The organism is Pseudomonas sp. ok266 (assembly GCF_900110195.1).
Classification (GTDB): domain Bacteria; phylum Pseudomonadota; class Gammaproteobacteria; order Pseudomonadales; family Pseudomonadaceae; genus Aquipseudomonas; species Aquipseudomonas neuropathica.
The window spans coordinates 113,357-170,379 of record NZ_FOCU01000003.1 but is presented as its reverse complement, the minus strand read 5'-3'; the positions used below and the strand labels follow the sequence as shown (position 1 = coordinate 170,379).

The following is a 57,023-nucleotide window of genomic DNA, read 5'->3' as shown; positions in this document are numbered from 1 at the left end:
GGCGGCCTGTGAGGCGCTAGATTTCTGCAGGTTTTGCCGCCGGCTGCCAAAGAATCTCCGCAATCCCCTGCCGCCGCGCAATCAACCGTGCCGCCACAAACAACAAATCCGACAACCGATTGATATACGCCAGGCCAACCCCGGCCAATGGCTCGATCGCATTCAAATGCTGACAACGCCGCTCGGCACTCCTGGCCAGACTCCGGCACACATGAGCCTGCGCAATCAGCATCGACCCACCCGGAAGAATGAAATTCTCCAGCGGCCCCAACTCCTCATTCCACACGTCAATCGCCGTTTCCAGGCGTTCGATTTCCGCCGCATTCAGCGCCTGATACGCCGGCATGGCCAGCTCGCCACCGAGATCAAACAAGCGATGCTGACAAGGCGCCAACACCTCGATCAGTTCATTCAGTCCCGGATACGTGTCGCGTTCGGCAATCAACCCGGCCAATAACACGCCGACCTGACTGTTCAGCGTATCGACCTCGCCAATGGCCTCGACGCGTGGATGGTCCTTGGGGACGCGGCGGCCATCGCCCAGGCCGGTTTCACCTTTGTCGCCGGTACGGGTGTAGATTTTCGACAGGCGAAAGCCCATGGGTTACCTCGATAATGGATTGGTTTCGGCAGCAAGGGGCAGTGGTTGCGTCAGCGGCAGGCGCAAGGTGAAACACGTGCCCTGGCCCGGTGCTGACTGCACCTCCATCTGCCCTTTGTGATTGTTGGTGATGATGAAGTAAGACACGGACAAGCCAAGCCCGGTGCCTTGGCCGATTTCCTTGGTGGTGAAGAACGGCTCGAAGGTGCGTTTGCGCACGCTCTCGCTCATGCCGATGCCGTTATCCTCGACCTGAATTTCGGCCCACGGCGGATTAAGCCTGGTGCGCAGAATGATTCGCCCCGGCTCGCTGTCGTCTTCGCGCTGATGAATAGCCTGTGCGGCGTTTTTCAACAGGTTGAGCAGTACTTGCTCGAGTTCGTTGGCGGTGCCCGGCACCGGCCCGAGCGCCGGGTCGAACTGGCGGATGATCGCCTGGCCCTTGAAGTCGAAGCCAATGGCCAGATCGAAGTCGTTGCCGGCGATGTCCACGGCTTGATCGATCAGTGCCGGCAGATCGCACGGCGCCATTTGCCGGGTACTGCGACGGCTGAAGCTGAGCATGTGGGTGACGATTTTCGCAGCGCGAGCGCCGGCCTGTTGAATGCCATCGAGCAGTTGCGGCACTTCGCGACCTTGCAGATAGCGGTTCACCGTGTCCAGTTCAATGCCCAGTTGCTCGGCGGTTTCGAGGTTCTTCGGCAGGTCGGCGGACAGGCGTCGACGGATGTTCTGCACGTTGTGCAGGATCGCGCCCAGCGGATTGTTGATCTCGTGGGCCATGCCGGCGGCGAGGCCACCGACCGAGAGCATTTTTTCCGACTGCACCATCATTTCTTCCAGCGACAGACGCTGGGTGATGTCGTCAATGCGGATCACCACACCACGTCCAGCGCCACCCATCAGCGGGTAGAACGTCAGCGCGTAATGCTTGGGCTCCTCATCCTTGAACCACGTAACTCGCTCGATTTTTGCCACCGTGTGCTGCTCGACGGTCTGCTTGAGTTGCGGCAGAAACGGTTTGAGCGGTTCGAAGGCGAGGAAGATCGGTTGATTGAGCGCTTCGTCCAGCCGCGTACCGGAAAGGGCGCTGGCCTCCTGATTCCACTGGGTGACGTAGAGCTGCTCGTCGAGGGCGATCAGTGCCGAGGGCATCGAGTCGATGATGCTGTTGAGGTAGTTCTGGAAACCGGTGAGCTTCTTTTCGATTTTACTGCGCACCTGGACTTCCAGTTCCAGTTTGCGATTGGTGTGGCGGGTTTCTTCAGCCAGGCCCTGAGCCTGATCGTAAGCCGCTTGTGAGTCGTCGCGGGCGCGCTTGAGCTGCTGTTCGCGGGCTTCGATGCGCGAGAGCATGGTGTTGAACGCCTCGGCGAGGCTGCCGATCTCGTCATGATTGCCGCGCGAGGCGCGCAGGGCGTAGTTTTCTTCGCGGGTGACCTGGCGCGACAATTCCTCAAGCTGATGAATCGGCCGGGTGATCAGGCGTTTGATCTGCCGGGCAATCACCAGCCACAGCAGCACGCTGAAAATCAGGATACCAAGGCTCGCGGTCAGCGTGCCAGTGTAGAACGCCATCGGCAGCTCGCTGCTGGCCACCAGCAACAGATGGCCTGGCGCGGTGCCGGGGCGGGGCAGGGTGATCAACTGGTTGCTGCGAAACTCGGTCAGTTGCCACGCTTCGATGTGCCGATAGCGTTCTGGCAGGCTGAGTTTGTCGCCGCGCTGGACTTGCGCCAGTCGTTCGCCCTTGCCGTCATAAAGGGCGGCGGCGCGCAGCGGTGAGTAACTGTCGAGTTCTTTGAGCAGACGCTCGGCGCTTTGCGGTGATTGCAGCGCTTCGCTGACCAGGCTCGGGTTGGAAATCAGTCGGCCGATGGTCTGCAAGGCCTGTGGTGCCATGCTTTCCTGAGAGATGTAATAGGCGGCACTGATGAATGTCAGGTTGGCGACCAGCAATACAGTGGTCAACAGCACCAGGAGGGCGGCCAGCAGTTTCTGGCCGACCGGCAGGTTTTCGAGACGCTGGCGCAATGGCATCAGGTTTATCGCAACAAAGGAACAAGTGGCCAGCGTAGCCGCTGCTCAGTCGCTGGGCAATCCGAGGCTGTGCAGATGAGCGACCAGTCGTTGCTGCAATCGATTGAGGTGCGGCAGGTTCAACTGGTGGCGCGTGGCGACTTTGCAGGCGTGGCCCAACAGATAGCTGATTTCGGTACGGCGCCGGCTAGCGACGTCCTGATACATCGACGAGTAGTTGGCAGCCGTAGCGTGGATCACCCTTTCGACTTCCTGTTGCAGGTTGTCGGCGGCGGCGGGTTGGCCGCAACGCTCCAGTAACTCCGCGAGTTCGGCGCACAGGGTGGCGACTTCGCAATGGTGTTCCTGCAAACCCCCGTTGCGGCAATGGTGCAGCACGGTCAGCGGATTGATCGCGCAGTTGAGCGCCAGTTTGCGCCACAACCGCGTAAGGATATCGGTGCTCCATTCGTGGGGGATCTTTGCCGCGTCCAGATCGTCCAGCCAGATCGGCGCGACCGGATGGCCCGCGTCGCCCAGCCAAGTGAATCCGTGACCGGCGAACACCACACGCCAGTCGCCATCGCGAAAAGCACCCTCGGTGCTTGAAGCGCTGATGCAGCGTGCCAGCGGCACACGGTTGGCGACGGCGTCCTGACTGCCGAGGCCGTTTTGCAGGAGGATCAGTTCGGCGTCCGCAGTCAGCCGTGGGGCGAGGCGGGCGACGGCGCTTTCGGCGTCGTAGGCTTTGCAGGCCACCAGCAAACGGCGGATCGGCTCGGGGCTGTCGGGTGTTTCCCCGGGCACGGCATAGGTGCTGGCCTGACCTTGTTCGACCAGCGTCAATCCGCCCACGGCTTCATAGCTGCGCAAGCGCTCGGCGTCACGCACGATCAGCCGGACCGGCAGGCCGGCCCGCGCCAGACGCGTGGCCCACAATGTGCCGAGGCTGCCGGCGCCAAGAACGTGCCAGGGGGTGGCCATCAGTTTTTTGCTCGATTGCGTACAGGCATGTGCGGCTCGCCGTGTCGGTGGGAAAAGACCCGTTATAATGAGCCCGATTTTAACCGCAAGCCAAGCGCGCTCCATCCATATCGAGCGCGCCTTTTTATTGGAGAGATTACATGCCGTCGTTCGACGTGGTATCCGAACTGGACAAACACGAACTCACCAACGCGGTCGAGAACGCCGTGAAGGAACTCGATCGTCGTTATGACCTGAAAGGCAAAGGCAGCTTCGAGTTCAAGGAAAAGGACCTCACCGTCAGCCTGACTGCTGAAGCCGGATTCCAGCTGGAAGCAATGATCGAAATCCTCAAGCTGGCGCTGGTCAAGCGCAAGATCGACGTGCAGTGCCTTGAGGTCAAGGACGCTTACGCATCGGGCAAACTGATGAAGCAGGACGCGGTACTCAAGGAAGGCATCGACAAGGAACTGGCGAAGAAAATCGTCGGCCACATCAAGGACGCCAAACTGAAAGTGCAGGCCGCCATTCAAGGCGAGCAGGTACGCGTGACCGGCAAGAAGCGTGATGACCTGCAAGAGGCCATCGCGGCCCTGCGGGCCAAGGAATTCGGCATGCCCCTGCAGTTCAACAACTTCCGCGACTAAGCTCGGTCAGATGAACTGTGGGAGCGAGCCTGCTCGCGAAGGCGGTGTGTCAGTCAACTCATTGCTGAATGACACGGCGCCTTCGCGAGCAGGCTCGCTCCCACATTGTTTTTTGTACACCCGGCGGTTTTCTGCCGCTTATTTTTCGCGTGCCGAATGGCCGGAAATCAGGAGATAGAACATGGATTTGAATGCTGAGGTGGACAACCTGGTCAAGGCATCCCAGGCGTGGATTCCGATGATCATGGAATACGGCAGCCGCGTGCTGCTGGCAGTGATCACGCTGGCCATCGGCTGGTGGCTGATCAACAAGGTCACGCAAAAACTCGGTGGTCTGCTGGCCCTGCGTAATGCCGATCTGGCGCTGCAAGGCTTTATCAGCAGCCTGGCGAACATCATTCTCAAAGTGCTGCTGATTGTCAGCGTCGCTTCGATGATCGGCGTTGAAACTACCTCCTTCGTTGCTGCGATCGGTGCTGCCGGTCTGGCAATCGGCTTGGCGTTGCAGGGCAGTCTGGCGAACTTCGCCGGTGGCGTGCTGATTCTGCTGTTCCGTCCGTTCCGTATCGGTGACTGGATCGAAGCGCAAGGCGTATCGGGTACGGTCGACAGCATCCAGATTTTCCACACCGTGCTGCGTACTGGCGACAACAAAACCATCATCGTGCCAAACGGCAACCTGTCGAACGGCATCATTACTAACACCAACCGTCAGCCGACTCGCAAGGTCGTATTTGATGTAGGCGTTGATTACGAAGCCGATCTGCAGAAGGCCCGTCAGGTGCTGCTGGATCTGGCCAAGGATGAGCGTGTGTTGCAGGATCCTGCACCTCAGGCCGTGATTTCGACATTGGGCGACAGTTCGATCACTGTTTCCCTGCGTGTGTGGGTTAAAACTGCAGATTACTGGGACGTAATGTTCATGTTTAACGAACAGTCGCGTGATCGTTTGAAGACGGCCGGTATTGATATTCCGTTTCCACAGCGTGTGATTCGTGTGGTTCAGGAATCGGCGGTGTAATGATAGGTTGCTAATTAAATGCCTGACTTGTTGGTCAGGCATTTATTACAAGTGACAGATAACAAAAAAGGCCCATCCGAAGATGGGCCTTTTTCATTCAACCAAACTAACCACTGACGATTACAAGATGTTCAGTGGGTATTCGGTGATCAGGCGGAACTCTTTAACGTCGCCTTCTTTCTCGTCAGAGTTGGCAACGTGCCAAGCTTGACGAATGCGGAAGGACAGGTCTTTTGCCGGACCGCTTTGAACCACATATTTGGCTTCAAAGTTGGTTTCGTGGTGTTTGCCATCTTCACCGTAGAGACCGGCGTAAGCGCTACCCACTGGAGTGTGGGTACCGTCGATATCCCAACCTTTAACGTAACGAACCATGAAGCTCAGGCCAGGAACGCCGTACTCGGCCATTTTCAGGTCGTAACGGGCTTGCAGGGATTTCTCGCCTGCACCGTTAAAGTCGGAGTACTGGATGGAGTTGGCGAGGAAGATCGAGTCGCCACCACGGTTGTTCTTGCCCACACCGATGTAGTCGAACGGGGTGTCGCCGTTGACCTTCTGGAAGGCCAGGGTGAAGGTGTGTGCTTTCAGGAACGACAGTGCGGTTGCCAGCGAGAATGCGGTGTTGCTGATTTCGCCCGCTTTGGCACTGCCGGTATCGGTGGTGCGGTAGATGTTGAAGTCAGTATTCAACGAAGTGTCACCACCGAATGGAGTGGTGAGGTTCACGTTGGCGTAGTACTGGTTCCAGATGTCTTCAAGCTTGGCACCGTAGAGCGAGGCGCTCAGGTTCTCGGTGATGCCGTACTTGCCACCGAAGTAGTCGATGTTCTTGGCTTCCTGGCCTGCGTAGGTGGCGTAAAGGCCGCCATCGCGTGCGTTTTTATCTTGGCTGGAGCCGGAGTAGAAGTGGCCGGCTTCGAGGTCAAGGTCTTTCACTTCGCTGCTCTGCAACTGGAAGCCAGTGGCAGTTTGCGGAAGGATACGGGAACCGCCAACAGCGAATACCGGAGAGGTGCTAGGCTGCATGTCGCCGAATTTCAGTTCGGTTTTAGAAACGCGGAACTTAATGGAAGCGCCAGCTTTTCCCTGACTGTCGTTGACGTCGTGAGCATAGCCGTTGGCCTTGAGGGTATCGCTACGGCTCATGTTGCCAGTACCGGAAGTACCGTCACCGCCATCCAGTTTCAAAGCCAGATAGCCGTAAGCATCAATACCTACACCAACGGTACCTTGGGTATAACCGGAGGTGAAGTTACCCAGGAAACCTTGGGTCCAGTCTTTCTGGTCGTGGCCTTCGTTCTTGTTGTCGCGGTTGAAGTAGTAGTTCTTCAACGTCTCGGTGAGTTTCGCGTCTTCAACAAAACCTTTGGCTTCTGCCTGGTCACTAACAAACGGGGCGGCCGTAGCCACTTGAGTACTGGCGGCTGCAGCAACTGCCAGTGCGATCATGCTCCACTTCATCACGCGCATCGTGATTTGCTCCTTTGGTTTTAGAAGAGTACTGCCGTCCCACCTGTTTTTTTATCTGGGCGGCTCTTTCTTTTTGTGTCGGCGCAAACTTATATCACGCCGACAATGTTGGCGATACTTGCTATTCCAACCTTTCAGCTTCTTTACGACGGTGTCGCAAATGGCGTGGTGGATGTCGCAAATTCACAGTACCGACGCAGCCGGACTGACAACTTTCTCGCTGTTTATGGGCCTTTTTGCATCGGTAAAAAAGAGTCCCTGGCAAAACACTTGAATCTCCATCGGGCAACCCTGCCACTGTTTTTATGGGGCTTAAGGCATCCACTTCCGGTGGTGCGCTTATAGTCCATATGGGTACGAATGCAACAAGCGTGCACAAACCGCAATTTCGTTGCGGTTATTTTTCTGAACACCCGCCTGCGCTTGTGAAAACCTTGTGAAAGCTGGGCTTCAAGCCTGATTTTTTCTGTGCTTGACGCCATTCCTCCTATGGTGTTGCCACACCGAGAAACGCGCGTGACAACCAAAAACGTTACCGGTTCACCCCGCCAGTGAGTATTTGGCGGATGCCCGACGCAGTGAGCGTAGACGCACTGTGCGGTTTTGGTGCAAAAAAATTTACAGCTGTTCTGAATTCATACAGCTTGAAGGGGCATGACGCTGCACGTCTCTGCTGATTCTGGTCATTTTTTTGCGCTGAACGTCGATGTTGGTTCCGTGCTGGTGCGTCGCGCTCGCAAATGTCACATCTCGGGGCGTTGGCAGAGCTGCGGGGTTCAGCGTCGTCGTGAAGGCTGGCGCATTCGCAGGTATGCTGCCGTCCTGTCGCTTGGTGCGCTGTCCATCGGGATGGCCGCTAAGCTGAATAATGATCAGCCGGGAGTGCGCGCAGTGTTTGCTTTAGATTCACGACTTCAACAGGACACGCTGACGATCGGTGATTTCCCTCTCTGCCGACTGCTGTTGTCCAATGATGCCAATTACCCTTGGTTCATTCTGGTGCCTCGTCGGGACGATATCAGTGAGTTGTTTCAGTTGGATGTCGCCGATCAACAGCAGTTTTGGCAGGAAACCACCGCGCTGGCTGAGCTGCTTAAGGATCTGTTCGATGCCGACAAAATGAACGTCGCGACCTTGGGTAACGTTGTCAGTCAGATGCATATGCATGTGATTGTGCGCAAACGTGACGACGCAGCCTGGCCCGCGCCGGTCTGGGGCAAACACCCGGCCAAGCCTTACAGTACCGAGCAGGTCGCTGCCATTCGCGAACGGTTGCGACTGGTGTTGACCGAGCATTTCAGCTTTGTGGAGGACTGAGTCATGAATCTGGAAGAACGTGTTACCGATCTGGAAAGTCGTCTGGCGTTTCAGGATGACACCATTCAGTCGTTGAACGACGTGCTGGTGGCGCAGCAGCGCGTGGTCGAGCGCCTGCAATTGCAGATGGCGGCGCTGCTCAAGCGTCAGGAAGAGATGGTCGGCCAGTTCGAGTCCTTCGAGGATGAGGCGCCACCGCCACATTACTGAGGCAGGCACTTTTCATCAGGCGTAAAAAAACCGCGAACAGCACGCTGCTCGCGGTTTTTTTATGCCTGGATCAGCGTCGCGGCAGCGCGGCGATCACGTCCTCGGCTTGCAGGCCTTTGTCCCGGTTCATTACCGAGAACTCCACGCGCTGGCCTTCGACCAGGACGCGGTGACCTTCGCCACGGATCGCGCGAAAGTGCACGAAGATATCATCGCCGGAATCGCGGGAGATAAAGCCGAAGCCTTTGGAGGTGTTGAACCACTTTACGGTACCGGTATCACGATTGGTCATGTCATAGCTGGTTGGAGCAGCAGCCGGTGAAGAACGATAGAAGCTGACGGCCAAGTGCAGGACCACGGCAACCAGCGCGATCACCAGAGTGAACAGCACGGCTGGCTGACCGGCGATGACGGGCATCGGGGCGATCAGGGTCAAGGTTTGCAGGACGACGGTCAGTACCAGCAGCGCGCTGACCAGGTTTTGCAGATGCTGACGAGGGCCTTTGTTCCAGAAAGGAATCACTGGAGCAATCACCAGGTTCAGCAGGCCGAAAAAGGCCAGGTAAAGTGCATCGGGTTGTTGCAGGTAGGGAACGGCTTCGGATTTCAAGCTGGGTATGAACGACAGCAGCAGTGCCGCTGCGCCCATTAGCAGGTGGACGATTTTCAACATTTTGATTGGCTCACGTTTATGACGGCTCACAAGGAAGAGCTGAAGGCGCACGGTTCGCTTCGGAACAAAATAAGAGGCGGTGGACACGTTCACGGCATCAGCCTATGCGCAACGCCCCGAAAAATTGGGGCATGGCGACACACTGCCTATTTAACAGCAAAGCCTGCGGCTACTCAAATCAGCCCGGCCAGCGGCATGCGTCGGTCGATTTGTCGCAGCACCTGCACCCGATCCGGGCTGCGGGGTGTCGGCAGGCTTGCTAGAGTGGGTCTGCACCTGTTGGATGAATTCAATCGCCGTTAGGGGGTAAACATGGCAATCGATATCGGTATCAGTGAAGAAGATCGCAAATCCATCGTCGAAGGCTTGTCGCGTCTGCTGTCGGACACCTACGTGCTGTATCTGAAAACCCACAACTTCCACTGGAACGTCACCGGCCCGATGTTTCGTACGCTGCATTTGATGTTCGAAGAGCAATACAACGAGCTGGCGCTGGCCGTGGACTCGATCGCCGAGCGTATTCGCGCATTGGGCTTTCCGGCGCCGGGCGCCTATGCCACGTACGCGCGCCTTTCTTCTATCAAGGAAGAGGTGGGCGTGCCGAGTGCCGAAGACATGATCAAACAGTTGGTCGATGGTCAGGAAGCCGTGACCCGCACGGCACGTGGCATCTTCCCACTGCTCGACAAGGTCAGCGATGAACCGACCGCAGACCTGCTGACCCAGCGCATGCAGGTTCACGAAAAAACGGCGTGGATGCTGCGCTCGCTGCTGGAAGCGTAATCCCCCGAGCGCGCGGGCCCGCCAGCGGTGCTCGTGCGCTGTCCGCAATCCTACCTGTGTCGTTGGCTTATCCTACGGAGTCGGTCAATAAGTCGTCTGGCTATAACTTTGTGTCTGCGCTTTTATGAAAGCCACAGGATGTGACTTTTCAAACAGGCAGAGATGGCAAAGGAGTGTCACCGATATGGCAGAGGGAGACAGGCGAGGCGACAGGATTGTCGGCTTGCCCCATGAGTTGAAAGTTGATCCGTTCGTCAGCGAGTTCGACATGGCACTGGTTCAGCCATCGTCACGATCCGTGCGTCTGAACGGTTATGCGACCTGTCTGCGGCTGGAGCGGGTCTACTGGAACATCCTCGGCAATATGGCCGCAGATAACTGCTGTTCGATCAGCTCGTTGTTGTCCCACGTTGACCGCGAAGTGCATCTGCGTCACGGCGGGGTGAGAAATTTCAGCGCGCTGGTGCGGGTGGTGTGCGTCATGAACGGCGTCAAGCAGGCAGCAACTGCCGAATCGCTCTGAAACGGCGGTTGCAAACGAGGTCTCGGCCTGTGCAGTCTTACGGCTGCACAGGCCGCATTTAATCGATATAATCCCGCTCTTTCGCCGCAAAGCCCTGCGCGCGGTGGCAATCTGATCGCCGAGACACCCCCATGCCGATGTACGATTACCAATGTGCTTCCTGTGGTCATCAGTTGGAAGCCATTCAAAAGATCAGCGATGCACCGCTGGTCGACTGCCCTGCCTGCCAGGCGCCAGAGCTCAAGAAACAGCTGTCCATGCCAGGCTTTCGCCTCAGCGGCAGCGGTTGGTACGAAACCGATTTCAAGACCGGGACCAAGAAGAATCTGGCCGGTGGCGACAAATCTGACTAGGGTTCAACCCCAGGTTGAACGACACGCGTGAGTTTCCGCATTGCTTTGAAAGCAACGGGATCTCCACCGAATATCGAATGACGAGAAGCGAACCATTATCATGATGCGCAGCCACTATTGCGGCCAACTGAACGAAAGCCTGGAAGGCCAGGAAATTACCCTTTGCGGATGGGTTCACCGTCGCCGCGACCACGGCGGGGTGATTTTCCTCGATATCCGTGATCGTGACGGTCTGGCCCAAGTGGTATTCGATCCGGATCGCGCCGAGAGCTTCGCCGCTGCCGATCGCGTGCGCAGCGAGTACGTCGTGAAGATCACCGGTAAGGTGCGTCTGCGTCCGGCCGGTGCGACCAACGCCAACATGGCGTCGGGCATGATCGAAGTGCTGGGTTATGAACTGGAAGTGCTGAACGAGTCGGAAACTCCGCCGTTCCCGCTGAACGAGTTCTCCGACGTTGGTGAAGAAACCCGTCTGCGTTATCGTTTCCTCGACCTGCGTCGTCCGGAAATGGCCGAGAAGCTGCGTCTGCGCTCGCGCATGACCACCAGCATCCGTCGCTTCCTCGACGAGAACGGCTTCCTCGACGTTGAAACGCCTATCCTGACCCGTGCCACCCCTGAAGGTGCGCGTGACTATCTGGTGCCAAGCCGTACCCACGCCGGTTCGTTCTTCGCCCTGCCGCAATCGCCACAGCTGTTCAAGCAACTGCTGATGGTTGCCGGTTTCGACCGTTATTACCAGATCGCCAAGTGCTTCCGCGACGAAGACCTGCGTGCTGACCGTCAGCCTGAATTCACCCAGATCGACATCGAGACCAGCTTCCTCGATGAAAAAGAGATCATGGGCCTGACCGAAGAAATGATCCGCAACCTGTTCAAGGAAGTGCTGGGTCTGGAATTCGGCGATTTCCCGCACATGACTTTCGAAGAAGCCATGCGCCGCTACGGTTCCGACAAGCCAGACCTGCGTAACCCGCTGGAACTGGTCGACGTTGCCGATCAACTGAAAGAAGTTGAATTCAAGGTGTTCAGCGGCCCGGCCAACGATCCGAAATGCCGTATCGCCGCACTGCGCGTTCCAGGCGGGGCGAGCATGCCACGCAAGCAGATCGACGATTACACCAAGTTCGTCGGCATCTACGGTGCCAAGGGCCTGGCGTACATCAAGGTCAACGAGCGCGCTGCCGGTGTTGACGGTCTGCAATCGCCGATCGTGAAAAACATCCCTGAAGACAAGCTCAACGTGATCCTCGATCGCGTTGGCGCAGTCGATGGCGACATCGTGTTCTTCGGCGCTGACAAGGCCAAGATCGTCAGCGAAGCCTTGGGCGCACTGCGCATCAAGCTCGGTCACGACCTCAAGCTGCTGACCTGCGAGTGGGCGCCAATGTGGGTCGTCGACTTCCCGATGTTCGAAGAAAACGACGACGGCAGCTTCTCCGCGTTGCACCACCCGTTCACCGCGCCGAAGTGCTCTCCTGAAGAACTGGAAGCCAATCCGGCTGGCGCTCTGTCCCGCGCCTACGACATGGTGCTGAACGGCACCGAGCTGGGTGGCGGTTCGATCCGTATCCACCGCAAGGAAATGCAGCAGGCGGTGTTCCGTCTGCTGGGTATCAATGAAGCGGAACAGGAAGAGAAGTTCGGCTTCCTGCTCGACGCGCTGAAGTACGGTGCTCCGCCGCACGGTGGTCTGGCCTTCGGTCTGGACCGTCTGGTGATGCTGATGACCGGCGCCCAGTCGATCCGTGAAGTGATCGCCTTCCCGAAAACCCAGAGTGCTGCCGACGTCATGACGCAAGCGCCGGGTGTGGTGGATGCCAAGGCACTGCGCGAGCTGCACATTCGTTTGCGCGAAACGCCAAAGGCTGAGTAAGACGGGCCTGAAGGCGCATCTTCGGATGCGCCTTTTTTCTTTCTATAGAGAGCAGGTCGAGATTTTTTTGTTTGCTGGCCGCTGCATGAGCAGGGCGGGCAACGTTTCAAAGAGAATTCGGAGCGAGTTATGGCAGGTCATTCCAAGTGGGCGAACATCAAGCACCGCAAAGAACGTCAGGATGCCAAGAGAGGCAAGATCTTCACCAAGTGGATCCGCGAACTGACCGTTGCGGCCCGTCAGGGCGGCGGTGATCCGGGTTCCAACCCGCGTCTGCGTCTGGCCCTGGACAAGGCGCTGAGCGCGAACATGAGCCGCGACATCATCGACCGTGCCGTGGCGCGCGGCGCTGGTGCCACCGAAGCGGATAACGTTGAAGAGCTGACCTACGAAGGTTACGGCCCGGGCGGCGTGGCGGTGATGGTCGAGTGCATGACCGACAACCGCAACCGTACCGCCGCAGCTGTGCGCCATGCGTTCAGCAAGTGCGGGGGTAACCTCGGCACCGACGGTTCGGTAGCTTACTTGTTCGAGCGCAAAGGCCAGATCAGCTTCGCGCCGGGCGTTGATGAGGACGCACTGACCGAAGCGGCGCTGGAAGCCGATGCCGATGACGTGGTTAGCCACGAAGACGGCTCGATCGATGTGTTCACCTCGTTCACCAGTTTCTATGCCGTGCGTAATGCGCTCGAAGCTGCGGGTTTCAAGGGCGATGATGCGGAAATCGTCATGCAGCCAACCACCAGTGCCGAACTGGATCTGGAAGGTGCGGAGAGGGTGCTGAAGCTGATCGACATGCTTGAGGATCTGGATGACGTGCAGAACGTTTATTCCAACGCGGATATTCCGGAAGACGTGGCCGCTCAGCTCGGTTAAGAGCGGCTACGATTCAATGTGGGAGCGAGCCTGCTCGCGAAGGCGGATTTTCAGGCAACATCGTTGCTGATGATGAAACCGCTTTCGCGAGCAGGCTCGCTCCCACATTTGTTATGGGTTGATTTGAAAATCGTGCTTTTACCGAATCTGCAGGCGTTATGACTTTAATTCTTGGTATCGACCCCGGTTCGCGCATCACCGGTTACGGAATAGTTCGTGATACCGGACGTGGCGGCTGTATCTATGTGGCATCCGGCTGCATCCGCACTGGTGCGGGCGAGCTGCACGAACGCCTGCAAATCGTCTATCGCGGCGTGCGCGAGATCATCCAGACCTACGGACCGGTGACCATGGGCATCGAAAAGGTGTTTATGGCGAAAAACGCCGACTCGGCGCTGAAGCTGGGGCAGGCGCGCGGTGCAGCGATCGTCGCCGGTGCGGAAGAGTGCCTGGAGATCGCCGAATATACGGCCACGCAGGTCAAGCAAGCCGTGGTCGGCACTGGCGCCGCCAATAAAGAACAAGTGCAGATGATGGTCATGCACATGCTCAAACTCACCAGCAAGCCGCAAATCGATGCCTCTGACGCTCTGGCCATTGCCATTTGCCACGCGCACACACGTTCCAGTCTGCTGCCGCACGGTCTGGGAACGGCACGCAGTCGTGGCGGGCGCCTGCGTCTCTGATAGCATCAGCATCAATTTTCCTGAAAGCCGGTTTTTGCGCCTGGGTCGTCGGCCCGAAATCCGCCTTTCGACAGTCGCCAGCCCACGGCTGGCCAACGCTCAAGGATCTGAAACGTGATTGGACGCTTGCGCGGCACCCTGGCTGAAAAACAGCCGCCGCACCTGATTCTGGATGTAAACGGCCTCGGGTATGAGCTGGAAGTGCCCATGACCACCCTTTACCGCCTGCCGTCGGTCGGTGAACCGCTGACCTTGCACACGCATTTGGTCGTACGCGAAGACGCGCAATTACTCTATGGTTTTGCCGGCAAGCGTGAGCGAGACTTTTTTCGCGAGTTGATCCGTCTCAATGGTGTCGGGCCAAAATTGGCCCTGGCCTTGATGTCGAGTCTGGAAGTCGACGAGTTGATCCGCTGCGTGCAGTCTCAGGACACCTCGGCGTTGACCAAGGTGCCGGGTGTCGGCAAGAAAACCGCTGAGCGTCTGCTGGTCGAACTCAAGGATCGCTTCAAGGCCTGGGAAACTACGCCGGCCATGTTCGCGCTGGTACCGAACCAGCCGGATGGCCCGGCGCCGGTCAACACCGCCGAGAACGATGCGGTCAGCGCGCTGATTTCTCTGGGCTACAAGCCGCAGGAAGCGAGCAAGGCGATTACCGCCATCAAGGACAAGAATTTGAGCAGTGAAGACCTGATCCGCCGCGCCCTGAAGGGAATGATTTAAGTGATTGAAGCTGATCGTCTGATCACCGCCGCGCACAGCCCGCGCGAGCGCGAAGAAGTCCAGGACCGCGCCATTCGCCCGGTCAGCCTGGCCGACTACATCGGCCAGCCGACCGTGCGCGAGCAGATGGAGCTGTTCATCCAGGCCGCCCGTGGCCGAAGCGAATCCCTCGACCACACGCTGATCTTCGGCCCGCCGGGTCTGGGTAAAACCACACTGGCCAACATCATCGCTCAGGAAATGGGCGTATCGATCAAGAGCACTTCCGGGCCGGTGCTTGAGCGTCCGGGTGATCTGGCGGCGTTGCTGACCAATCTTGAGCCGCACGATGTGTTGTTCATCGACGAAATCCATCGTCTGTCGCCGATCGTTGAAGAAGTGCTGTACCCGGCGATGGAGGATTTCCAGCTCGACATCATGATTGGCGAAGGGCCGGCAGCGCGTTCGATCAAGCTCGATCTGCCGCCATTCACCCTGGTCGGCGCGACGACTCGCGCCGGCATGCTGACTAACCCGTTGCGTGACCGCTTCGGTATCGTCCAGCGTCTGGAGTTCTACAGCACGGCTGATCTGGCGACGATTGTCAGCCGTTCCGCGGCCATCCTCGGTCTGCCGCTGGATCCGGAAGGCTCGTTCGAAATCGCGCGCCGCGCCCGGGGCACGCCGCGGATCGCCAACCGTCTACTGCGCCGTGTGCGCGACTTCGCTGAAGTGCGCGCCAAGGGCCATATCACCAAAGCGGTGGCGGACCTGGCTTTGAACCTGCTGGATGTCGACGAACACGGTTTCGATCATCAGGATCGCCGCCTGCTATTGACCATGATCGAGAAGTTCGATGGCGGCCCCGTCGGTATCGACAGCCTCGCCGCTGCAATCAGCGAGGAACGCCACACGATTGAAGATGTGCTGGAGCCGTATCTGATCCAGCAGGGTTACATCATGCGCACTCCACGGGGCAGGGTGGTGACGCGCCATGCGTACCTGCACTTTGGTTTAAACATCCCGTCACGAATGGGTGAAATGCCCGTGGCAGACGAGTTTCTCGATGCCGTGGACGATTGAGACACATTTTTTGTCGATTTATTCAGGGTTTGTACGGTCATAGGACGGTACTTTTGCGGTAAAGCCCTGAAACCATGAAAAACAGTTGCCTGGCCGGATTGGCAACCTGAGGAGTAAGCACTAGAGTATGCGCGCGCAAAACGGGCTTGAGTCGTTCGCACATCGTTGTCGCGTTTATTACGAGGACACCGATGCGGGCGGCATCGTGTATTACGTTAATTACCTCAAGTTTATGGAACGGGCTCGAACCGAGCGGCTTCGCGAGCTGGGCTTTGCCCAATCGCAGCTGGCAGGGGAGGACCTGTTGTTTGTCGTGCACTCCAGCGAAGCGCGTTACCACGCGCCGGCGCGACTGGACGACGAACTGCTGGTAAGCGCTGAAGTAATCGAATTGAACCGTGCCAGCCTGCGCTTCAAACAGCAGGTCAGGCGGGCAACGGATAATGTGCTGCTCTGTGAAGGGCAGTTTCTGGTGGCCTGTGTGCGCACTAACAGTTTGAAACCCCGGGCCCTTCCCGAAGACTTGCGTGCGGCCTTCGCCGACGCGGTCGGCCCGGGTACACACTCAAAGCAGGAGATAAAGCGTGGAAGCTAACGTCGTCGACCATTCCTCCATGTGGAGCCTGGTCAGCAATGCCAGCATCGTGGTGCAGTTGGTAATGTTGACCCTGGTGGCCGCATCGGTGACCTCATGGATCATGATCTTTCAGCGCAGCAATCTGCTGCGTGCCGGTCGACGTGCCCTGGAGAGCTTCGAAGAGCGCTTCTGGTCGGGTATCGACCTGTCCAAGCTGTACCGTCAGGCGGGCAGCAACCCGGATCCGGATTCTGGCGTGGAGCAGATCTTCCGTGCCGGCTTCAAGGAGTTCTCCCGTCTGCGTCAGCAGCCAGGTGTCGACCCTGAAGCGGTCATGGAAGGTGTGGCCCGTGCCATGCGCGTCGCCATTTCCCGCGAAGAAGAGAAACTCGAGCAGAGCCTGCCATTCCTCGCCACCGTCGGTTCGGTCAGCCCGTACATCGGTCTGTTCGGTACGGTGTGGGGCATCATGAACTCCTTCCGCGGGCTGGCCAGCGCCCAGCAAGCAACCCTGGCCACTGTGGCCCCGGGTATCGCCGAAGCCCTGATCGCCACCGCGATCGGTCTGTTCGCCGCGATCCCTGCGGTTATCGCTTACAACCGTTTCGCCGCTCGCAGCGAAACCTTGCTGGGCCGTTACTACACCTTCGCCGATGAATTCCAGGCGATCCTGCACCGCAAAGTGCACACCAGCGAAGAATAAGCAGGTAATTTCCAATGGCTTTAATCGCTCGAGCTCGCAAAAAGCGCAAGCCGGTTGCCGAGATGAACGTGGTGCCTTACATCGACGTGATGTTGGTGCTGCTGGTTATCTTCATGGTGACCGCGCCGATGCTCAATCAGGGCGTGAAAGTTGATCTGCCCAAGGTTTCCAGCGAAGCCTTGCCGCAGGACAACAACACTCAGGTCCTGACCATTTCGATCAAGGCTGACAAGACCTACTACTGGAACCTTGGCAGCGAAGTCGATACCGAGAAGCAACAGGACAGGGCCATGACTCTGCCTCAAATGACCGACGCGGTGACCAAGATCATTCGTGCCGGCACTGAAGGCGGCAAGCGTACCCAGGTCTTCATCCGCGGTGACAAGACCGTCGACTACGGTTCCGTCATGGGCGCCATGGGCGGGTTGCAGAAAGCCGGGGTCGGTAATGTTGGTTTGATTACCGAGGCCCCCTGATGCAGCAACAGCGAGAGCCGTCCGCCTCGGAAAGCTACTTCTGGCCTAGTGTTCTGGCAATTGTCCTGCACGTGCTGGTGTTCGGCATGCTGTTCGTCAGTTTTGCCTTTACACCAGAGCTGCCGCCGGCCAAACCGATTGTCCAGGCGACCCTCTACCAGCTGAAATCGAAAAGTCAGGCAACCACCCAGACCAATCAGAAGATTGCGGGTGAGGCGAAGAAATCCGCCGCGCGCCAGACCGAAGTCGAGCAGATGGAGCAGAAGAAGGTCGAGCAGGAAGAGATCAAGGCCGCTGCGGAACAAAAGAAAGAAGAAGCGGCTCAAAAAGCCGAGGAAGCCAAGAAGGCCGACGAGTCGAAGAAAGCAGACGAGGCGAAAAAGGCTGACGAAGCCAAAAAAGCCGACGAAGCCAAGAAGACCGCCGAAGCCAAGAAGGCTGAAGAGAAAAAATTGGCTGATATAGCCAAGAAGAAATCTGAAGAAGAAGCGAAAAAGGCTGCTGAAGAAGAGGCCAAGAAAGCCGCTGCTGAAGAAGCCAAGAAGAAGATCGTCGAAGACGCGAAGAAGAAAGCCGCCGAAGACGCCAAGAAGAAAGCTGAAGCTGAAGAGGCGAAGAAGAAAATCGCCGACGAAGCGAAGAAGAAAGCTGCTGCCGATGCTGCGAAGAAGAAAGCGCAGGATGCGGCACGTAAATCGACTGAAGACAAAAAGGCTCAGGCCTTGGCCGATTTGCTTTCCGATACGCCGCAGCGCCAGCAGGCCTTGGCCGATGAGCAGGGTGACGAAGTCGCGGGCAGTTTCGATGACCTGATTCGTGCGCGAGCGGCAGAAGGTTGGGCCCGTCCACCTTCGGCACGCAAAGGCATGACAGTTGTACTGCAGATCGGCATGTTGCCGGACGGTACGGTGACTTCGGTCAGCGTGGCCAAGTCCAGTGGCGATGGTCCGTTCGATGCGTCGGCAGTCGCGGCAGTGAAGAATATTGGACGTTTGACAGAAATGCAGGGAATGAAGCCGAGCGATTTCGCTCCGTATCGTTCATTCAAGATGACATTCACACCTGAGGATCTAGCCTTGTGAGAAACCTTCTTCGAGGAATGCTGGTCGTGATCTGCTGCATGGCAGGGATCGCGATGGCGGATGAAAAGAACATTCTGGTTACCAGCGGCAGCGATCGGGCTACTCCGATCGCCGTTGTACCATTCGGCATGCAGGGCGGTGCCGTGCTGCCGGACGACATGGCAGAAATCATTGGTAACGATTTGCGCAACTCGGGCTACTACTCGCCGATTCCAAAGCAAAACATGATCAGCCAGCCAAGCCAGCCGAGCGAAATCATCTTCCGTGACTGGAAGGCGGTGGGTGCTCAATACATGATGGTCGGCAGCATTGCGCCAGCCGGCGGTCGTCTGCAGGTGCAGTGGGCACTGTTCAACGTGGCCACCGAACAGAAAGTGGCTGACGGCAGTGTTTCCGGTACCACCGAGCAACTGCGTGACATGGCGCACTTCATCTCCGACCAGTCGTTCCAGAAACTGACCGGTATTGAAGGTGCGTTCTCGACGCGTCTGCTGTACGTGACGGCTGAGCGCTTCTCCGAGAAGAACACCCGTTACACCCTGCAGCGTTCGGACTACGACGGTGCTCGCGCCGTGACCTTGCTGCAATCGCGTGAGCCAATCCTGTCGCCGCGTTTTGCACCGGATGGCAAGCGCATCGCCTACGTGTCGTTCGAGCAGAAGCGCCCACGCATCTTCATGCAGAACATCGACACCGGCCGCCGCGAGCAGATCACCAACTTCGAAGGTCTGAACGGCGCGCCAGCCTGGTCGCCGAACGGTGATCGCCTGGCGTTCGTACTGTCCAAGGACGGTAACCCGGACATCTACGTGATGAATCTGGCTTCGCGTCAGATCACCCGTGTGACCGCAGGTCCTGGCATAAACACCGAACCGTACTGGGGCAAGGATGGTTCGACCATCTACTTCACCTCGGACCGCGGCGGCAAGCCTCAGATCTACAAAACCAGCGCCAGTGGCGGTGGTGCCGAGCGTGTGACGTTTGTAGGTAATTACAACGCCAACCCGAAACTTTCGGCTGATGAAAAGACTTTGGTGATGATCCATCGTCAGGATGGCTTCACCAATTTCAAGGTGGCAGCTCAGGATCTGCAGCGAGGGAGTGTAAAGATCCTCACTGATAGCACTCTGGACGAGTCACCTACTGTTGCGCCCAACGGCACCATGGTAATCTACGCCACCCGCCAACAGGGCCGGGGAGTCTTGATGCTCGTGTCCATTAATGGACGCGTTAGGCTCCCGCTTCCTACCGCTCAAGGCGAAGTCAGAGAACCGTCCTGGTCCCCTTACCTGAAGTGAGCGGGCGCTACACGTTTTACTTAACACACTGGGGTTCATTAGGAGTTTCACGATGGAAATGCTGAAGTTTGGTAAATTTGCTGCGCTGGCTCTGGCCATGGCTGTAGCTGTAGGTTGCTCGTCCAAAGGCGGCGACAACGCCGGTGAAGGCGCTGTTGATCCAAACGCTGGTTACGGCGCAAACACTGGTGCCGTTGACGGTTCCCTGAGCGAAGAAGCTGCTCTGCGCGCAATCACCACCTTCTACTTCGAATACGACAGCTCGGACCTGAAGCCAGAAGCCATGCGCGCTCTGGACGTTCACGCCAAAGACCTGAAAGCAAACGGCGCTCGCGTTGTTCTGGAAGGCAACACCGACGAACGTGGTACTCGTGAGTACAACATGGCACTGGGCGAGCGTCGTGCGAAAGCCGTTCAGCGCTACCTGGTACTGCAAGGTGTTTCCCCAGCTCAGCTGGAACTGGTTTCCTACGGCGAAGAGCGTCCAGTTGCTACCGGCAACGACGAGCAGTCCTGGGCTCAAAACCGTCGCGTCGAACTGCGTAAGTAATTCGATATGCGAACGTGCCGTCGTGCTGTAACTGTTCTGGCTCTCAGTCTCGCGCCGCTTGCGGCGTGGGCTGCGGTTCCTGTGGTCGATGACAACTCCGGTTATAACAATAGCGGGAGCAGTTATCCGCCTGCAGGTTACGGTACGAACGGCGCCTATGCCGGGGGAGCGGCTTCGGCCCCTGCCTCGGCACAAGGCATGCTGTTCAACCAATTGCAACAGATGCAGGATCAGATTTCTCGCCAGCAAGGCGTGATCGAAGAACTGCAGAATCAGGTTGCGCGCATGAAGCAGGAATCCCTGGAACGATACCAGGATCTTGATCGGCGCATAGGATCCGGCGTTGCACCTGCCGCGACTCCTGAGAATTCTTCTGCCGGTGGCGACGCAAGTGCTGCTGCCGGTGCTGCCGCTGGCGCCGGGGCTGCTGCCCAGGCGCCTGCTGCAAGCAGCGAACCGGGTGATCCGGCCAAGGAAAAGCTGTATTACGATGCCGCTTTCGACCTGATCAAAGCCAAGGATTTCGACAAGGCCAGCCAGGCTTTTGCCGCTTTCCTGCGCAAATACCCGAACAGCCAATACGCGGGCAACGCCCAGTACTGGTTGGGCGAAGTCAATCTGGCCAAAGGCGATCTGCAAGGTGCAGGTCAGGCTTTCGCCAAGGTTTCGCAGCTGTATCCAAAGCACGCTAAAGTGCCGGACTCGCTGTACAAGCTGGCTGACGTAGAGCGCCGCCTTGGTCATACCGACAAGGTCAAAGGCATTCTGCAGCAGGTGGTGGCCCAATATCCGGGTACCTCCGCCGCTCAGTTGGCTCAACGTGATCTGCAACGCATGTAAGGTCGTGTTACCCGTTTAGAAGAAACCCGCGCTTGTCGCGGGTTTTTTCGTTAGAATTCACGCCCTTTTTCTGAAACACGCTTCTTGCGGTCTACGCGTTGGCGGGATTGCCTGAAGTGCCTGACGGAGGCGGACAGCCTGTTTAGCTGTTACGCCCGTGGCGACTATGCAAGACACATTGAGAATCACCGAAGTTTTCTACTCGTTGCAGGGGGAAACGCGGACCGCCGGGCTGCCCACGGTTTTTGTGCGCCTGACCGGTTGTCCTTTGCGTTGCCAATACTGCGACAGCGCCTATGCGTTCAGTGGCGGCACCATCCGCACCCTCGACGACATCCTCGAGCAAGTGGCCGGATTTCGTCCGCGCTACGTCTGTGTCACCGGCGGTGAGCCGCTGGCGCAGCCGAACGCCATTCCTTTGCTCAAGCAGTTGTGTGACGCCGGTTACGAGGTTTCGCTGGAAACCAGTGGCGCACTCGACATTTCGGCCGTCGATCCGCGCGTCAGTCGGGTTGTCGATCTGAAAACGCCGGACTCGAAAGAAGCCCATCGCAACCGTTACGAGAACATCGAACTGCTGAGCCCCAACGATCAGGTGAAGTTTGTCATCTGTTCGCGGGAAGACTACGACTGGGCCGTGTCCAAGCTGATCCAGTACGGTCTTGAACGGCGTGCCGGTGAAGTGCTGTTCTCCCCAAGTCACCACGACCTGAATGCTCGGGATCTGGCGGACTGGGTGGTGGCGGACAACCTGCCCGTGCGTTTGCAATTGCAGCTGCATAAATACCTTTGGAATGACGAGCCGGGGCGCTGATATGACAGAACCACTGAACACCACTGAAAAGCGTGCCGTTATCCTGTTGTCCGGCGGCCTCGATTCCGCCACCGTCGTGGCCATGGCTCGCGCCGAAGGCTACAGCTGCTACACCATGAGTTTCGATTACGGTCAGCGCTCGCACGCTGAATTGCACGCCGCTGCCCGCGTCGCCCGCGACTTGGGTGTGGTTGAGCACAAAGTAATCGGCCTCAACCTGAATGGTATGGGCGGCTCGGCACTGACCGACAGCAGCATCGATATTCCGGAGGAGCTGGGCGAAGGCATTCCGGTGACTTACGTGCCGGCGCGTAACACGGTGTTCCTTTCGCTGGCGTTGGGCTGGGCAGAAGTGCTGGGTGCGCGTGACATATTTATTGGTGTCAACGCCGTGGACTATTCCGGTTACCCGGATTGCCGTCCGGAGTTCATCGAGTCGTTCGAGCGCATGGCCAATCTGGCGACCAAGGCCGGCGTTGAAGGCAATGGCTTCCGCATTCAGGCGCCACTGCAGAACCTGAGCAAGGCGCAAATCGTTCAGGCGGGCGTGAAGCTCGGCGTTGATTATGGCCTCACCGTTTCCTGCTATCAGGCCGACGATGACGGCCGCGCGTGCGGTAAATGCGACAGCTGCCGCCTGCGCGCAGAAGGCTTTGCGGCCGCTGGTGTGGACGATCCAACAGCTTATTTTTGATTATTTTCAAAAAGGTGTTGAATAGTCCTTAAAAATCAGTATTATACGCGCCACCACACAGCGGGTCGTTAGCTCAGTTGGTAGAGCAGTTGGCTTTTAACCAATTGGTCGTAGGTTCGAATCCCACACGACCCACCATATTTGGCGGTTTAGAAAATCCGGAAGGCCCACGAAAGTGAGGATTTCCGGGTTTTTTTTTGCCTGCAATTTCGCTATGCGTTATTTCACCGCCCGCAGCGCTGACGCAGATCAGAATCATCTTTTGTATCAACGGGATATTCTGTAGCCTTGCGCAGCTTCAATGCTGTCCGTGCCTGATAATACTCACTCTCCCGGCGGTACCCTCAAGCGGTCCGGAGCCGGGTGTATACTCGACTTTCGCGCGAACGCGCCTGCAGGTCTTGCGAACATGACGCAGATTTCCGAACGCCTTCTGGTTCAAGCCCACCTCGATGCCAAACAGCCCAAACCGCTGACTGCTGAGGAAGAGGCTTATTACCGTTCCGCCATCGCCGCCGAGCTCAAGGCTCAGGACGCGGTGCTGGTGGCCCACTTTTATTGCGATCCGGTAATTCAGGCCTTGGCTGAAGAAACCGGCGGTTGCGTCTCCGATTCCCTGGAAATGGCTCGCTTCGGCAATGCTCACCCGGCCAAAACCGTGGTGGTCGCCGGCGTGAAGTTCATGGGCGAGACCGCGAAGATTCTCAACCCGGAAAAACGCGTGCTGATGCCGACCCTGGAAGCGACCTGCTCGCTGGACCTGGGTTGCCCGGTCGACGAGTTCTCGGCGTTCTGCGATCAGCACCCGGAGCGCACGGTGGTGGTCTATGCCAATACCTCTGCGGCGGTCAAAGCCCGGGCTGACTGGGTGGTGACTTCGAGTTGCGCACTGGAGATCGTCGAAAGCCTGATGGACAACGGCGAGACCATCATCTGGGGGCCGGACAAGCATCTGGGCACTTACATCCAGCGCAAGACCGGCGCGGACATGCTGCTGTGGGACGGTGCCTGCATCGTTCACGAAGAGTTCAAGTCCAAGCAGCTTGAAGACATGAAGGCGCTGTACCCGGACGCTGCGATTCTGGTGCACCCGGAGTCGCCCACGTCGGTGATCGAACTGGCGGACGCCGTGGGTTCCACCAGCCAGTTGATCGCTGCCGCGCAATCGCTGCCGAACAAGACCCTGATCGTTGCGACCGACCGTGGCATCTTCTACAAGATGCAGCAGCTGTGTCCGGACAAGGTCTTCATCGAGGCGCCAACCGCCGGTAACGGCGCGGCGTGCCGCAGTTGCGCACATTGCCCGTGGATGGCCATGAACACCCTTGAGCGCACGCTCAAGAGCTTGAAGGAAGGGACCAACGAGATCTTTGTTGATCCGGCGTTGATTCCACAGGCGATCCGGCCGTTGAAGCGCATGCTCGATTTCACTCAGGCGGCGCGGATGAAGCTGGCCGGTAACGCCTAAGCTCTAAAGGCATTACACAAAACCTGTGGGAGCGAGCTTGCTCGCGAAAGCGGTGTATCAGTCACCAATAGAATCGACTGATACGACGTCTTCGCGAGCAAGCTCGCTCCCACAGTGGTTTTTTGCGTCTGGAAGTTATTTGGTCTTTTTCGGGATCCGCACCACGCGGGTGTCGGAATAGATGTCATGCCACGTGCGCTTCTGCTTGTCGTACAGCGACCAGAGGAATCCCAACCCCACGCACAGCCACGACGCAATCGACACCATAAACCGCAACAACGCCTGCCACAGGCTGATCGCCGTGCCATTGGCGTTCTGCACGCGAATGCCCCACACCTGCATGCCCAGCGTCTGCCCGCCGTGGGTCCAGAACTTGGCAAAGAATGCGAACAGCACCAACACCAGCACGGTCGAGTAGAGCGGATCACCGTCGAGCTTGCCGGCATCGGTCATCACTCGCAGGCGCTCTTCACCAATGATCGCTGCCTGAATCATCTTGTAGATGCCACCCGTGACGATCAGCAGGGCGGTGCATAGCAGAAAATCATAGAACATCGCCGCCAGACGCCGGCCTAGACCAACGGCGGGAAAATCGCCCTGTGGGGTGAGCAGGTTTTTCGACATGGCAGCCTCTGGACGCAAAATGAAGCGCCATTTTACGGATTCGCGCGCACAAAAAAGCCCCTGATATCAACATCAGGGGCTTTTTCGTAACAGAAAATCAGGCTTCTGCTTGTACTTCGTCAGCCTGCATGCCTTTCTGGCCCTGCACAGCAACGAAGGTCACTTTCTGGCCTTCTTTCAGGCTTTTGAAGCCGTTGCCCTGAATGGCGCGGAAATGCACGAACAGATCCGGACCGCTTTCTGGAGTGATAAAACCAAAACCTTTCTCGTCGTTAAACCACTTGACGGTACCGCTCTGACGTGTGGACATTTCTTATTTCCTTTGACGCAAAAATTAATGACAGTCTCTTTCTCATGAAAGAGTACTGGGGCTGGTTGCAGGAGAGTAAGAAGACGTCGAACGGGATGTAGCTAACTTGTAGGCTACTGCCCAGGTCACGATTCCAAGCTGACCCATGCAAACACAGTGGAGAAACTCTACGCCAACTACGGGAGAAAAAACAAGCCCTGCGAAGCCCCCGGTTTTACTGAGCTTGAGCAAGTTAATCCTCTCGCTAGTGCGGGCTTAGACGATTAGCCTGTTCAATTGTTTTCGATCGTTATAAGCAAAGTTCATATTCGAATCAGTTGATAGAAAATGCACTTTTTTGTGGCGATTGCGTTACACATTAGTGCACGCATAACGCAATCGCGTTACTTATAGAAACAGTCAATCAACCGCGATAGTAGCGTTGTGGAACAAATGGCATTTTGCTTACAAGCATTTGCACCTTTTTCCCACGAACGATGGCCCAAACCGGCGTGTCGAGGGTGACATATGCGCTGTCGAGGTAACCCATCGCCAACGGCCCGCCCAAGGTCGGACCGAAACCACCGCTGCACACGCTGCCGATGATTTCGCCGGCTTCGTTGACGATTTCTGCGCCTTCACGCACGGGGGTGCGCTCCTGCGGTAGCAGGCCGACGCGTTTGCGTGCCACGCCATTCTGTTGTTGAGCGAAAACATTCTCCGCGCCCGGGAAACCGCCGGCCCGCGCGCCATCAGCGCGACGTGGCTTGGAGATCGCCCATAACAGGCTGGCTTCGATCGGCGTGGTCTCGGTGTTCATGTCGTGGCCGTAGAGGCACAGACCGGCTTCCAGACGCAGCGAGTCGCGAGCGCCGAGGCCAATGGCCTGGACTTCCGGTTCGGCGAGCAGGGCGCGGGCAAGTTTTTCCGCATCTGCAGCTGGTACGGAGATTTCGAAACCGTCTTCACCGGTGTAACCCGAACGGCTGACAAAGCAGTCGACGCCGAGCAGATTGACACGGGCGAACTGCATAAAAGTCATTTTTTCAACGGATGGTGCCAGCCGCGCCAGCACGGTCACCGCCGCCGGACCTTGCAATGCCAGCAGAGCGCGTTCTTCGAACAGCGCCGTAATGGTGCACTGATCGCCGATGTGTTTTTGCAGGTGGGCCAGGTCCTGATCCTTGCACGCGGCGTTGACCACCAGGAACAATTCGTCATTACCGAGGTTGGCCACCATCAGGTCGTCGAGAATGCCGCCGTTGTCGTTGGTGAACATCGCGTAACGCTGCATGCCCACCGGCAGGTCGATGATGTCTACCGGCACCAGGCTTTCCAGGGCTTTGGCGGCGTTGGCACCAGTCAGGCGGATCTGGCCCATGTGCGAGACATCGAACAGTCCGGCCTGCTCACGGGTGTGCTGGTGTTCTTTCATCACACCGAGTGGGTATTGCACCGGCATGTCGTAGCCGGCGAACGGCACCATGCGAGCGCCGAGTTCGATGTGCAGAGCGTGCAGCGGGGTTTTCGACAGTTGTTCGGTGGACATGCGTGGCTCCTTGAAAATTAGAGTTTGGCGGTAAGAGGCAAGATCAAGATCAAAAGCCCCTCACCCCAGCCCTCTCCCAGAGGGAGAGGGAGTTAGATACGTTTATCTCCCGGAGGGGAGAGGGGGCTAATTACGTTTCTCTCCCTGGGGGAGAGGTGGTCAATTTCGTTTGGCTGGTTTCATGGTCAGCATTCGATAATGTTGACCGCCAGACCGCCGCGGGCGGTCTCTTTGTATTTGCTTTTCATGTCGGCACCGGTCTGGCGCATGGTGCGGATGACTTTGTCGAGGGAGACGAAATGCTGGCCGTCGCCTCGCATGGCCATGCGCACTGCGTTGATGGCTTTCACCGAACCCATGGCATTGCGCTCGATGCACGGCACTTGCACCAGTCCGCCAATCGGGTCGCAGGTCAGGCCGAGGTTGTGCTCCATACCGATTTCCGCAGCGTTCTCGACTTGCTGCACGCTGCCACCGAGCACTTCGCACAACGCACCGGCCGCCATCGAACAGGCGACGCCGACTTCACCCTGACAACCGACTTCGGCGCCCGAGATCGAGGCATTTTCTTTGTAGAGAATGCCGATGGCCGCAGCGGTCAGAAGAAACCGTACGACGCCGTCGTCATTCGCGCCGGGGATAAAACGCATGTAGTAATGCAGCACCGCCGGAATGATCCCCGCCGCGCCGTTGGTGGGGGCGGTGACTACGCGGCCACCGTTGGCGTTTTCTTCGTTGACCGCCAAGGCGTAGAGGTTGACCCAGTCGAGCACCGACAACGGATCGCGCAACGCCGATTCCGGGTTCTTGCACAGTTGCCGATGCAACGCTGCCGCACGGCGTTTGACCTTCAAGCCGCCGGGCAAAATACCTTCGTTACGGCAGCCCGCAGCGACGCAGTCCTGCATCACCTGCCAGATTTTCAACAGGCCGGCGCGGGTTTCTGCCTCCGGGCGCCAGGCACTTTCGTTGGTCAGCATCACCTGGCTGATCGACAGACCATAGGTGGCGCAATGACCGAGCAGGTCCTTGGCGCTTTTGAACGGGAAGGTCAGCGGCGTGGCGTCTTCGACGATGCGGTCGGCACCGGCCGCGTCCTCGTCGACCACGAAACCACCGCCAACCGAGTAGTACTCGCGGCTGCGGATCTGAATCCCCGCCGCATCGAAGGCGCGGAAGATCATGCCGTTGGGGTGATAGGCCAACGGCTTGCGGATCATCGCCAAGTGTTCTTTCTCGTTGAACGCAATGCTGTGTTCGCCGAGCAGGTTCAGTCGTCCGTTGCCGCGAATTTCTTGCAGGCGTGCGGCGACGGTTTCGGTATCAACGGTGTCCGGGTGTTCGCCTTCGAGGCCGAGCAGCACGGCTTTGTCGCTGCCGTGACCTTTACCGGTGGCGCCGAGGGAACCGTACAGCTCAACGCGAACGCTGGCGGTGGTGGTCAGCAGGTTTTCACGGCGCAAACCTTCGACGAAACGCGCGGCTGCGCGCATCGGGCCGACGGTGTGGGAACTGGAGGGGCCGATGCCAATCTTGAACAGGTCGAACACGCTTAACGACATGAGGGGTTCTCCGGTTTCTTGTTATAGGAATTGGCGAAACATCAGGCTTGTAGCAATTCCCTGTGGGAGCGAGCTTGCTCGCGAAGACGGAGTGTCAGTCACCACCAATGTTTGCTGACCTACCGCATTCGCGAGCAAGCTCGCTCCCACAGGGATTTGTGGTGTTCTGGAAAAAGAGGCAGGTATTCCTGCCCCTCATTCCATTAAGCGTAGCTTTCGATCGACGGGCAGGCGCAGACCAGGTTGCGATCGCCGAAAACGTTGTCGACACGACCGACCGGTGGCCAGTATTTGCCTTCGATCAGCGACGCGACCGGGTACACGGCCTGCTCGCGGCTGTACGGGTGAGTCCACTCGCCAACCAGCTCTGCCGCTGTGTGCGGAGCGTTTTTCAGCGGGTTGTCGTCCTTGTCCAGCGTGCCGTTTTCCACCGCGCGGATTTCTTCGCGGATGCGGATCATGGCGTCGCAGAAGCGATCCAGTTCTTCTTTGGATTCGCTTTCGGTCGGCTCGATCATCAGCGTGCCCGCGACCGGGAACGACATGGTCGGCGCGTGGAAGCCGAAGTCGATCAGGCGCTTGGCGACGTCATCGACGCTGATGCCGCTGCTGTCTTTCAATGGACGCAGATCCAGAATGCATTCGTGCGCCACCAGACCGTTGCTGCCGGTGTACAGCACTGGGTAGTGCTCTTCGAGGCGACGGGAAATGTAGTTGGCATTGAGGATCGCCAACTGCGAAGCGCGTTTCAGGCCTGCGCCGCCCATCATGCGAATGTACATCCAGGTGATCGGCAGAATACTTGCGCTGCCGAACGGTGCTGCACAGACCGCGCCTTCCTTGCGTTCCATCTGGCCGTGGCCCGGCAGGAACGGGGTCAGGTGCGATTTCACGCCAATCGGGCCAACGCCCGGGCCGCCACCGCCGTGCGGAATGCAGAAGGTTTTGTGCAGGTTCAGGTGCGAGACGTCGCCGCCGAACTTGCCCGGAGCACAGAGGCCAACCATCGCGTTCATGTTGGCGCCGTCGATGTACACCTGGCCGCCGTTGTCATGAATGATCCCGCAGATTTCGCGGATGCCTTCTTCGAACACGCCGTGGGTCGACGGGTAAGTGATCATCAGCGCGGCGAGGTGGTCGCGGTGCTCGATGGCTTTGGCGCGGAGGTCTTCGATGTCGACGTTGCCACGGGCATCGCAGGCAGTCACGACGACGCGCATGCCAGCCATGTTGGCGGTGGCCGGGTTGGTGCCGTGGGCGGACGACGGAATCAGGCAGATGTCGCGGCGCTCATCGCCACGGCTCTGGTGATATGCACGAATCGCCAGCAGGCCAGCGTATTCACCTTGCGAACCGGCGTTTGGTTGCAGCGAGATCGCGTCGTAACCGGTCGCGGCACAGAGCATCGCTTCCAGCTCAAAGGTCAGTTGCTGGTAACCGGCGCTTTGCGCGGCTGGAGCGAACGGGTGCAGCGCGCCGAACTCAGCCCAGGTCACCGGGATCATTTCGCTGGCAGCGTTGAGTTTCATGGTGCACGAACCCAGCGGGATCATGGTGCGATCCAGGGCCAGATCCTTGTCCGCCAGTTTGCGCAGGTAGCGCATCAGCTCGGTTTCCGAGTGATAACGGTTGAACACCGGGTGGCTGAGGATCGGCGACTGACGTACCAGCGATGCTGGGATGGTGCTCTGCACCGAGACGGCGAGAGCAGCGAAATCCGGCAGAGTCTTGCCGTCGGCGAACAGGCCCCACAGGGTTTCGATGTCAGCTTGGGTGGTGGTTTCGTCGACCGACAGGCCAAGACGCTGAGCGTCGATCACGCGCAGGTTGATCTGCTGAGCGTGGGCCTTGTCGTGCAGCGCGGCGGTGTTTGCGCCGGTGGCGACGGTCAGGGTGTCGAAGAAACTGGCTTGTTCGACGTTAGCGCCCAGCGCGGTCAGGCCTTTGGCCAGAATCGCGGTCAGGTGATGCACGCGATTGGCGATCTGCGCCAGGCCTTTCGGGCCGTGGTAGACGGCGTACATGCTGGCGATGTTGGCCAGCAGCACTTGTGCGGTGCAGATGTTCGACGTGGCCTTCTCGCGGCGGATGTGTTGCTCGCGGGTCTGCATCGCCAGGCGCAGCGCCGGCTTGCCGAAACGGTCAACCGAGACACCGACCAGACGGCCCGGCATGTCGCGCTTGAACGCATCTTTGGTGGAGAAGTAAGCGGCGTGCGGGCCACCAAAGCCCAGCGGCACGCCGAAGCGTTGCGCGGAACCGATGGCGACGTCCGCGCCGAACTCGCCCGGGGCGGTCAGCAAGGTCAGGGCCAGCAGGTCAGCGGCGACTGCGACCAAGGCGTTGGCGGCGTGGAAGCGTTCGGTCAGTTCGCGATAGTCGAACACATCACCGTTGCTGGCCGGGTATTGCAGCAGCGCGCCGAAGAACGGCGTCACGTCAGTCAGTTCACGCTCATCGCCAACAACCACTTCGATGCCCAGCGGCTCGGCACGAGTGCGCAGCACGTCAAGGGTTTGCGGGTGGCTGTGGATCGAGGCGAAGAACTGGTGGCTGCCCTTGTTCTTGCTCAGGCGTTTGCAGAAGGTCATGGCTTCGGCAGCGGCGGTGGCTTCGTCGAGCAGCGAGGCGTTGGCAATCGGCAGACCGGTGAGGTCGCTGATCATCGTCTGGAAGTTCAGCAGCGCTTCGAGACGACCTTGGGAAATTTCTGGCTGGTACGGCGTGTACGCGGTGTACCAGGCCGGGTTTTCCAGGAGGTTGCGCAGGATCGGCGACGGCGTGTGGCAGTTGTAGTAGCCCTGGCCGATGTAGGTCTTGAACAACTGATTCTTGCCGGCGATCGATTTGATCATCGCCAGGGCATCGGCTTCGCTGAGGCCGTCGTCCATGCCGAGCACGCTGGTGCCCTTGATGCTTTCCGGAATGACGCTGGCGCTCAGGGCTTCAAGCGAGTCGAAGCCGAGGCTGTTGAGCATGGTTTGCTCGTCACCGGCGCGCGGGCCGATGTGACGGGAGATGAATTCGTTGGCGGTGCCAAGGTTTACTTGAGTCATGTCGGTGTTCCTCAGGCTTCGGCTTGGGCTTTGATCAGACGGTCGTACGCGTCCTGATCGAGCAATTTGGCCACGGCCGATGCGTCGGCAGGCTGGAAGCGGAAGAACCAGCCTTCGCCCAGCGGATCTTCGTTGACCAGTTCCGGGGCGTCTTCCAGCGCCGGGTTGACTTCCAGTACGTCGCCGTCGAGGGGCATGTACACGCCGCTGGCGGCTTTCACCGATTCCACGGTGGCGGCTTCAGCGCCTTTTTCGTAAGCCTGCAGCTCAGGCAGTTGCACGAACACCACGTCGCCCAGGGCGTTCTGCGCGAAAGCGGTGATGCCGACAGTAACGCTGCCGTCAGCTTCGGTGCGCAGCCATTCGTGATCTTCAGTAAAATGCAACTCGCTCATGGAAACTCCTCAGGGGGCCAGACTCGTCTGGTGGACGCGGTGGAATAGTCGGGCGCGAAGGCCCTTATTTATGAAGGGTTGATTAGCAAGAATGTGGCCAATGTTGATTTATCGTTATAAATCAATGAATTAGATATTGGAGAGGTCGAAGGTTCAGAGATGCCTGTAGCGAAATCGCTACAGCATGGAGCGAGGATAAAAGCTGAACGGGATCAAAGCCTTGCACAGCGGTGATCGGAGGAGGGTGTAGCGATATCGTTCCGCTGTAGCGCTTTCAGTACAGGTGGAGGTCGTTTTTGACGTGATTTTGAAATCACCCTCTAACCCTGTGGGAGCGAGCCTGCTCGCGAAGAGGGTGTGTCAGTCACTAATGATTCTGCTGATAGACCGCTTTCGCGAGCAGGCTCGCTCCCACAGGGGGGTATTTCCCGCAGGTGAATTTGTGGTGTTTTCAGGGTTTGTTGGGGATGCCGTATTTGCGCAGGCGATGGGCAATGGCTGTGTGCGAAGTTTGCAGGCGGCTGGCCAGTTGGCGGGTCGAGGGGTAGCTGACGTAGAGTTTTTCCAGCAGCGATCGCTCAAAAGCTTCGACCGCTTGTTCGAGGCTGTCGACATCGCTGTCAGCCTGACGCGCCACCGAGGTGCCAGCAATATCGAGATCGCCAATATCCACCAGGCTACTCTCGCAAATCGCCGCCGCACGGAAGATCACGTTCTGCAATTGCCGCACATTGCCCGGCCAGCGATTGCCGAGCAGCGCCGGGTAGGTCCCCGGAGCGAGGCGGCACACCGGGCGCTGGATCTGCGCGCAGGCTTGCTGCATGAAATACCGCGCCAGCAGCAGGATGTCCTGCCCGCGTTCGCGCAGCGGCGGCACTTCAACGTTGAGCACGTTGAGACGATAGAACAGGTCTTCGCGGAACAAGCCTTCGCTGACCATTTTTTCCAGATCGCGGTGGGTCGCGCTGAGGATGCGCACGTTGACCTTCACTTCGCGATCACCGCCCACGCGGCGGAAGCTGCCGTCGTTCAAGAAACGCAGCAGCTTGGCCTGCAAGTACGGCGACATCTCGCCGATCTCATCGAGAAACACCGTGCCCTGGTTGGCCAGTTCCATCAGCCCCGGTTTGCCGCCACGCGCTGCTCCCGTGAAGGCGCCGGGGGCGTAGCCGAACAGCTCGCTTTCGGCGAGGTTCTCCGGTAGGGCTGCGCAGTTGAGGGCCAGAAACGGTGCACTGTGTCGCGCGCTGATGGCGTGGCAGGCGCGGGCGACCAGTTCTTTACCGGTGCCGGTTTCGCCTTGAATCAACAGCGGTGCATCAAGAGCGGCGACTCTTTGCGCGCGGGCCTTGAGCGTACGAATCGCCGGGGACTCGCCGAGCAGCGCATCGAAACCTTCGGCGTGGTCGTGGTGCAGCGCCGAGAGTTGTTCGCCGATGCGGTTTGGTTGATACAGCGTCAGGAGGGCGCCAGCGTCGGTGATCGGCGTAGCGTCGAGCAGCAAAGTCTGGCCGTTGACGGTGATTTCGCGCAGCGGCAAACGGAAGCCGTTTTCGAGCAAGGTGTCGAGCAGCGCGGGATCGTTGAACAGTTCCGCGACACTCTCGCCGGCCGGTTCGCGACCGTACAACGCGATCAACGCCGGGTTGGCCAGCAGCACCTTGCCGGCACTGTCGAGCGCCAAAACGGGATCGGTCATCGCCGCCAGCAACGCGTCAAGCTGCAGGTGCCGACGCTGGCCAGGGAGAATGTCGACCACGGTCACCGCTTCCACGCCGAGCACGCGGAACAGCGCATCTTTCAGTTCTTCGAGCACTTGCGGGCTCAGGGTCGGCGCGTCGATGTAGACGTTGGGCGGGATCATCTCCACCGCATCCAGATTGAGATTGCGCCCACCGAGGATAGCCAGGACTTCCTGGGTGATGCCGACGCGGTCTATGAAGCTGACGTGGATACGCATGGGGTGGTTCAGTGATCTGCAGAGCGGAGGGTGGCAAGTATGCCTTGGGCTTGGAGAGAGGTGAAAGCAAAAGCACCCTCATCGGAAACGCCGCCCGCCCAGCCCTCTCCCAGGGGGAGAGGGGGCCGACCGAGGTGTCTGAGGTTTGACATCGACCTGAAAGAACCAGTTGCAGTGGTCTAATTTCCCCGGACGATTATGGATTCGGTAAAGCAAGGTCAGGTCGGTGTAACTCTAGAGCATCCCCCAATCAGTCCCCTCTCCCTCGGGGAGAGGGCTAGGGTGAGGGGCTTTTGCGGGTTACTCGAAATGCTCAAGATTGACCGGATCCCCGGATTGCATATTCAACTTCTGCCGAATGTCTTCAAACATCAGATCGTAATGCTTGTGCACCGAACCGATCTGGCTGTGAGCCTTGGGAATCCCGTACTTCTCGGCGATCCGGGTCACGTCACGGGCGAAGTTGTAAGCCTCTTCCTTGGGCAGGAAAAACGTTTCTTTCATGTCCTTGCCCTGCATGTTGCCATGCAGGGTGAACTGTATCCCTTTGCCTTTTTTCGGATCGCTGAGCACTTCATAGTCGAGGTGCACGTTGTAACTGACGTCATCCGGCGTCAACGCATGCCGCTCGATGTGCAGGCGACCGGGTTCGAATTGGGCCATGGTTTTCTCCTTTCAAGGCATGGGAGAAGGGCAGACCCTCGGTCTGCCCCCGGAGTTTCTAATTATCGGTAAGTGATGCCGGGCTTCGCAGTGGTCACGCGAGTACCGGCAGTGCCCTGGACAATCGCTTCGATGTCCGCCAGCGAACCGATCACCGCAACCTTGCCAGTATGGCGCGCAAATTCGCAGGCTGCCTGCACCTTCGGCCCCATCGAGCCGGCGGCGAAGCCGAGGCGTTCCAGCTCATCCGGGTGCGCTTCGGCGATGGCTTTTTGCGTTGGTTTGCCGTAATCGATGAACGCCGCGTTGACGTCCGTGGCGATCACCAGCAAGTCGGCGTCCAGTTGCTCGGCGAGCAGCGACGAGCACAGGTCCTTGTCGATCACCGCCTCGATGCCCTTGAGATTACGGTTCTCGTCGTACATGGTCGGAATCCCGCCGCCACCGGCGCAGATGACGATGCTGCCCTTGTCCAGCAGCCACTTGATCGGGCGGATTTCGAAGATGCGTTTTGGCCGTGGACTGGCGACCACGCGGCGGAATTTGTCGCCGTCCGGGGCAATCGCCCAGCCTTTTTCGGCGGCGAGTTTTTCCGCTTCAGCCTTGTCGTAGACCGGGCCGATGGGTTTGGTCGGGTTCTGGAAGGCCGGATCCTTGGCGTCGACTTCCACCTGAGTCAACAAGGTGGCGAACGGCACTTCGAAGTCGAGCAGGTTGCCCAGTTCCTGTTCGATGATGTAGCCGATCATGCCTTCGGTTTCGGCACCGAGCACGTCCAGCGGGTAAGGGGTGACGGAGGTGTAGGCCGCCGCTTGCAGCGACAGCAGGCCGACTTGCGGGCCATTGCCGTGGGCGATGACCAGTTGGTTGCCGGGATGGATCTTGGCGATTTGCTCGGTGGCGATGCGGATGTTGGCGCGCTGATTGTCAGCGGTCATCGGTTCACCACGGCGGAGCAGGGCGTTACCGCCCAGCGCTACGACGATACGCATAATGCATGTCCTTTTCGTGTTGATCGTTCCCACGCTCTGCGTGGGAATGCCGCCACGGACGCTCCGCGTCCGCTGTGACGCAGAGCGTCACGGGATGCATTCCCACGCAGGAGCGTGGGAACGATCATGGATCAGCAGTGGTTACAGATCAGCCAGGGTCGAGACCAGAATCGCCTTGATCGTGTGCATGCGGTTTTCCGCTTGCTCGAAGGCGATGCAGGCTGGCGACTCGAACACGTCGTCGGTCACTTCGATGCCGTTTTTCAAATGCGGATACTGTTCGGCGATCTGTTTGCCGACCTTGGTATCACTGTTGTGGAACGCCGGCAGGCAGTGCATGAACTTGGTGCGCGGATTGCCGCTGGCTTTCATCAGTTCGGCGTTGACCTGATACGGCAGCAGTTGCTGGATACGCTCGGCCCAGGCTTCCACCGGCTCGCCCATCGATACCCAGACGTCGGTGTGGATGAAGTCGACGCCTTTGACCGCCGCTTTCGGGTCTTCAGTCAGGGTGATACGTGCGCCACTTTCTTCTGCATATTTGTGGCAACGCTCGACCAGATCATCCAATGGCCACAGCGCTTTCGGTGCACAGATGCGCACGTCCATGCCGAGTTTGGCGCCGACCAGCAGCAGTGAGTTGCCCATGTTGTTGCGCGCATCGCCGAGGTAGGCGTAGCTGATTTCATGGATCGGCTTGTCGGCGTGTTCACGCATGGTCAGCACGTCGGCGATCATTTGCGTCGGGTGATATTCGTCGGTCAGACCGTTGAACACCGGCACACCGGCGAACTTGGCCAGCTCTTCGACGATTTCCTGTTTGAAGCCACGGTATTCGATGGCGTCGTACATGCGCCCCAGCACACGGGCGGTGTCTTTCATGCTTTCTTTGTGGCCGATCTGCGACGAGTTCGGGTCGATGTAGGTGACGTTGGCGCCTTGGTCATAGGCCGCCACTTCGAACGCGCAACGGGTACGGGTCGAGGTTTTTTCGAAGATCAGGGCGATGTTGTTGCCCTTCAGGTGTTGTTGCTCGGTGCCGGTGTATTTCGCGCGTTTGAGGTCGCGGGACAGGTCGAGCAGGTAACGCAGCTCACGTGGGGTGTGGTGTTCGAGGCTGAGCAGGTTACGGTTGTGGATGTTGAACGCCATGATGATTCTCCTTGGATTCGGTAATCGGCCCGGCCGCTACGGGGTGTGTGCGGCCGGGGAGATGGTCGTTTAGTAATCGATCGGGTCGCGGATGATCGGGCAGGTCATGCAGTGGCCACCGCCACGGCCTCGGCCCAGTTCACCGGCGCTGATGGTGATGACTTCCACGCCGGCCTTGCGCAGCAGGGTGTTGGTGTAGGTGTTGCGGTCGTAGCCGATGACCACGCCCGGCTCCACAGCCACCACGTTGTTGCCGTCGTCCCATTGCTCGCGTTCGGCGGCGAAGCTGTTGCCGCCGGTTTCCACCACGCGCAGCTTCGGCAGGTTGAGGGCTTTGGCCACGGTGTCGAGGAAGGTGCCTTCTTCGCGGCGGATGTCGATGCCGCCCTGTTTGCTTTCGTCAGGGCGCAGGGTGAAGGCGACGATCTGGTTCACCACTTCCGGGAAAATTGTCACCAGGTCGCGGTCGCAGAAGCTGAACACGGTGTCCAGGTGCATCGCCGCGCGGGACTTCGGCAGGCCGGCGACGATGACTTTTTCCACGGCTTTGTTCTTGAACAGGTTCAGCGCCAGTTGGCCGATGGCCTGGCGGGATGAGCGTTCGCCCATACCGATCAACACCACGCCGTTACCGATCGGCATCACGTCGCCGCCCTCAAGGGTAGAGCTGCCGTGATCCTTGTCCGGGTCGCCGTACCAGATCTCGAAATCGGCATTGGTGAACTGCGGGTGGAATTTGTAGATGGCGGTGGCCAGCAGGGTTTCCTGACGGCGCGCTGGCCAGTACATCGGGTTCAACGTCACGCCACCGTAAATCCAGCAGGTGGTGTCGCGGGTGAACTGAGTGTTCGGCAGTGGCGGCAGAATGAAGCTCGAATGGCCGAGAAAGTCGCGGTACATTTCGATGATCTTGCCGCCGAAGCTGTCCGGCAGATCATCGGCCGACACGCCACCGATGAGGAATTCGGCGATGTGCCGTGGCTCCAGGCTTTTCAGCCAGGATTTGACTTCGTTGATCAGGCCCAGGCCCACCGAATCGGCAGTGACCTTGCGCTCGAGAATCCAGTCCAGCGCCTCCGGGATGGCAACGATGTCGGTCAGCAGGTTGTGCATTTCCAGCACGTCGATACCGCGCTCGCGCATCTTGGTGACGAAGTCGAAGTGGTCGCGCTTGGCCTGGGCCACCCAGAGCACGTCGTCGAACAGCAGTTCATCGCAGTTGTTCGGGGTCAGCCGCTGATGGGCCAGACCTGGGGAGCACACCATGACTTTGCGCAGTTTGCCGGCTTCGGAATGGACGCCGTACTTAACTTTTTCCGTGGTCATTTCAGATCCTCCAGATGACAAAATAATCAGGGGTTACAGAGTCAGGAAGCCGTCGTAGAGACCGTAGGCCGCCACCAGGGCGCCCGCGACCACTGCGGCGAAAATCAGCTTCTCGACGTTAGTGAAAACCGGTTGTTTGAGTTCCAGCTTGGCCTTGGCGAACAGGATCGCGCCGGGTGCGTAGAGCAGGGCCGAGAGCAGCAGATACTTGACCCCGCCGGCATACAGCAGCCACACCGCGTAGATCAACGCGATGCCGCCGATAATCAGATCCTTGCGCCGCTCGGCCGCGAAGCCTTCGTAGCTTTCGCCGCGCACCGCCAGCAGCAGGGCATAGGCTGCCGACCACAGGTACGGCACCAGAATCATCGAGGTGGCGAGGTAGATCAGCGACAGGTAAGTACTGGCCGAGAACAGCGTGATGATCAGGAAAATCTGCACCATCGCGTTGGTCAGCCACAGCGCGTTGACCGGTACGTGGTTGGCGTTTTCCTTGCGCAGGAACTCCGGCATGGTGTGGTCTTTGGCGGCGGCGAACATGATCTCCGCACACAGCAGCACCCACGACAGCAGCGCCCCCAGCAGCGAGATGATCAGACCGACGCTGATCAGCACCGCGCCCCAGTGACCGACCACATGCTCGAGCACGGCGGCCATCGATGGGTTCTGCAGTTTCGCCAGTTCCGGTTGGGTCATGATGCCCAGCGACAGCACGTTCACCAGCACCAGAAACAGCAGCACGGTGATGAAGCCAATCACGGTGGCCTTACCCACGTCGGAGCGTTTTTCGGCGCGGGCGGAGAAGATGCTCGCGCCCTCGATACCGATGAACACCCACACGGTGACCAGCATCATGTTGCGCACCTGGTTCATCACACTGCCCAGATCCGGATTTTTGATGCCCCAGATGTCGGCGGTGAAGATGTCCAGTTTGAAGGCGAACACCGCAATCAGTACGAACAGCAGCAGCGGTACGACCTTGGCGACCGTGGTCACCAGGTTGATGAACGCCGCTTCCTTGATCCCGCGCAGCACTAGAAAGTGCACGGCCCACAGCAGCACCGAGGCGCCAATCACCGCAGCAACGGTGTTGCCCTCACCGAAAACCGGAAAGAAATAGCCGAGAGTGCTGAACAGCAGAACGAAGTAACCGACGTTACCCAGCCAGGCGCTGATCCAGTAACCCCAAGCGGACGAGAAACCCATGTAATCGCCAAATCCGGCCTTGGCGTAGGCGTAGACACCACCGTCCAGGTCAGGCTTGCGATTGGCGAGGGTTTGAAAGACAAAAGCGAGGGTGAGCATGCCGACAGCGGTGATGGCCCAACCGATAAGTACCGCACCGACGTCGGCGCTGGCGGCCATGTTTTGAGGCAAGGAGAATATCCCGCCACCGATCATTGAACCGACTACCAATGCAACCAGTGCACCTAGTCGTAGTTTTCCGGGAGCTTCAGACATTTGCATGACTCCATTGCAGGAGAGAAGAGATCACAGCGTAGTTCTGTTGTCTGTTCAAACAGCTGACGTAGATCAGTGCATGGTCACATTCCATTGTTAATGAATGACTTAGGCTTCGGCTGAAGGCATAAAGCTCCTGCCCGCAAGGCCCGTCCTAGAGGCGTTGTGGCTACATCTTTGGGAATGGCTATTATTACTTTCGAATTATCACGCTAGTTCTTTTTCAGCTTTTGGCAAATTTTCTGTCTCTGTTTTCAGTACAGAATTGAATTATCGGGATCAGCGCACAAAACCGACTTAGCGTGCTAGGGCGTTAGCGTCATCGGCTATATATAAATGGGCGTTAATTGGCGTTACTTGATAAACGTCATCTACCTTTATCCGTTTAGTTAATCGTCTTTAAAACCAAATTCTCACCACACATTCAAAGGGAAACTGAAATGTCGCAACCGACGCAAAAGCTGCGATTAGGCGCGTTGATCGCCCTGGTGGTGGGTTCGATGATTGGCGGGGGGATTTTCTCGCTGCCGCAGAACATGGCGGCGCGCGCCGATGCCGGGGCGATCCTGATCGGTTGGGGGATTACCGCGATCGGCATGCTGACTCTGGCGTTCGTCTTTCAGACCCTGGCCAATCGCAAGCCGGAACTGGATTCCGGCGTATACGCCTACGCCAAGGCCGGCTTTGGCGACTACATGGGTTTCTCATCAGCCTGGGGTTACTGGATCAGTGCGTGGCTGGGCAACGTCGGTTATTTCGTCCTGCTGTTCAGCACCCTCGGCTACTTCTTTCCGGTGTTTGGCCAAGGCAATACGCCGATCGCCATCGGCTGCGCGTCGGTGCTGCTGTGGGCCGTGCATTTTTTGGTGATGCGCGGGATCAAGGAGGCGGCGCTGATCAATCAACTGACCACGGTGGCCAAAGTCGTACCGCTAATCATGTTCATCGTTATCGCGGCGGTGGCGTTCAAGGCTGACATTTTTACCCGCGACATCTGGGGCACCAGCAACCCGAATTTCGGCGGGGTAATGGATCAGGTGCGCAACATGATGCTGGTCACCGTGTTCGTGTTCATCGGCATCGAAGGTGCCAGTGTGTACTCGGCGCGGGCGGAGAAACGCAGCGACGTCGGCCGCGCCACGGTGATCGGTTTTATCGGCGTGCTGGCGCTGCTGGTGCTGGTCAACGTGCTGTCGCTGGGGATCATGAGCCAGCCGGAATTGGCCAATCTGCAGAACCCGTCGCTGGCGGCGGTGCTCGAGCACATCGTCGGGCCGTGGGGTGCGTTGCTGATCAGCATTGGCCTGGCGATTTCACTGCTCGGCGCGTTGTTGTCGTGGGCGCTGCTGTGTGCGGAGATTCTCTTCGCCACGGCGAAGGACAAGACCATGCCGGCGTTCCTGAAAAAGGAAAACAAGAATCACGTCCCGGTCAATGCGTTGTGGCTGACCAACGTGATGATCCAGATCTTCCTGTTGATCACGCTGTTTTCGGCGGGCACTTACACCAGTCTGATTTATCTGGCGTCGTCGATGATTCTGGTGCCGTACTTGTGGTCGGCGGCGTACGCGGTTCTGCTCAGCGGGCGTGGCGAAACCTACGAACATGCCTCGGCCGAGCGCACCAAGGATCTGCTGATCGGTGGCATTGCCCTCGGTTACGCGGTGTGGTTGTTGTATGCCGGTGGGGTGAAGTATTTACTGCTGTCGGCGCTGTTGTATGCGCCAGGGGTGATTTTGTTTGCCAAGGCTAAGCGTGAGGCGGGCGAGCCGTTGTTCACTCATGTCGAGAAAGGCATTTTCACCTGCGTGATCATCGGCGCGGGGCTGGCGGCGTATGGGTTGTACAGCGGTGTGTTGTCGTTGTGAGGTTGGCGCTTGCGAATGCGCTGCCGTATGACTGGGACGCGATGCTGGGGTTTCTGGCGGCACGGGCGGTGGTCGGGATGGAGGTCGTGGTCGATGGTGTGTATTCACGCAGCATCGGTTTGAACGGGCTTCATGGCACGGTTTCAATTTGGCCTGAGGCAGGGAATGCCTTGGCCGTTGAGCTGGATTTTCCTGATCCGTTGGTGGTGCCCGAGATCGTTGTCAGGTTGCGGCGGATGTTTGATCTGGATGCGGATCTGGCTGTGATGCATGCGCATCTGGCGAATGATCCGTTGCTGGCGCGGTTGATTGCCGAGCGGCCGGGATTACGGATTCCCGGGGCGTGGGATGGCTTGGAACTGGCCTTTCGCGCGGTGCTCGGGCAGCAGATTACCGTGGTTGCGGCGATTCGCCTGGCGGGGAAACTGGTGGCGCAATATGGCGCGCCGCTGGATTCGGGCGTGCCGGGGCTGACTCACGTGTTTCCCGAGGCGAGCGTGTTGGCGGCGGCAGATCTGGCAACGCTGGGCATGCCGAAAAGTCGCGGGCGGACGCTGTCAGGTGTGGCGCAGGCGTTGCTCGATGAGCCTTCATTGTTTGAACCTAATCGCGAGGGTGGCGTGGCGCGGTTGTTGGCGTTACACGGGATTGGCGAGTGGACGGCGCAGTACATTGCGTTGCGGCAGTTGCGGGATATGGATGGGTTTCCGACCGGCGATGTCGGGTTATTGCTAGCGTTGGAGGTACTGGAAGGAGAGCGGCCGCCAGCGCGGGAATTGTCTTTACGGGCCGAGGCCTGGCGGCCTTATCGAGGGTATGCGGCGCAGCTTTTGTGGACATCTTTGAGCCGGGCAGATTGATCATCATCGCTCGGCTTGAAATTGCAGCCCTCACCCCAGCCCTCTCCCGGAGGGAGAGGGGGCCGACCGAGGTGTGTTGCGCTATACATCGACCTGCAAGACCGAGTCGATTATGGATTCAGCGGCAATCGTTCAAGTCGGTGAATCTCTCGAATATCCCCCAATCAGTCCCTTTTGCCTGAGGGAGAGGGGGCCGACCGTGGTGTTTTGCGCTGCCCATCGAGTTGAAAGGCCGAGTTGATCAGGGATTCACCGATATTCGTTCAAGTCGGTGAATCTCTCGAATATCCCCCAATCGGTCCCCTCTCCCTCTGGGAGAGGGTTAGGGTGAGGGGCTTTTTAAGTCCACTGTGGTCGATGAGAACCCAGTTCTGTAGCCGGCAACGCCCACTGAATCGGCGTGCCGCTGATCCTCACCGGTACCTGCAAGCGATGCGCCGGGCCCCACGGGGTCTGTTCCAGAAATGAGCCCTGATCCCGCTCATCTTCCGCCCGCAATACCTCACTCGTACCCGGCCCAGATTCAATCAACAACTTCGCCGTCCGCGCCAGCGACAACCGCGCCGAGCCACTGCGACCCGTGTTCAAACGCTCGGTCAACAGGCGGAGCGCACTCGCCGCCAGCAAATACCCGGTCGCATGATCCAACGCCTGCACCGGCAACGGCGTCGGTTTGTCTGCCTGCTGCCAGCGCTGCCCGGCCTCGGCGATGCCGCTGCTCATCTGCACCAGACTGTCGAAACCTCGGCGGTTCTGCCACGGGCCGCTCCAGCCGTAAGCGTTGAGGCCAACATCGATCAGGCCCGGCGCGATTTGGCGACGGCGCTCAACGCCGAAACCAAGATTCTCCAGCGCATCGGCGCGGTAACCGTGCAGCAGAATGTCAGCGTCTTTCAACAATCCTTCGAACACCGCACGATCAACCGGATCATGCAGGTTCAGCCGCGCGCAACGTTTGCCGAGGGTCATTTCCGGAACGACACCAGGCTCATTCCAGGTCGGGGAATCGATGCGCAACACGTTGGCGCCAAGGCCTGCGAGAAAACGGCTGGCGGTGGGGCCGGCGAGCACGCGTGTCAGATCCAGCACCTTGATCCCCGCCAACGGTTGCGCCACCGAGCCTTGCCACGCTGGGTTGTTCTCATCCGACGAATCCAGGAAATGCACCAACGGTTCGGCATTCACCGCCAGCCCCTGCGGATGCGTCTGCCACTGCGTCCAACTGCGCATCTCGGCCGCGCAGCCCTTGGCCTCGACGACCGCTTGCTCCAGATCCGTACTCGCCCATTGCGCGACTTTGGCAGCCATCGCTCCACGGTCGGCGCAGGCACCAAGCACGCGTTCAGCGGCGGCGCGGTGATGCGGGGCATTGGTGTGCAGGCGGATCCAGCCGTCGCGGGTCTGATAGTCGCCAGCGACGGGATCCCACAGTGGCGGGACTTGCCAGCCGATGGGACGGATTGATGTGGCGAACCAGAACGAGGCCAATCGACGATCGACTTCAACGGCAGGTCGCTGACCGGTCTGCTGCCGGAGCAATTCGCTGACGGCCTGACCGGCCGCGGCGATGCTCGCGCAGGCCAGGTCGGTGACGGCGAATGCCGAGGGCAGGGCGCCGCTGCTGGTGAACGGAACTGGCGTGTGCGACAAGCCGAGTGCGGCTTGAATGGACGTGAGCAGATCAGTCATCGAAGGCCCTCCGGAAGAGAGGGCGATGATAGTGCAAAACAATCTCGAGTCAGATGAAAACGCCAGCGGGTGAACACTCACCACTGTGGGAGCGAGCTTGCTCGCGAAGAGGTCATCACATTCAACATCATCATTGAATGGCAGACCGCATTCGCGAGCAAGCTCGCTCCCACAGGGTTCAACGGTGTGGCTTAGACGCGGAACTGATCCATCAACTTCATCTGCTGACTGGCCAGGGCATTGAGCTGACTGCTGATCGCCGCCGACTCAGTGGCTTGTCCGGTCAGCGTCTCGGTGACGGTGCGAATCGCCGAGACATTGCGATTGACCTCTTCGGCCACCGCACTTTGCTGCTCGGCCGCACTGGCAATCTGCAGGTTCATGTCACTGATCACCGTCACCGCGTCGCTGATCTTGCCCAGTGCATCGACCGCCTGACGAATCTGCCCGGCGTTGTTGTGCGCCTGGGTCTGGCTCGAATGCATGGTCGCGACCACGCCACGCGTTCCCGTCTGAATGCGCTCGATCACGATGCGAATTTCTTCCACCGAATCCTGCGTACGTTTGGCCAGGTTGCGCACCTCGTCGGCAACCACCGCGAAACCACGACCGCTCTCACCGGCACGGGCCGCTTCGATCGCTGCGTTGAGGGCGAGCAGGTTGGTCTGTTCGGCGATGCTGCGGATCACTTCCAGCACCGAGCCGATCTGCTCGCTGTTGACTGCTAACGCTTCAACTTCGGTCACGGCTTTGCTGACTTCGTCGGCCAGTTGATTGATGTCGCGGGTGCTGCGCTCAATGATCGACATGCCGTCCTTGGCCGACTGGTCGGCACCTTTCGCGGCATTGGCCGCGTTGGAGGCGCTGTTGGCGACGTCGTGGGCGGTGGCGCTCATTTCGTTGGAGGCGGTGGCGACCTGGTCGATCTCGCGGAATTGCACCTGCATGCCTTCGCTGGTCTGCCGGGCGATTTCTGAAGACTGGTCGGCGGTGCCGCGTGCTTCGGTGATGCTCTGTTTGATCTGTGCGATGGTCGGTTGCAGCTTGTCGAGGAAGCGGTTGAACCAGTTCACCAGTTCGCCCAGCTCATCCTGCTTGCTGTAGTTCAGGCGTTGGGTCAGATCGCCCTCGCCGCTGGCGATGTTCTTCAGCATCTCGGCAACGCTATTGATCGGCCGGGTGACGCCGGACGCGGTCAGCCAGATCAGCAGCAGACCGACCAGACCGGCGACCACGGCAACCAGCAGCGCAGTGATCACACCGGTTTCCTGAGCATCATCGAGCACTGCTTGCAGCTTGACCGAGTCAGCCAGCAGCACTTGTTTCGGCAGGTCGATGACCACGCCCCAGGCGCGTGAATTGCCAATCGGATCGACTGGGTAAACGGCGCGAATCAAATCACCTTGTTCAAGAATCTTCGGTGTGCCGCTGCTGACCAGTTGCAGCAGGTCCTTGCCGTCGGCGCCGAGGGTGTCGCTGATTTTTTTACCGACCTTGGTGGCGTCGGAACTGTCGGCAGCGAGCACGCCGCTGCCGGAGACGATCAGCATGTGCCCGGCGTTGTTGAACAGGCTGCGCTGGGAATCCACGGCCGCCGCTTGCAGGGCGTCGAGGGCGATGTCGACACCGACCACGCCGATGGCTTTGCCGTCGACAATCAACGGCACGGAAATGGTCGTCATGAGCATTTCCTTGCCACCGACAGTGTCGGCATACGGATCGAGCAGGCAGGTGCGCTTGTTGTCGCGAGGGCAGGTGTACCAACTGTTGTAGGGCGTGCCACTGACGCTGAGGGTGGTTTTGGTCAGGTCTTCTTCGACCATGATCGTGTTCAGCGAGGCACCGGCGGCGCGACTCCAGTAAGTCGCGAAACGCCCGGCTTCGTTGGATTGGCGGGCGGCGTCGTTGACAAACTCGCTGTCCTTGCCGTCGAGGCCGTTGGGTTCAAAGGCGAGCCAGATGCCGAGCACTTTGTCGTTGCGTTCAAAAGCGGTTTTCAGGCTCAGGTTCAACTCTTCGCGCAAGGCGCCGGCGTCCAGCGAACGCTTGGCGGCCATCACCCGCATGTCCTTGATCTGATCCGCTACGGCAGTGATCACCGTCAGGCTTTCGCCGAAGGTTTTCTGCACCCGCACCGCTTGTTCGGCGGCTTTGGCTTGCAACAGATTCTGCACACTGGCGGTGAGCAACTGGTTACTGGAGTTGCTGACCAGTTCGTCGTTCTGGTTGGTCTGGTAGATGTTCATACCGACGATCAGCGCGACCACACCGAGCAGGCACAGACCGGAGAGCAGGACGATTTTCAGGCGAATGGACAGAGAGTCGAACATGGGGCGATCTCGCGAATGAATAAACGGGTGGCAGGTGGATATGAACTATCCGGTTCGCCAAATCCATTCAGCGCCATTCAATGCTCATCGGCGCGTGAGCAGAGGGCATGAGTCGCGTGCCGACGAACGGTCAGCGCTAAACGTTTGCGCAGGGGAAAGTGCTGAAAAGGGGATTAATTACAGGGATGTTTCAGTGTGAAGACGGGTCAGTGCAGACCCGAATGGATTCCGGGCGCGACCAGATCCACAGATTGCCCAGGCTCATTCCGGCAATCGCCAGATAAACCGGCCAGCCGTGATCGAGCATCACCAGCATCAACGTGGCGCACAGCAACATGCTTACCGTGGCGCTGACCTTGGCCTTGCGCGCGATGATCTTGCCGTTGCGCCAGTTGCTCAGGATCGGCCCGAACAAGCGATGGTTTTCCAGCCAGGCACTCAGGCGCGGCGAGCTGCGAGTCGCGGCCCAGGCGGCGAGGAGGATGAACTCGGTGGTCGGCAGGCCGGGCACGACGATGGCGATCAGGCCGATGCCGAGGCTGACGTAGGCCAAGAGGCCGAACAGCACGCGGGCGAGTTTCGAGGAGGCGGGTTGCGGCATGGGCTCGGGATTGCTGTGAGGCGAGATGGGGATTCTACAGACTTGCGCTGTTCCCATGTGGGAGCGAGCTTGCTCGCGAAAGCGGTAGGTCAGTCACATCAGTGTTGAATGTGCCGCCGTCTTCGCGAGCAAGCTCGCTCCCACAGGGTTTTGTGGTGTTTTGGGGATCAGGCCATTTCGGCTTCGGTGGCGTAAGCCTGTTCCAGCAACACGGTGAAGCGGTTGAACGCGTCGATCGCGCCTTGCTCGACTTCGGCTTCTTCTTCGGCAGTGAACTGCAGCGAGTCGAGGGTGCGCACAAAGCTCTTCCAGCCCTCGGCACGGCCACCTTCAGGCTCGCCGAGGTGACGGGCGCCAAAGGTTTCGCTCAGCTCCAGCGCCACGGCGCGTTTGATCAGGAACGCCGCACCGAGCTTCGAACCTTCGGAGACAAAGAGCCAGCCCAGTGCGCGAGCCTTGCTCGGGTTTTTCACCGCGCCCGCCACCGGTGTCGGCACTTCAGTGTCGAGATCGGCGAGGTCAGCCTTGGCCGCTTCGGCGCGGCAACGGGCCGGCAGATCCGGGACGATGGCGGTCAGTTCGGCGTCGTTGTAGAGGTCGACCAGTTCCGATTGAAAGAGGTACTGCGCGACGACAAAACGGGCGAAGTTGGTGCGGGTCTCGAACGGCGCGTGTGCCTTCACCAATGCATCGAGTTTGCTGTGCGGTTCATTGGTGATCTGATTCAAGCGTTGCGAACGCAGGGCTTTTTCCGAAGTGGTCATGACATGTCCTTGATAAAAGAGGCGCTTGATAACGAGACGAACAAGACGCTGTGCAAGCGTAAAAAAAACCTCACGGCGCGGTGCCTGAACACGCGCCGTGAGGTTCGCCGGATCAGATGTCCCAGATCAGATTGATCGCGAAGTTGCGGCCCGGTTGGGTCAGTCGATCGAGGTTGGCCGGCTGTGTCACCGAAGCTTCGCCGACGCTGTCGTAACCGCGCACGTCATCCCACAGCCAGTATTTCTTGTCGGTCAGGTTGTAGATGCCGCCGCTGACGGTGACGTCGTCGGTGACTTTGTAATACCCGGCCAGATCAAGAATGCCGAAGCCCGGGGTTTTGAACTGGCTGCTGACGCCATCCGGCGACTTGAAGTTGCTGTCGTCGACGCGATCCTTTTTCTTCACCACCGTCCAGCTCAGCAGGCCGCCGTAGTTGTCCTGGTCGTAACCCAGACCGAACACGCCGGTCAGCGGGTTGACGCTGTTGATCGGCTCGCCGTTGTCGTTGTTGCGACCGTAGGCGTAGGCAATCGAGCCTTGGGTGTAGAGGCCTTGCGGCGCGCCAAACGCATCCAGGTTCAGGCGACCTTTGACTTCCGCACCCTTGATGGTGGCGTGCTTGATGTTGGCCGACTGGAAGGTCAGCTCGTTGCGTCCCGGGGTCACAGCGTCTTCGTTGATGAAGTCGCGATACTTGTTATAGAACACCGCCACGTCGAACGAGCCGTGTTCGAAGTTGCCGCGCAGACCGGTTTCGTAGCTTTTGCTTTTTTCCGGTTCGAGGTCCGGGTTCGGCGCCACGCTGTAGCCGGTGGTAGTGTTTTCGAAGCGGCCGTACAGGGCTTTCGCGGTCGGGGTGCGGAAGCCTTCAGCGTACTGACCGTACCAGGTGTAGTTCTCGGTCAGGGCGTAGGTCAGGCCGAATTTCGGCGAGACTTTGTGCCAGGTTTTGTTCTCGTCGCTGACTGTGCCTTGGCCATCCGCTGCCACGGTGTTAAGGAACTCCTGGGTGATGTGCGGCTTGAGCTGGGTGTAGTCGTAGCGCAGGCCCGGCAGGAAGGTCCAGTTGTTCCAGCTGATCTGATCCTGAGCGAACACGCTGTAGGTGTTGATGGTCGGGTCCGGGAAGTCGGTGGCTTTGGCCAACACGTCAGCGGTGCTGGTCGCACCGATGGCGCTGCAGCCGCGACCGACGGCCAGGCAAGTGCCGTCGCCGCTGCGCGAACCGGTGACCTTCTGTTGCTTGATGGTGGTGCCGTAAGTCAGTACGTGATCGGTGTTTCCAATGGCGAACGCCTTGTCCAGTTGGGCATCGAAGACCCATTGTTTCTCTTCGTAAATGGTGTCGCGAGTACGCAGCACCTTACGGGTGATCGGGTAGTAGAACTCGGTGGTGCTCTGGTCGGTCTTGGCGATCTGGTGGTTGAGGCTCCACTTCACGTTGTCGACCAGCAGGCTGTCGAGGGCGAACGAGTGCTCGATGCCGAAACGCTCACGGGTGATGGTGTCGTTGCCGGTGCGCCACTGGTACATGCCGCCGGGCAGCACGCTGTCGGGGATGGTCGGGGCGCCGTTGAAGTACGGGCCGCCGTAAGCACTCTTCTGATCGGTATCGCGATCATCCTTGTACTTTTCGTAGGTCAGGCCCAGACGCGAATCGTCGTTGTAGTTCCAGCCGATCTTGGCCAGCACGTTGTAGGCGTTGACGTCTTCCGGGTTGGCGGCGGTGCGTTCCAGACCGGTGCCGTTGTTGCTGCCGTAGGAATCGGTCTCGTGACCGTCGCGCTGGCTGTAGTGCAGCAAGCCGTCGAACTGGTCGGCACGGCCGGCGACGGTGGCGGACTTCAGCCAGCTGTCATCGGCGGAGCTGTAACCGCTTTTCAGGCGCGCACCGACGTCTTTGCCCGGCTTGATGATGTCGTCGGCATCAAGGGTGTAGTAGCTGACGGCGCCGCCGATGGCGTTGCTGCCGTACAGCACCGAGGCCGGGCCACGGAGAATTTCCACGCGCTTGACGATTTCCGGGTCAACGTAATTGCGCTGGGTCTTGGCATACGGGCCGTTGAAAAAACCATCCGGGACTTCGACGCCATCCACCTGAGTCAGGATGCGGTCGCCGTCGATGCCGCGAATGTTATAGCCGCTGATACCGCCACGCTGACCGGCGCCGCCGACGGAAACACCCGGTTCGTAGCGGACCAGATCCTTGATGGTGTTGACGTTGTTGCGGTCCAGATCCTGACGGGTCTGCACGGTGACGGTGGCCGGCACACTGTTGACCGACTGCTCCTGACGGGTGGCGCTGATGGTCACCTGATCGAGATTGAGCGTGCCGCTGGCGTTGCGCTTTTCCAGCACGACATTGTTGTTGCTGATTTTGCGGAAGCTCAGGTTGGTCCCCACCAACAGACGCTCGAGGGCTTTTTCCGGTGGCAGCGAGCCACGCACGCCCGGCGACGACACGCCCTGACCCAGTTCTGCCGGCAAGCCAACCTGCCAACCGGTCACGGTGGTGAAGGCATTGAGCGCCGACACCAGCGGCTGCTGACCGATGGCGAACGAGTAATCGCCCATGTTGCGCGTCGGTTGCTCGGTAGCCGCCATCAGCGGTGCAGCACCGGCCATCAGGATGGCAGCGGTCAGCAGCGACAGCACGCGGGAAGGGGAGGAAGTCTGGCGGGTAAGGCGTGAGGACATCGATAGCGCTCCGTGTCGCACGAATCTTTATAGGGGCTGATTGGCTTCGCGTGTTGCGAATCAATTGCATTGGCTATAACGAGACGTACTGACGTTGGCTATCGAGTAAAAATAATTCTCATTTAGTTCAGGATGACCAAGGCGGGGAATTCTTTCAGTTGCGCCGAGGTGATGTGCGCGAGGGAACGGACCACGTCGAGCGGCTGGTCGAGTCGGTAATTGCCGGTTACGGCGACGTCGGCCAACTGCTCGTTGGTGTTGATGATCCAGCCCGGATAGTAGCGGCGCAATTCGGCCAGCACCTGATTCAGCGGGCAGTTCTCGAACACCAGTCGGCCTTGGACCCAGGCCAGGTCCGTGTTGGCATCGAGTTTGGCCGGGCGGTCGAAACCGTTGGGGCCGATACGAATACTCTCACCCGCCGTCAGACGTACGCGAGCGTCGTTATGCGTCGCCTGCAGATCGACATCGCCGCGCTGCACGTTGACCTGCGCCACGCCATCGAGATAACGCACGGCAAATGCGGTATCGCGCACGCTGGCGCGAACCGGACCGGCGTCGATTTCCAAGGGTTGGCTGCGGCCACTGGCAATCTCGAAAAACGCTTCGCCCTGAAACAACCGGGCAACACGCTGTTGATCGTTGATGGTGCTGGAGAATGCCGAATTGGTATTGAGCAGGACTTTCGAGCCGTCCTCCAGTTGCAGACGCTGGCGCTCGCCAACCACCGTGAGGTGATCGGCCTGAAGGCGCATCGGCAAGTTGCTGAAACTGAACAAACCGAGGATCAGCACGGCGGCAGTAGCCAGTGGTTTCCAGTGCGGACGCAGACGCTTGAGAAAAGTGACCTTCGCAGGTTTGGCCGCCAGGCTTTGCGCGCATTGGGCGACTTGCGGGCCATCCCAGATCGCCTGGGCCTTGGCGAACGCTTCGGCATTCAACGGATCGGCCGCCAGCCAGGCATGAAATTGCCGGGTCTGCTCCTCGTCCGGGCTGCCGAGCACGATGAGCCAGTCCAGAGCCTGGTCCATTGCGTTGGCAGCGTCCTGCACCGAATCCGGCGAAGGCGAGCGGTGGGTGTCCGTCACGGTGTTTCCTCGGCAGTGTCTGCGCACGGCTGTTTTTTTAAATGAAGCGTAAAAGTCGGGCAAGGGTAACAAAGCCCGATGATCCGTGCAGTCGATCCTGGCACTTACAGAAAAGGCCTACGACCTCAGTCGCCATTCAGACGCTCGGCGACGCCGATGCAAATGCTCATGATCAGCTTCAGTTCCTTTTGCACGGTGCTGAGGGAAACGTTCAGTTCATCGGCGATTTCCTGATAACTGTTTCCGTGCAAACGGCTGAGGATGAAAATCTGTTGCTGGCGGGGGCTGAGTTGACTGAGGCTCACGTTCAGGCGCTCCAGCATCTGTTCGGCGTGGGCGGCGTCTTCGGCGCTGCTGGCAGGGGCGGCGACGCTGTGCACGACATCCTGCGGCACATCATCGACCATGGTTCGCGAATGGATCTTGCGCGCACGCAAGTGATCCAGCGCCAGATTGCGTGCGGTCTGGAAGACAAAAGGTTCGAGGTGATCGATGGCCCGCTCGCTCAACGCCCGCGTCACGCGCAGGTAGGTCTCCTGCAACAGGTCTTCAGCGGTGCTGTGATTGTTGACCATCCGTTCCAGCGTACGCAGCAAGGATGTGCGCTGGGTGAGGAAAACGTGGTTGAAGCGCGATTGACTCACGGGAGGACCTGATCGATTTCAAGCGAATGATAATGCTTATCATCTAGTTGAATGGTCAAGTGTTGATTTCAAATTGAAATCGAAACCCTGTGGGAGCGAGCTTGCTCGCGAAGGCTTAGTGTCAGCCAATTCAACTAGCGACTGACCCACCGCTTTCGCGAGCAAGCTCGCTCCCACAGGGATAGGGGGATTACTTGAGATTACTCGGCGTTACACAACGCCAGGCAGTTATCCAGCATGCGGTTGGAGAAGCCCCACTCGTTGTCATACCAGGCCAGCACTTTCAGCAGTTTGCCGCTGGACTTGGTGTGGTTGGCGTCGAAGATCGACGACAGCGGATTGTGGTTGAAGTCGCTGGACACCAGCGGCAGGGTGTTGAAGCCGAGAATCTTCGAATGTTGGCTCGCAGCTTTCATCAGCGCGTTGACTTCCTCGGCGCTGGCTTCTTTTTTCAGCTGCACGGTCAGGTCCACCAGCGACACATTGATCACCGGCACCCGCACGGCCATGCCGGTCAATTTGCCCGCCAGTTCCGGCAGCACCAGGCCCACGGCTTCAGCAGCACCGGTCTTGCTCGGGATCATGTTCTGCGTGGCCGAACGCGCGCGGTACGGGTCGGTGTGATAGACGTCAGTGAGGTTCTGATCGTTGGTGTAGGCGTGAATGGTGGTCATCAAACCGCTTTCGATCCCCAGCTCGCGGTGCAGCACTTGCGCCACTGGCGCCAGGCAGTTGGTGGTGCACGAAGCGTTGGAGATGATCTGGTGCGACTGGCGCAGAATGTCGTGGTTCACACCATATACAACCGTGGCGTCGGCACCTTTGGCCGGCGCCGAGATGATCACTTTGCGTGCGCCGGCAGTAATATGCGCGGCCGCTTTGGCGCGATCGGTAAAGAGACCGGTGCATTCGAACACCACATCAATCTTTTCCGCCGCCCATGGCAATTCGGCCGGGTTGCGAATCGCGCTGACCGCAATGCGGTCGCCGTTGACGGTCAGACTTTCGTTGTCATGCTCGACCTGAGCGTCGAACGTGCCGTGAACGGTGTCGTATTTGAGCAGATGAGCATTGATCGAGCTGTCGCCCAGATCATTGATGGCGACGATCTGCAGATCCTGTCGATAGCCTTGGGTATACAGTGCGCGCAGGACATTACGGCCGATGCGGCCAAAACCATTGATTGCGATTCGAAGAGTCATGGAACAGCGCCGCCGTCGTTTTGTTGTTGGAATTACAAGATTATTCGCATAAAAATAGAAAACAAGCCTTTTTAGTGGCAATATTTTGTTTTATCTACAACGAGTGACCTGAATCAACTGGTCCGAATGGTCAAAAAAGCCGTCTGTCATTCCAACAACAACGGCGTTTGATCAGCATAGACAATCAGGTCGCCACATCCGTTAGCCTGGAGTTCTACACATGCATCCCCGCGTCCTTGAGGTCACCGAACGGCTTATCGCCCGCAGCCGCGCCACGCGTCAGGCTTACCTTGCACTGATTCGCGGCGCCGCCACCGACGGGCCGATGCGCGGCAAGCTGCAATGCGCCAACTTCGCCCACGGCGTGGCCGGTTGCGGCAGCGAAGACAAGCACAGCCTGCGGATGATGAACTCGGCGAACATCGCCATTGTTTCTTCGTATAACGACATGCTCTCGGCGCACCAGCCGTACGAAGTGTTCCCGGAACAAATCAAGAATGCCCTGCGCGAAATCGGCTCGGTCGGCCAGTTCGCGGGCGGTACGCCGGCGATGTGCGACGGCGTGACCCAAGGCGAGCCGGGCATGGAACTGAGCCTGCCGAGTCGCGAAGTGATCGCCATGTCGACCGCCGTGGCGCTCTCGCACAACATGTTCGACGGCGCGCTGATGCTCGGCATCTGCGACAAGATCGTGCCGGGCCTGATGATGGGGTCGCTGCGTTTCGGTCACCTGCCGACGATATTCGTCCCGGGCGGGCCGATGGTCTCGGGGATTTCCAACAAGGAAAAAGCCGACGTGCGGCAGAAGTACGCCGAAGGCAAAGCCACCCGCGAAGAGCTGCTGGAATCGGAGATGAAGTCCTACCACAGCCCGGGTACCTGCACCTTCTACGGCACCGCCAACACCAACCAGTTGCTGATGGAAGTCATGGGCCTGCACTTGCCGGGCGCCTCGTTCGTCAACCCGAACACGCCGCTGCGTGATGCGCTGACCCGCGAAGCCGCGCACCAAGTGACTCGTCTGACCAAACAAAATGGCAACTTCATGCCGATCGGTGAAATCGTCGACGAGAAGTCGCTGGTCAACTCGATTGTTGCGCTGCACGCCACCGGCGGCTCGACCAACCACACCCTGCACATGCCGGCCATCGCCATGGCGGCGGGCATTCAACTGACCTGGCAGGACATGGCCGACCTCTCCGAAGTCGTGCCGACCCTGAGCCACGTTTACCCGAACGGCAAAGCCGACATCAACCACTTCCAGGCGGCTGGCGGCATGTCGTTCCTGATCCGCGAACTGCTCGGCGCCGGCCTGCTGCACGAAGACGTCAACACCGTACTCGGCCACGGCTTGAGCCAGTACACCAAAGAGCCGTTCCTCGATAACGGCCAGTTGGTATGGCGCGAAGGCCCGACGGACAGCCTCGACGAAAACATCCTGCGTCCAGTGGCGCGTGCGTTCTCGGCGGAGGGTGGTCTGCGCGTGATGGAGGGCAATCTCGGTCGCGGTGTGATGAAGGTTTCTGCGGTCGCGTTGGAAAACCAGATCGTCGAAGCGCCAGCCATGGTGTTCCAGGATCAGCAGGACTTGGCCGATGCATTCAAGGCCGGTTTGCTGGAGAAGGATTTTGTCGCCGTGATGCGCTTCCAGGGCCCGCGTTCCAATGGCATGCCGGAACTGCACAAGATGACGCCGTTCCTCGGCGTGCTGCAGGATCGCGGCTTCAAAGTCGCGCTGGTGACCGACGGGCGGATGTCCGGTGCCTCGGGGAAAATCCCCGCAGCGATTCACGTCAGCCCGGAAGCTTATGTCGGTGGCGCTTTGGCGCGCGTGCAAGAGGGCGATATCATCCGCGTCGATGGCGTCAAAGGCACCTTGGAACTGAAGGTCGACGCCGCCGAATTTGCAGCGCGCGAACCCGCCAAAGGCCTGTTGGGCAACAACATCGGCAGCGGGCGCGAACTGTTTGGCTTCATGCGCATGGCCTTCAGCTCGGCGGAGCAGGGCGCCAGCGCCTTCACTTCTGCCCTGGAGACGCTTAATTGAAACTGGCTTTGGTCGGTGATATCGGAGGCACCAACGCGCGGTTTGCGTTGTGGAAAAACCAGCAACTGGAATCGGTTCAGGTGCTGGCCACGGCCGACCATGCCAGCCCGGAAGAGGCGATCAGCCTCTATCTGAGCGGGCTCGGTCTGGCGCCTGGTTCGATCGGTTCGGTGTGCTTGTCCGTGGCAGGTCCGGTCAGTGGTGATGAATTCAAATTCACCAACAATCACTGGCGCTTGAGTCGCACAGCGTTCTGCAAAACCTTGCAGGTCGAGCAGTTGTTGCTGGTCAACGACTTCTCGGCGATGGCGCTGGGCATGACCCGTTTGCAGCCCGGCGAATTCCGCGTGGTCTGCGAGGGCACGCCGGAGCCGTTGCGCCCGGCGGTGGTGATCGGCCCGGGCACTGGCCTTGGCGTCGGCACCTTGCTCGATCTTGGCGAGGGCCGTTTCGCGGCGTTGCCGGGCGAGGGCGGGCATGTTGATCTGCCGTTGAGCAGTCCGCGTGAAACGCAGCTGTGGCAGCACATCCACAACGAAATCGGCCATGTCAGCGCCGAAACCGCATTGAGCGGCGGCGGTTTGCCACGGGTTTACCGGGCGATCTGTGCGGTCGATGGGCATGAGCCAACGCTTGATACCCCGGAAGCGATCACGGCGGCCGGTCTTGCGGGTGATCCGATTGCCCTGGAAGTGCTGGAGCAGTTCTGCTGCTGGCTCGGCCGCGTGGCCGGCAACAACGTGCTGACCACGGGCGCACGTGGCGGGGTGTATATCGTCGGCGGGGTGATTCCCCGGTTTGCCGATTTCTTCCTCGAAAGCGGTTTTGCCCGCAGCTTTGCTGACAAAGGCTGCATGAGCGATTACTTCAAAGGCATTCCGGTGTGGCTGGTGACAGCGCCGTATTCCGGCCTTGTCGGTGCTGGCGTGGCCCTGGACCAATCAATCCCAACCTGAAATGCAATCACCCCTGTGGGAGCGAGCTTGCTCGCGAATGCGGAGTATCAGTCAACCCAAATGTTGAATGTAACGACGCCTTCGCGAGCAAGCTCGCTCCCACAGTGGTTCTATGGTGTTTGTTAGTTTGATGCTTAAGGCATAATCCGCCCCAATTCCAACAACAAGGATGCCTTCGAAGTGAGCTCAGTCAACAAGTCGATATTGTTGGTCGATGACGACCAGGAAATACGCGAGTTGCTGGAAACCTACCTGACCCGCGCCGGGTTTCAGGTACGGGCCACCGCCGACGGTGCCAGTTTCCGTCAGGCCCTCAACGAGGCGCCGAGCGATCTGGTGATCCTCGATGTCATGCTGCCCGACGAAGACGGCTTCAGCCTGTGCCGTTGGGTGCGTCAGCATCCGCGTCAGGCGCAGGTGCCGATCATCATGCTCACCGCCAGTTCCGACGAAGCCGACCGCGTGATCGGTCTGGAACTTGGCGCCGACGACTACCTCGGCAAACCCTTCAGCCCCCGCGAACTGCAAGCGCGCATCAAGGCGTTGCTGCGGCGTGCGCAATTTGGACAGGAGCGCAGTGGCAGCGACGTGCTGGCCTTTGACGAGTGGCGGCTGGACATGGTCAGCCATCGCCTGTTTCACACCGATGGCGAAGAAGTAATTCTCTCCGGTGCCGACTTCGCCCTGCTGAAACTGTTCCTTGATCACCCGCAGGAAATCCTCGACCGCGACACCATCGGCAACGCCACCCGTGGTCGCGATTTGATGCCGCTCGATCGCATCGTCGACATGGCCGTCAGCCGTTTGCGCCAACGCCTGCGCGACACGGAAAAACCGCCACGGCTGATTCGTACCGTGCGCGGCAGTGGCTACCAACTGGCAGCCAACGTGGTTGCCGGCAATGGCCACTGAGTCGCTGCGCAAATTCGCCGCCAAAGTGCC

At 59.1% G+C, this 57,023-nt stretch carries 52 protein-coding genes, 1 tRNA gene and 2 pseudogenes (1 of these 55 cut by a window edge); 29 read left to right on the top strand and 26 right to left on the bottom strand.

What is annotated here, in order from left to right; all coding sequences use genetic code 11:
* Positions 1-16: 16 nt before the first annotated feature.
* Genes BMY54_RS06605 through BMY54_RS06595 form a run of 3 tightly spaced genes read right to left on the bottom strand, consistent with a single transcriptional unit; the run spans position 17 to position 3,604 of the window.
* A complete protein-coding gene (locus BMY54_RS06605) occupies positions 17-601 on the bottom strand; it encodes a cob(I)yrinic acid a,c-diamide adenosyltransferase (protein ID WP_093430498.1) in 585 nt (194 codons plus the stop codon).
* Between the two features lie 3 nt (positions 602-604).
* Positions 605-2,641, bottom strand: coding sequence for a sensor histidine kinase (locus BMY54_RS06600; protein WP_093430497.1), 2,037 nt, complete (start codon positions 2,639-2,641; stop codon positions 605-607).
* Between the two features lie 45 nt (positions 2,642-2,686).
* Positions 2,687-3,604 carry a putative 2-dehydropantoate 2-reductase gene (locus tag BMY54_RS06595; protein WP_093430496.1) on the bottom strand — a complete coding sequence of 306 codons (918 nt, stop codon included), beginning with the start codon at positions 3,602-3,604 and terminating at the stop codon, positions 2,687-2,689.
* A gap of 140 nt (positions 3,605-3,744) precedes the next feature.
* Between BMY54_RS06595 and BMY54_RS06590 the strand changes: the two genes are divergently transcribed.
* Positions 3,745-4,230 (top strand): YajQ family cyclic di-GMP-binding protein, encoded by a 486-nt coding sequence (locus tag BMY54_RS06590; protein ID WP_007912755.1) that lies wholly within the window; start codon positions 3,745-3,747, stop codon positions 4,228-4,230.
* Between the two features lie 181 nt (positions 4,231-4,411).
* On the top strand, positions 4,412-5,251 hold the full coding sequence (locus tag BMY54_RS06585; protein ID WP_093430495.1) for a mechanosensitive ion channel family protein: 840 nt from the start codon (positions 4,412-4,414) through the stop codon (positions 5,249-5,251).
* A 120-nt stretch (positions 5,252-5,371) separates the two neighbouring features.
* On the opposite strand, the gene BMY54_RS06580 is transcribed toward BMY54_RS06585, so the two are convergent.
* Positions 5,372-6,721 (bottom strand): OprD family porin, encoded by a 1,350-nt coding sequence (locus BMY54_RS06580; protein ID WP_093430494.1) that lies wholly within the window; start codon positions 6,719-6,721, stop codon positions 5,372-5,374.
* An 891-nt stretch (positions 6,722-7,612) separates the two neighbouring features.
* On the opposite strand from BMY54_RS06580, the gene BMY54_RS06575 reads away from it, so the two are divergent.
* A complete protein-coding gene (locus BMY54_RS06575) occupies positions 7,613-8,038 on the top strand; it encodes an HIT domain-containing protein (RefSeq protein ID WP_093430702.1) in 426 nt (141 codons plus the stop codon).
* A gap of 3 nt (positions 8,039-8,041) precedes the next feature.
* The gene (locus BMY54_RS06570) at positions 8,042-8,248 is read left to right on the top strand and encodes a SlyX family protein (RefSeq protein WP_093430493.1); all 207 of its coding nucleotides are present in this window, start codon (positions 8,042-8,044) and stop codon (positions 8,246-8,248) included.
* Between the two features lie 70 nt (positions 8,249-8,318).
* Here the strand turns inward: BMY54_RS06570 and BMY54_RS31140 are convergent, their stop codons facing one another.
* Complete coding sequence (locus BMY54_RS31140; RefSeq protein WP_007912746.1) at positions 8,319-8,921, bottom strand: cold-shock protein; 603 nt, start codon at positions 8,919-8,921, stop codon at positions 8,319-8,321.
* A 312-nt stretch (positions 8,922-9,233) separates the two neighbouring features.
* Between BMY54_RS31140 and BMY54_RS06560 the strand changes: the two genes are divergently transcribed.
* The 19 genes from BMY54_RS06560 to nadA all read left to right on the top strand — a co-directional run bounded on the left by BMY54_RS06560 (position 9,234) and on the right by nadA (position 24,305).
* Positions 9,234-9,704, top strand: coding sequence for a Dps family protein (locus BMY54_RS06560; protein WP_038366640.1), 471 nt, complete (start codon positions 9,234-9,236; stop codon positions 9,702-9,704).
* 184 nt (positions 9,705-9,888) lie between these two features.
* Positions 9,889-10,227: a ribbon-helix-helix domain-containing protein gene (locus BMY54_RS06555; protein ID WP_093430492.1), complete on the top strand. Its 339-nt coding sequence runs from the start codon at positions 9,889-9,891 to the stop codon at positions 10,225-10,227.
* Between the two features lie 131 nt (positions 10,228-10,358).
* Complete coding sequence (locus BMY54_RS06550; RefSeq protein WP_093430491.1) at positions 10,359-10,580, top strand: FmdB family zinc ribbon protein; 222 nt, start codon at positions 10,359-10,361, stop codon at positions 10,578-10,580.
* A 100-nt stretch (positions 10,581-10,680) separates the two neighbouring features.
* Positions 10,681-12,456 carry an aspartate--tRNA ligase gene (gene aspS / locus BMY54_RS06545; protein ID WP_093430490.1) on the top strand — a complete coding sequence of 592 codons (1,776 nt, stop codon included), beginning with the start codon at positions 10,681-10,683 and terminating at the stop codon, positions 12,454-12,456.
* Positions 12,457-12,585: 129 nt separating this feature from the next.
* The gene (locus BMY54_RS06540) at positions 12,586-13,332 is read left to right on the top strand and encodes a YebC/PmpR family DNA-binding transcriptional regulator (protein WP_093430489.1); all 747 of its coding nucleotides are present in this window, start codon (positions 12,586-12,588) and stop codon (positions 13,330-13,332) included.
* 158 nt (positions 13,333-13,490) lie between these two features.
* On the top strand, positions 13,491-14,018 hold the full coding sequence (gene ruvC / locus BMY54_RS06535) for a crossover junction endodeoxyribonuclease RuvC (protein ID WP_007962095.1): 528 nt from the start codon (positions 13,491-13,493) through the stop codon (positions 14,016-14,018).
* A 114-nt stretch (positions 14,019-14,132) separates the two neighbouring features.
* Positions 14,133-14,741 (top strand): Holliday junction branch migration protein RuvA, encoded by a 609-nt coding sequence (gene ruvA / locus BMY54_RS06530; protein WP_034153418.1) that lies wholly within the window; start codon positions 14,133-14,135, stop codon positions 14,739-14,741.
* Positions 14,742-15,803 (top strand): Holliday junction branch migration DNA helicase RuvB, encoded by a 1,062-nt coding sequence (gene ruvB / locus BMY54_RS06525; RefSeq protein WP_007912736.1) that lies wholly within the window; start codon positions 14,742-14,744, stop codon positions 15,801-15,803. It begins immediately after the preceding gene.
* 127 nt (positions 15,804-15,930) lie between these two features.
* On the top strand, positions 15,931-16,398 hold the full coding sequence (gene ybgC / locus BMY54_RS06520; RefSeq protein WP_093430488.1) for a tol-pal system-associated acyl-CoA thioesterase: 468 nt from the start codon (positions 15,931-15,933) through the stop codon (positions 16,396-16,398).
* The gene (gene tolQ / locus BMY54_RS06515) at positions 16,388-17,083 is read left to right on the top strand and encodes a protein TolQ (RefSeq protein ID WP_008080223.1); all 696 of its coding nucleotides are present in this window, start codon (positions 16,388-16,390) and stop codon (positions 17,081-17,083) included. The genes ybgC and tolQ overlap by 11 nt, the downstream gene beginning before the upstream one ends.
* 23 nt (positions 17,084-17,106) lie before the next feature.
* Complete coding sequence (gene tolR, locus BMY54_RS06510; protein ID WP_161806672.1) at positions 17,107-17,559, top strand: protein TolR; 453 nt, start codon at positions 17,107-17,109, stop codon at positions 17,557-17,559.
* Entirely contained in the window at positions 17,559-18,641 is a 1,083-nt protein-coding gene (gene tolA, locus BMY54_RS06505) for a cell envelope integrity protein TolA (protein WP_093430487.1), read from the top strand. The genes tolR and tolA overlap by 1 nt, the downstream gene beginning before the upstream one ends.
* Before the next feature lie 17 nt (positions 18,642-18,658).
* Positions 18,659-19,939 carry a Tol-Pal system beta propeller repeat protein TolB gene (tolB, locus tag BMY54_RS06500; protein ID WP_016983828.1) on the top strand — a complete coding sequence of 427 codons (1,281 nt, stop codon included), beginning with the start codon at positions 18,659-18,661 and terminating at the stop codon, positions 19,937-19,939.
* A 52-nt stretch (positions 19,940-19,991) separates the two neighbouring features.
* Complete coding sequence (gene pal / locus BMY54_RS06495; RefSeq protein WP_003178634.1) at positions 19,992-20,489, top strand: peptidoglycan-associated lipoprotein Pal; 498 nt, start codon at positions 19,992-19,994, stop codon at positions 20,487-20,489.
* Between the two features lie 6 nt (positions 20,490-20,495).
* Positions 20,496-21,329: a tol-pal system protein YbgF gene (ybgF, locus tag BMY54_RS06490; protein ID WP_007912724.1), complete on the top strand. Its 834-nt coding sequence runs from the start codon at positions 20,496-20,498 to the stop codon at positions 21,327-21,329.
* Between the two features lie 166 nt (positions 21,330-21,495).
* The gene (gene queE / locus BMY54_RS06485) at positions 21,496-22,143 is read left to right on the top strand and encodes a 7-carboxy-7-deazaguanine synthase QueE (RefSeq protein WP_093430486.1); all 648 of its coding nucleotides are present in this window, start codon (positions 21,496-21,498) and stop codon (positions 22,141-22,143) included.
* 1 nt (position 22,144) lies between these two features.
* Entirely contained in the window at positions 22,145-22,837 is a 693-nt protein-coding gene (gene queC, locus BMY54_RS06480) for a 7-cyano-7-deazaguanine synthase QueC (protein ID WP_093430485.1), read from the top strand.
* Between the two features lie 62 nt (positions 22,838-22,899).
* Positions 22,900-22,975 (top strand) — tRNA-Lys (locus tag BMY54_RS06475).
* A 271-nt stretch (positions 22,976-23,246) separates the two neighbouring features.
* Entirely contained in the window at positions 23,247-24,305 is a 1,059-nt protein-coding gene (gene nadA / locus BMY54_RS06470) for a quinolinate synthase NadA (RefSeq protein WP_016773509.1), read from the top strand.
* A 135-nt stretch (positions 24,306-24,440) separates the two neighbouring features.
* Here the strand turns inward: nadA and BMY54_RS06465 are convergent, their stop codons facing one another.
* The 12 genes from BMY54_RS06465 to arcD (BMY54_RS06410) all read right to left on the bottom strand — a co-directional run bounded on the left by BMY54_RS06465 (position 24,441) and on the right by arcD (BMY54_RS06410) (position 39,334).
* A complete protein-coding gene (locus tag BMY54_RS06465; protein ID WP_093430484.1) occupies positions 24,441-24,929 on the bottom strand; it encodes an RDD family protein in 489 nt (162 codons plus the stop codon).
* A gap of 97 nt (positions 24,930-25,026) precedes the next feature.
* Positions 25,027-25,239 (bottom strand): cold-shock protein, encoded by a 213-nt coding sequence (locus BMY54_RS06460; RefSeq protein ID WP_003227496.1) that lies wholly within the window; start codon positions 25,237-25,239, stop codon positions 25,027-25,029.
* A 403-nt stretch (positions 25,240-25,642) separates the two neighbouring features.
* Positions 25,643-26,767: a glycine cleavage system aminomethyltransferase GcvT gene (gcvT, locus tag BMY54_RS06455; RefSeq protein ID WP_093430483.1), complete on the bottom strand. Its 1,125-nt coding sequence runs from the start codon at positions 26,765-26,767 to the stop codon at positions 25,643-25,645.
* 185 nt (positions 26,768-26,952) lie between these two features.
* On the bottom strand, positions 26,953-28,329 hold the full coding sequence (locus BMY54_RS06450; protein WP_093430482.1) for an L-serine ammonia-lyase: 1,377 nt from the start codon (positions 28,327-28,329) through the stop codon (positions 26,953-26,955).
* A 203-nt stretch (positions 28,330-28,532) separates the two neighbouring features.
* Positions 28,533-31,385 (bottom strand): aminomethyl-transferring glycine dehydrogenase, encoded by a 2,853-nt coding sequence (gene gcvP, locus BMY54_RS06445; RefSeq protein ID WP_093430481.1) that lies wholly within the window; start codon positions 31,383-31,385, stop codon positions 28,533-28,535.
* A gap of 11 nt (positions 31,386-31,396) precedes the next feature.
* Positions 31,397-31,780 (bottom strand): glycine cleavage system protein GcvH, encoded by a 384-nt coding sequence (gene gcvH / locus BMY54_RS06440; RefSeq protein WP_093430480.1) that lies wholly within the window; start codon positions 31,778-31,780, stop codon positions 31,397-31,399.
* A 451-nt stretch (positions 31,781-32,231) separates the two neighbouring features.
* A complete protein-coding gene (locus BMY54_RS06435; RefSeq protein ID WP_093430479.1) occupies positions 32,232-33,740 on the bottom strand; it encodes a sigma-54-dependent transcriptional regulator in 1,509 nt (502 codons plus the stop codon).
* 300 nt (positions 33,741-34,040) lie between these two features.
* Complete coding sequence (locus tag BMY54_RS06430) at positions 34,041-34,403, bottom strand: DUF5064 family protein (RefSeq protein WP_093430478.1); 363 nt, start codon at positions 34,401-34,403, stop codon at positions 34,041-34,043.
* Between the two features lie 62 nt (positions 34,404-34,465).
* Entirely contained in the window at positions 34,466-35,395 is a 930-nt protein-coding gene (arcC, locus tag BMY54_RS06425) for a carbamate kinase (protein ID WP_093430477.1), read from the bottom strand.
* A gap of 141 nt (positions 35,396-35,536) precedes the next feature.
* A complete protein-coding gene (locus BMY54_RS06420) occupies positions 35,537-36,547 on the bottom strand; it encodes an ornithine carbamoyltransferase (protein ID WP_008086805.1) in 1,011 nt (336 codons plus the stop codon).
* A 69-nt stretch (positions 36,548-36,616) separates the two neighbouring features.
* Entirely contained in the window at positions 36,617-37,873 is a 1,257-nt protein-coding gene (gene arcA / locus BMY54_RS06415; RefSeq protein WP_093430476.1) for an arginine deiminase, read from the bottom strand.
* Between the two features lie 33 nt (positions 37,874-37,906).
* On the bottom strand, positions 37,907-39,334 hold the full coding sequence (arcD, locus tag BMY54_RS06410; protein ID WP_093430475.1) for an arginine-ornithine antiporter: 1,428 nt from the start codon (positions 39,332-39,334) through the stop codon (positions 37,907-37,909).
* A gap of 440 nt (positions 39,335-39,774) precedes the next feature.
* On the opposite strand from arcD (BMY54_RS06410), the gene arcD (BMY54_RS06405) reads away from it, so the two are divergent.
* Entirely contained in the window at positions 39,775-41,202 is a 1,428-nt protein-coding gene (gene arcD / locus BMY54_RS06405) for an arginine-ornithine antiporter (protein WP_093430474.1), read from the top strand.
* Positions 41,199-42,062, top strand: a complete 864-nt coding sequence (locus BMY54_RS06400; RefSeq protein WP_093430473.1) for a DNA-3-methyladenine glycosylase family protein — start codon at positions 41,199-41,201, stop codon at positions 42,060-42,062. Before arcD (BMY54_RS06405) ends, BMY54_RS06400 begins: the two co-directional genes overlap by 4 nt.
* Positions 42,063-42,401: 339 nt before the next feature.
* Here the strand turns inward: BMY54_RS06400 and BMY54_RS06395 are convergent, their stop codons facing one another.
* From BMY54_RS06395 to gap, 9 genes and pseudogenes are all read right to left on the bottom strand, one after another.
* Complete coding sequence (locus tag BMY54_RS06395) at positions 42,402-43,751, bottom strand: CoA transferase (protein ID WP_093430472.1); 1,350 nt, start codon at positions 43,749-43,751, stop codon at positions 42,402-42,404.
* Between the two features lie 191 nt (positions 43,752-43,942).
* Positions 43,943-44,470, bottom strand: a pseudogene (locus BMY54_RS31255) (methyl-accepting chemotaxis protein); the annotation flags it as partial.
* A 378-nt stretch (positions 44,471-44,848) separates the two neighbouring features.
* Positions 44,849-45,808: pseudogene (locus BMY54_RS31250) on the bottom strand (chemotaxis protein); the annotation flags it as partial.
* A gap of 463 nt (positions 45,809-46,271) precedes the next feature.
* Positions 46,272-46,682, bottom strand: coding sequence for a YbaN family protein (locus BMY54_RS06385; protein ID WP_064119128.1), 411 nt, complete (start codon positions 46,680-46,682; stop codon positions 46,272-46,274).
* Between the two features lie 167 nt (positions 46,683-46,849).
* Complete coding sequence (locus BMY54_RS06380; RefSeq protein ID WP_093430470.1) at positions 46,850-47,446, bottom strand: biliverdin-producing heme oxygenase; 597 nt, start codon at positions 47,444-47,446, stop codon at positions 46,850-46,852.
* Positions 47,447-47,558: 112 nt separating this feature from the next.
* Positions 47,559-50,144 (bottom strand): TonB-dependent receptor, encoded by a 2,586-nt coding sequence (locus tag BMY54_RS06375; RefSeq protein ID WP_093430469.1) that lies wholly within the window; start codon positions 50,142-50,144, stop codon positions 47,559-47,561.
* Positions 50,145-50,266: 122 nt separating this feature from the next.
* On the bottom strand, positions 50,267-51,232 hold the full coding sequence (locus tag BMY54_RS06370) for a FecR family protein (RefSeq protein ID WP_093430468.1): 966 nt from the start codon (positions 51,230-51,232) through the stop codon (positions 50,267-50,269).
* A 125-nt stretch (positions 51,233-51,357) separates the two neighbouring features.
* Entirely contained in the window at positions 51,358-51,876 is a 519-nt protein-coding gene (locus BMY54_RS06365; RefSeq protein ID WP_093430467.1) for an RNA polymerase sigma factor, read from the bottom strand.
* Positions 51,877-52,076: 200 nt separating this feature from the next.
* Positions 52,077-53,078, bottom strand: a complete 1,002-nt coding sequence (gene gap, locus BMY54_RS06360) for a type I glyceraldehyde-3-phosphate dehydrogenase (protein ID WP_034153396.1) — start codon at positions 53,076-53,078, stop codon at positions 52,077-52,079.
* 220 nt (positions 53,079-53,298) lie between these two features.
* Here gap and edd point away from each other — a divergent pair, with 220 nt between their 5' ends.
* From edd to BMY54_RS06340, 4 genes are all read left to right on the top strand, one after another.
* A complete protein-coding gene (gene edd / locus BMY54_RS06355) occupies positions 53,299-55,125 on the top strand; it encodes a phosphogluconate dehydratase (RefSeq protein WP_093430466.1) in 1,827 nt (608 codons plus the stop codon).
* Positions 55,122-56,081: a glucokinase gene (locus tag BMY54_RS06350; protein ID WP_093430465.1), complete on the top strand. Its 960-nt coding sequence runs from the start codon at positions 55,122-55,124 to the stop codon at positions 56,079-56,081. The genes edd and BMY54_RS06350 overlap by 4 nt, the downstream gene beginning before the upstream one ends.
* A 180-nt stretch (positions 56,082-56,261) precedes the next feature.
* Positions 56,262-56,993: a response regulator gene (locus tag BMY54_RS06345; RefSeq protein ID WP_003227460.1), complete on the top strand. Its 732-nt coding sequence runs from the start codon at positions 56,262-56,264 to the stop codon at positions 56,991-56,993.
* On the top strand, positions 56,983-57,023 hold the start of the coding sequence (locus BMY54_RS06340; RefSeq protein WP_093430464.1) for an ATP-binding protein. It continues 1,429 nt past the right edge of the window; 41 of the gene's 1,470 nt are visible here — the first part of the coding sequence; its start codon is at positions 56,983-56,985; the stop codon falls past the right edge of the window. Before BMY54_RS06345 ends, BMY54_RS06340 begins: the two co-directional genes overlap by 11 nt.

What these genes read in the sequence shown, in the direction of transcription:
- BMY54_RS06605 (WP_093430498.1), bottom strand. Translation starts at nt 601, where the DNA reads ATGGGCTTTCGCCTGTCGAAAATCTACACCCGTACCGGCGACAAAGGT.
- BMY54_RS06600 (WP_093430497.1), bottom strand. Translation starts at nt 2,641, where the DNA reads ATGCCATTGCGCCAGCGTCTCGAAAACCTGCCGGTCGGCCAGAAACTG.
- BMY54_RS06595 (WP_093430496.1), bottom strand. Translation starts at nt 3,604, where the DNA reads ATGGCCACCCCCTGGCACGTTCTTGGCGCCGGCAGCCTCGGCACATTG.
- BMY54_RS06590 (WP_007912755.1), top strand. Translation starts at nt 3,745, where the DNA reads ATGCCGTCGTTCGACGTGGTATCCGAACTGGACAAACACGAACTCACC.
- BMY54_RS06585 (WP_093430495.1), top strand. Translation starts at nt 4,412, where the DNA reads ATGGATTTGAATGCTGAGGTGGACAACCTGGTCAAGGCATCCCAGGCG.
- BMY54_RS06580 (WP_093430494.1), bottom strand. Translation starts at nt 6,721, where the DNA reads ATGCGCGTGATGAAGTGGAGCATGATCGCACTGGCAGTTGCTGCAGCC.
- BMY54_RS06570 (WP_093430493.1), top strand. Translation starts at nt 8,042, where the DNA reads ATGAATCTGGAAGAACGTGTTACCGATCTGGAAAGTCGTCTGGCGTTT.
- BMY54_RS31140 (WP_007912746.1), bottom strand. Translation starts at nt 8,921, where the DNA reads ATGTTGAAAATCGTCCACCTGCTAATGGGCGCAGCGGCACTGCTGCTG.
- BMY54_RS06560 (WP_038366640.1), top strand. Translation starts at nt 9,234, where the DNA reads ATGGCAATCGATATCGGTATCAGTGAAGAAGATCGCAAATCCATCGTC.
- BMY54_RS06555 (WP_093430492.1), top strand. Translation starts at nt 9,889, where the DNA reads ATGGCAGAGGGAGACAGGCGAGGCGACAGGATTGTCGGCTTGCCCCAT.
- BMY54_RS06550 (WP_093430491.1), top strand. Translation starts at nt 10,359, where the DNA reads ATGCCGATGTACGATTACCAATGTGCTTCCTGTGGTCATCAGTTGGAA.
- aspS (WP_093430490.1), top strand. Translation starts at nt 10,681, where the DNA reads ATGATGCGCAGCCACTATTGCGGCCAACTGAACGAAAGCCTGGAAGGC.
- BMY54_RS06540 (WP_093430489.1), top strand. Translation starts at nt 12,586, where the DNA reads ATGGCAGGTCATTCCAAGTGGGCGAACATCAAGCACCGCAAAGAACGT.
- ruvC (WP_007962095.1), top strand. Translation starts at nt 13,491, where the DNA reads ATGACTTTAATTCTTGGTATCGACCCCGGTTCGCGCATCACCGGTTAC.
- ybgC (WP_093430488.1), top strand. Translation starts at nt 15,931, where the DNA reads ATGCGCGCGCAAAACGGGCTTGAGTCGTTCGCACATCGTTGTCGCGTT.
- tolA (WP_093430487.1), top strand. Translation starts at nt 17,559, where the DNA reads ATGCAGCAACAGCGAGAGCCGTCCGCCTCGGAAAGCTACTTCTGGCCT.
- tolB (WP_016983828.1), top strand. Translation starts at nt 18,659, where the DNA reads ATGCTGGTCGTGATCTGCTGCATGGCAGGGATCGCGATGGCGGATGAA.
- pal (WP_003178634.1), top strand. Translation starts at nt 19,992, where the DNA reads ATGGAAATGCTGAAGTTTGGTAAATTTGCTGCGCTGGCTCTGGCCATG.
- ybgF (WP_007912724.1), top strand. Translation starts at nt 20,496, where the DNA reads ATGCGAACGTGCCGTCGTGCTGTAACTGTTCTGGCTCTCAGTCTCGCG.
- queE (WP_093430486.1), top strand. Translation starts at nt 21,496, where the DNA reads ATGCAAGACACATTGAGAATCACCGAAGTTTTCTACTCGTTGCAGGGG.
- queC (WP_093430485.1), top strand. Translation starts at nt 22,145, where the DNA reads ATGACAGAACCACTGAACACCACTGAAAAGCGTGCCGTTATCCTGTTG.
- nadA (WP_016773509.1), top strand. Translation starts at nt 23,247, where the DNA reads ATGACGCAGATTTCCGAACGCCTTCTGGTTCAAGCCCACCTCGATGCC.
- BMY54_RS06465 (WP_093430484.1), bottom strand. Translation starts at nt 24,929, where the DNA reads ATGTCGAAAAACCTGCTCACCCCACAGGGCGATTTTCCCGCCGTTGGT.
- BMY54_RS06460 (WP_003227496.1), bottom strand. Translation starts at nt 25,239, where the DNA reads ATGTCCACACGTCAGAGCGGTACCGTCAAGTGGTTTAACGACGAGAAA.
- gcvT (WP_093430483.1), bottom strand. Translation starts at nt 26,767, where the DNA reads ATGTCCACCGAACAACTGTCGAAAACCCCGCTGCACGCTCTGCACATC.
- BMY54_RS06450 (WP_093430482.1), bottom strand. Translation starts at nt 28,329, where the DNA reads ATGTCGTTAAGCGTGTTCGACCTGTTCAAGATTGGCATCGGCCCCTCC.
- gcvP (WP_093430481.1), bottom strand. Translation starts at nt 31,385, where the DNA reads ATGACTCAAGTAAACCTTGGCACCGCCAACGAATTCATCTCCCGTCAC.
- gcvH (WP_093430480.1), bottom strand. Translation starts at nt 31,780, where the DNA reads ATGAGCGAGTTGCATTTTACTGAAGATCACGAATGGCTGCGCACCGAA.
- BMY54_RS06435 (WP_093430479.1), bottom strand. Translation starts at nt 33,740, where the DNA reads ATGCGTATCCACGTCAGCTTCATAGACCGCGTCGGCATCACCCAGGAA.
- BMY54_RS06430 (WP_093430478.1), bottom strand. Translation starts at nt 34,403, where the DNA reads ATGGCCCAATTCGAACCCGGTCGCCTGCACATCGAGCGGCATGCGTTG.
- arcC (WP_093430477.1), bottom strand. Translation starts at nt 35,395, where the DNA reads ATGCGTATCGTCGTAGCGCTGGGCGGTAACGCCCTGCTCCGCCGTGGT.
- BMY54_RS06420 (WP_008086805.1), bottom strand. Translation starts at nt 36,547, where the DNA reads ATGGCGTTCAACATCCACAACCGTAACCTGCTCAGCCTCGAACACCAC.
- arcA (WP_093430476.1), bottom strand. Translation starts at nt 37,873, where the DNA reads ATGACCACGGAAAAAGTTAAGTACGGCGTCCATTCCGAAGCCGGCAAA.
- arcD (WP_093430475.1), bottom strand. Translation starts at nt 39,334, where the DNA reads ATGTCTGAAGCTCCCGGAAAACTACGACTAGGTGCACTGGTTGCATTG.
- arcD (WP_093430474.1), top strand. Translation starts at nt 39,775, where the DNA reads ATGTCGCAACCGACGCAAAAGCTGCGATTAGGCGCGTTGATCGCCCTG.
- BMY54_RS06395 (WP_093430472.1), bottom strand. Translation starts at nt 43,751, where the DNA reads ATGACTGATCTGCTCACGTCCATTCAAGCCGCACTCGGCTTGTCGCAC.
- BMY54_RS06385 (WP_064119128.1), bottom strand. Translation starts at nt 46,682, where the DNA reads ATGCCGCAACCCGCCTCCTCGAAACTCGCCCGCGTGCTGTTCGGCCTC.
- BMY54_RS06380 (WP_093430470.1), bottom strand. Translation starts at nt 47,446, where the DNA reads ATGACCACTTCGGAAAAAGCCCTGCGTTCGCAACGCTTGAATCAGATC.
- BMY54_RS06375 (WP_093430469.1), bottom strand. Translation starts at nt 50,144, where the DNA reads ATGTCCTCACGCCTTACCCGCCAGACTTCCTCCCCTTCCCGCGTGCTG.
- gap (WP_034153396.1), bottom strand. Translation starts at nt 53,078, where the DNA reads ATGACTCTTCGAATCGCAATCAATGGTTTTGGCCGCATCGGCCGTAAT.
- edd (WP_093430466.1), top strand. Translation starts at nt 53,299, where the DNA reads ATGCATCCCCGCGTCCTTGAGGTCACCGAACGGCTTATCGCCCGCAGC.